Annotated in this window: 48 protein-coding genes (1 of these 48 running past the window's edge); 22 read left to right on the top strand and 26 right to left on the bottom strand. The window is 41.7% G+C overall.

The features are described 5' to 3' along the window. The 4 genes from AACW90_RS16165 to AACW90_RS16150 all read right to left on the bottom strand — a co-directional run. Window positions 1-21 carry the 5' portion of a CHAT domain-containing protein gene (locus tag AACW90_RS16165; protein WP_390236474.1) on the bottom strand. The gene continues 8,973 nt to the left of window position 1, outside the view, so only the first 21 of its 8,994 coding nucleotides appear in the window; the start codon lies at window positions 19-21; its stop codon lies off the left edge, out of view. Window positions 22-270: 249 nt separating this feature from the next. After that, window positions 271-1,560 carry a dicarboxylate/amino acid:cation symporter gene (locus tag AACW90_RS16160; RefSeq protein ID WP_390236470.1) on the bottom strand — a complete coding sequence of 430 codons (1,290 nt, stop codon included), beginning with the start codon at window positions 1,558-1,560 and terminating at the stop codon, window positions 271-273. Window positions 1,561-1,912: 352 nt separating this feature from the next. Next, the gene (locus AACW90_RS16155) at window positions 1,913-3,322 is read right to left on the bottom strand and encodes a sigma-54-dependent transcriptional regulator (protein ID WP_390236468.1); all 1,410 of its coding nucleotides are present in this window, start codon (window positions 3,320-3,322) and stop codon (window positions 1,913-1,915) included. A gap of 5 nt (window positions 3,323-3,327) precedes the next feature. Then, the gene (locus tag AACW90_RS16150; RefSeq protein ID WP_390236465.1) at window positions 3,328-4,998 is read right to left on the bottom strand and encodes a transporter substrate-binding domain-containing protein; all 1,671 of its coding nucleotides are present in this window, start codon (window positions 4,996-4,998) and stop codon (window positions 3,328-3,330) included. Between the two features lie 495 nt (window positions 4,999-5,493). Here AACW90_RS16150 and AACW90_RS16145 point away from each other — a divergent pair, with 495 nt between their 5' ends. From AACW90_RS16145 to AACW90_RS16130, 4 genes are all read left to right on the top strand, one after another. Beyond that, a complete protein-coding gene (locus AACW90_RS16145) occupies window positions 5,494-5,703 on the top strand; it encodes a cold-shock protein (protein ID WP_195705549.1) in 210 nt (69 codons plus the stop codon). 86 nt (window positions 5,704-5,789) lie between these two features. Beyond that, on the top strand, window positions 5,790-6,245 hold the full coding sequence (locus tag AACW90_RS16140) for a YccF domain-containing protein (RefSeq protein WP_390236462.1): 456 nt from the start codon (window positions 5,790-5,792) through the stop codon (window positions 6,243-6,245). Window positions 6,246-6,277: 32 nt separating this feature from the next. After that, window positions 6,278-6,811 carry a YaeQ family protein gene (locus AACW90_RS16135; protein WP_390236459.1) on the top strand — a complete coding sequence of 178 codons (534 nt, stop codon included), beginning with the start codon at window positions 6,278-6,280 and terminating at the stop codon, window positions 6,809-6,811. Between the two features lie 7 nt (window positions 6,812-6,818). Then, window positions 6,819-7,382, top strand: a complete 564-nt coding sequence (locus tag AACW90_RS16130) for a hypothetical protein (protein ID WP_390236456.1) — start codon at window positions 6,819-6,821, stop codon at window positions 7,380-7,382. A 1-nt stretch (window position 7,383) separates the two neighbouring features. On the opposite strand, the gene ppiC is transcribed toward AACW90_RS16130, so the two are convergent. After that, window positions 7,384-7,662 (bottom strand): peptidylprolyl isomerase PpiC, encoded by a 279-nt coding sequence (ppiC, locus tag AACW90_RS16125; RefSeq protein WP_390236454.1) that lies wholly within the window; start codon window positions 7,660-7,662, stop codon window positions 7,384-7,386. Between the two features lie 161 nt (window positions 7,663-7,823). On the opposite strand from ppiC, the gene AACW90_RS16120 reads away from it, so the two are divergent. Further along, window positions 7,824-8,732, top strand: coding sequence for a chemotaxis protein (locus tag AACW90_RS16120; protein WP_390236451.1), 909 nt, complete (start codon window positions 7,824-7,826; stop codon window positions 8,730-8,732). 114 nt (window positions 8,733-8,846) lie between these two features. On the opposite strand, the gene AACW90_RS16115 is transcribed toward AACW90_RS16120, so the two are convergent. The 3 genes from AACW90_RS16115 to AACW90_RS16105 form a co-directional block, all read right to left on the bottom strand. Then, the gene (locus tag AACW90_RS16115) at window positions 8,847-11,996 is read right to left on the bottom strand and encodes an efflux RND transporter permease subunit (RefSeq protein ID WP_390236448.1); all 3,150 of its coding nucleotides are present in this window, start codon (window positions 11,994-11,996) and stop codon (window positions 8,847-8,849) included. A gap of 2 nt (window positions 11,997-11,998) precedes the next feature. Further along, window positions 11,999-13,141 carry an efflux RND transporter periplasmic adaptor subunit gene (locus AACW90_RS16110; protein ID WP_390236446.1) on the bottom strand — a complete coding sequence of 381 codons (1,143 nt, stop codon included), beginning with the start codon at window positions 13,139-13,141 and terminating at the stop codon, window positions 11,999-12,001. A 278-nt stretch (window positions 13,142-13,419) separates the two neighbouring features. Continuing rightward, window positions 13,420-14,328, bottom strand: coding sequence for an aldo/keto reductase (locus tag AACW90_RS16105; protein WP_390236443.1), 909 nt, complete (start codon window positions 14,326-14,328; stop codon window positions 13,420-13,422). Between the two features lie 101 nt (window positions 14,329-14,429). On the opposite strand from AACW90_RS16105, the gene AACW90_RS16100 reads away from it, so the two are divergent. Further along, window positions 14,430-14,816 carry an XRE family transcriptional regulator gene (locus tag AACW90_RS16100; protein WP_390236440.1) on the top strand — a complete coding sequence of 129 codons (387 nt, stop codon included), beginning with the start codon at window positions 14,430-14,432 and terminating at the stop codon, window positions 14,814-14,816. 1 nt (window position 14,817) lies between these two features. Here AACW90_RS16100 and AACW90_RS16095 read toward each other — a convergent pair whose 3' ends face one another. Continuing rightward, window positions 14,818-15,390, bottom strand: coding sequence for a hypothetical protein (locus AACW90_RS16095; protein WP_390236437.1), 573 nt, complete (start codon window positions 15,388-15,390; stop codon window positions 14,818-14,820). Window positions 15,391-15,832: 442 nt separating this feature from the next. Between AACW90_RS16095 and AACW90_RS16090 the strand changes: the two genes are divergently transcribed. Further along, window positions 15,833-16,825: a porin gene (locus AACW90_RS16090; RefSeq protein WP_390236434.1), complete on the top strand. Its 993-nt coding sequence runs from the start codon at window positions 15,833-15,835 to the stop codon at window positions 16,823-16,825. Window positions 16,826-17,305: 480 nt separating this feature from the next. On the opposite strand, the gene AACW90_RS16085 is transcribed toward AACW90_RS16090, so the two are convergent. Further along, a complete protein-coding gene (locus AACW90_RS16085; RefSeq protein ID WP_390236431.1) occupies window positions 17,306-17,833 on the bottom strand; it encodes a regulatory protein ToxS in 528 nt (175 codons plus the stop codon). Next, window positions 17,823-18,638 (bottom strand): winged helix-turn-helix domain-containing protein, encoded by an 816-nt coding sequence (locus AACW90_RS16080; RefSeq protein ID WP_390236428.1) that lies wholly within the window; start codon window positions 18,636-18,638, stop codon window positions 17,823-17,825. The genes AACW90_RS16085 and AACW90_RS16080 overlap by 11 nt, the downstream gene beginning before the upstream one ends. A gap of 424 nt (window positions 18,639-19,062) precedes the next feature. On the opposite strand from AACW90_RS16080, the gene AACW90_RS16075 reads away from it, so the two are divergent. Together AACW90_RS16075 and AACW90_RS16070 are read left to right on the top strand one after the other, a co-directional pair. Continuing rightward, window positions 19,063-21,120: an alpha-amylase gene (locus tag AACW90_RS16075; RefSeq protein ID WP_390236425.1), complete on the top strand. Its 2,058-nt coding sequence runs from the start codon at window positions 19,063-19,065 to the stop codon at window positions 21,118-21,120. A gap of 120 nt (window positions 21,121-21,240) precedes the next feature. Next, window positions 21,241-21,582, top strand: a complete 342-nt coding sequence (locus AACW90_RS16070) for a rhodanese-like domain-containing protein (RefSeq protein WP_390236422.1) — start codon at window positions 21,241-21,243, stop codon at window positions 21,580-21,582. A gap of 35 nt (window positions 21,583-21,617) precedes the next feature. Here the strand turns inward: AACW90_RS16070 and AACW90_RS16065 are convergent, their stop codons facing one another. The 3 genes from AACW90_RS16065 to AACW90_RS16055 are packed head-to-tail and all read right to left on the bottom strand — an operon-like array spanning window position 21,618 to window position 23,388. Continuing rightward, entirely contained in the window at window positions 21,618-21,845 is a 228-nt protein-coding gene (locus tag AACW90_RS16065) for a DUF3820 family protein (protein WP_195705564.1), read from the bottom strand. A 36-nt stretch (window positions 21,846-21,881) separates the two neighbouring features. Further along, a complete protein-coding gene (locus tag AACW90_RS16060) occupies window positions 21,882-22,850 on the bottom strand; it encodes a hypothetical protein (RefSeq protein WP_390236419.1) in 969 nt (322 codons plus the stop codon). Window position 22,851: 1 nt separating this feature from the next. After that, window positions 22,852-23,388, bottom strand: coding sequence for a helix-turn-helix domain-containing protein (locus AACW90_RS16055; protein ID WP_390236417.1), 537 nt, complete (start codon window positions 23,386-23,388; stop codon window positions 22,852-22,854). A 100-nt stretch (window positions 23,389-23,488) separates the two neighbouring features. On the opposite strand from AACW90_RS16055, the gene AACW90_RS16050 reads away from it, so the two are divergent. Continuing rightward, entirely contained in the window at window positions 23,489-24,643 is a 1,155-nt protein-coding gene (locus AACW90_RS16050) for a benzoate/H(+) symporter BenE family transporter (protein ID WP_390236414.1), read from the top strand. A gap of 50 nt (window positions 24,644-24,693) precedes the next feature. Here the strand turns inward: AACW90_RS16050 and AACW90_RS16045 are convergent, their stop codons facing one another. Next, window positions 24,694-26,052 carry an alanine/glycine:cation symporter family protein gene (locus AACW90_RS16045; protein WP_390236411.1) on the bottom strand — a complete coding sequence of 453 codons (1,359 nt, stop codon included), beginning with the start codon at window positions 26,050-26,052 and terminating at the stop codon, window positions 24,694-24,696. 797 nt (window positions 26,053-26,849) lie between these two features. On the opposite strand from AACW90_RS16045, the gene dgcN reads away from it, so the two are divergent. From dgcN to AACW90_RS16020, 5 genes are all read left to right on the top strand, one after another. Then, complete coding sequence (dgcN, locus tag AACW90_RS16040) at window positions 26,850-27,854, top strand: N-acetyltransferase DgcN (RefSeq protein ID WP_390236409.1); 1,005 nt, start codon at window positions 26,850-26,852, stop codon at window positions 27,852-27,854. Beyond that, window positions 27,854-28,828, top strand: coding sequence for an N-acetyl-D-Glu racemase DgcA (gene dgcA / locus AACW90_RS16035; protein ID WP_390236406.1), 975 nt, complete (start codon window positions 27,854-27,856; stop codon window positions 28,826-28,828). Before dgcN ends, dgcA begins: the two co-directional genes overlap by 1 nt. A 48-nt stretch (window positions 28,829-28,876) precedes the next feature. Further along, window positions 28,877-29,734 (top strand): D-amino-acid transaminase, encoded by an 858-nt coding sequence (locus tag AACW90_RS16030; protein ID WP_390236403.1) that lies wholly within the window; start codon window positions 28,877-28,879, stop codon window positions 29,732-29,734. A 244-nt stretch (window positions 29,735-29,978) separates the two neighbouring features. Continuing rightward, the gene (locus AACW90_RS16025; RefSeq protein WP_390236400.1) at window positions 29,979-31,400 is read left to right on the top strand and encodes an alanine/glycine:cation symporter family protein; all 1,422 of its coding nucleotides are present in this window, start codon (window positions 29,979-29,981) and stop codon (window positions 31,398-31,400) included. 287 nt (window positions 31,401-31,687) lie between these two features. Then, complete coding sequence (locus tag AACW90_RS16020) at window positions 31,688-34,510, top strand: FAD-binding and (Fe-S)-binding domain-containing protein (protein ID WP_390236396.1); 2,823 nt, start codon at window positions 31,688-31,690, stop codon at window positions 34,508-34,510. 42 nt (window positions 34,511-34,552) lie between these two features. Here AACW90_RS16020 and AACW90_RS16015 read toward each other — a convergent pair whose 3' ends face one another. After that, the gene (locus tag AACW90_RS16015; RefSeq protein ID WP_390236393.1) at window positions 34,553-35,458 is read right to left on the bottom strand and encodes a LysR family transcriptional regulator; all 906 of its coding nucleotides are present in this window, start codon (window positions 35,456-35,458) and stop codon (window positions 34,553-34,555) included. Between the two features lie 557 nt (window positions 35,459-36,015). Here AACW90_RS16015 and AACW90_RS16010 point away from each other — a divergent pair. The 3 genes from AACW90_RS16010 to AACW90_RS16000 all read left to right on the top strand — a co-directional run bounded on the left by AACW90_RS16010 (window position 36,016) and on the right by AACW90_RS16000 (window position 38,982). After that, window positions 36,016-36,915 (top strand): DMT family transporter, encoded by a 900-nt coding sequence (locus AACW90_RS16010; protein WP_390236390.1) that lies wholly within the window; start codon window positions 36,016-36,018, stop codon window positions 36,913-36,915. 106 nt (window positions 36,916-37,021) lie between these two features. Next, window positions 37,022-37,969: a hypothetical protein gene (locus tag AACW90_RS16005; protein ID WP_390236388.1), complete on the top strand. Its 948-nt coding sequence runs from the start codon at window positions 37,022-37,024 to the stop codon at window positions 37,967-37,969. Between the two features lie 113 nt (window positions 37,970-38,082). Then, a complete protein-coding gene (locus AACW90_RS16000) occupies window positions 38,083-38,982 on the top strand; it encodes a LysR family transcriptional regulator (RefSeq protein ID WP_390236385.1) in 900 nt (299 codons plus the stop codon). Window positions 38,983-39,060: 78 nt separating this feature from the next. On the opposite strand, the gene AACW90_RS15995 is transcribed toward AACW90_RS16000, so the two are convergent. The 4 genes from AACW90_RS15995 to AACW90_RS15980 form a co-directional block, all read right to left on the bottom strand. Continuing rightward, a complete protein-coding gene (locus tag AACW90_RS15995; protein ID WP_390236382.1) occupies window positions 39,061-41,502 on the bottom strand; it encodes a sensor domain-containing phosphodiesterase in 2,442 nt (813 codons plus the stop codon). 388 nt (window positions 41,503-41,890) lie between these two features. After that, window positions 41,891-44,719, bottom strand: a complete 2,829-nt coding sequence (locus AACW90_RS15990) for an Hsp70 family protein (RefSeq protein WP_390236379.1) — start codon at window positions 44,717-44,719, stop codon at window positions 41,891-41,893. Window positions 44,720-45,057: 338 nt separating this feature from the next. Next, entirely contained in the window at window positions 45,058-46,944 is a 1,887-nt protein-coding gene (locus tag AACW90_RS15985; RefSeq protein WP_390236376.1) for an Hsp70 family protein, read from the bottom strand. Then, window positions 46,944-47,576: a DUF2760 domain-containing protein gene (locus AACW90_RS15980; RefSeq protein ID WP_390236373.1), complete on the bottom strand. Its 633-nt coding sequence runs from the start codon at window positions 47,574-47,576 to the stop codon at window positions 46,944-46,946. The genes AACW90_RS15985 and AACW90_RS15980 overlap by 1 nt, the downstream gene beginning before the upstream one ends. A gap of 207 nt (window positions 47,577-47,783) precedes the next feature. Between AACW90_RS15980 and AACW90_RS15975 the strand changes: the two genes are divergently transcribed. The 4 genes from AACW90_RS15975 to AACW90_RS15960 are packed head-to-tail and all read left to right on the top strand — an operon-like array spanning window position 47,784 to window position 51,063. Further along, window positions 47,784-48,515, top strand: a complete 732-nt coding sequence (locus AACW90_RS15975) for an amino acid ABC transporter ATP-binding protein (protein WP_390236370.1) — start codon at window positions 47,784-47,786, stop codon at window positions 48,513-48,515. A gap of 1 nt (window position 48,516) precedes the next feature. Next, entirely contained in the window at window positions 48,517-49,311 is a 795-nt protein-coding gene (locus tag AACW90_RS15970) for an amino acid ABC transporter permease (RefSeq protein WP_390236367.1), read from the top strand. 30 nt (window positions 49,312-49,341) lie between these two features. Continuing rightward, window positions 49,342-50,148, top strand: coding sequence for a transporter substrate-binding domain-containing protein (locus AACW90_RS15965; protein ID WP_390236364.1), 807 nt, complete (start codon window positions 49,342-49,344; stop codon window positions 50,146-50,148). 6 nt (window positions 50,149-50,154) lie between these two features. Beyond that, entirely contained in the window at window positions 50,155-51,063 is a 909-nt protein-coding gene (locus AACW90_RS15960) for an amino acid ABC transporter permease (protein WP_390236360.1), read from the top strand. Window positions 51,064-51,086: 23 nt separating this feature from the next. Here AACW90_RS15960 and AACW90_RS15955 read toward each other — a convergent pair whose 3' ends face one another. The 6 genes from AACW90_RS15955 to rbsD form a co-directional block, all read right to left on the bottom strand. Continuing rightward, window positions 51,087-52,091 (bottom strand): substrate-binding domain-containing protein, encoded by a 1,005-nt coding sequence (locus AACW90_RS15955; protein ID WP_390236357.1) that lies wholly within the window; start codon window positions 52,089-52,091, stop codon window positions 51,087-51,089. A gap of 28 nt (window positions 52,092-52,119) precedes the next feature. After that, on the bottom strand, window positions 52,120-53,046 hold the full coding sequence (gene rbsK, locus AACW90_RS15950; protein WP_390236354.1) for a ribokinase: 927 nt from the start codon (window positions 53,044-53,046) through the stop codon (window positions 52,120-52,122). A gap of 235 nt (window positions 53,047-53,281) precedes the next feature. Beyond that, entirely contained in the window at window positions 53,282-54,160 is an 879-nt protein-coding gene (gene rbsB / locus AACW90_RS15945) for a ribose ABC transporter substrate-binding protein RbsB (protein ID WP_275136984.1), read from the bottom strand. Window positions 54,161-54,221: 61 nt separating this feature from the next. Next, window positions 54,222-55,208 (bottom strand): ribose ABC transporter permease, encoded by a 987-nt coding sequence (rbsC, locus tag AACW90_RS15940; protein ID WP_195705589.1) that lies wholly within the window; start codon window positions 55,206-55,208, stop codon window positions 54,222-54,224. Further along, window positions 55,205-56,710 carry a ribose ABC transporter ATP-binding protein RbsA gene (gene rbsA, locus AACW90_RS15935; protein ID WP_390236349.1) on the bottom strand — a complete coding sequence of 502 codons (1,506 nt, stop codon included), beginning with the start codon at window positions 56,708-56,710 and terminating at the stop codon, window positions 55,205-55,207. The genes rbsC and rbsA overlap by 4 nt, the downstream gene beginning before the upstream one ends. Window positions 56,711-56,734: 24 nt before the next feature. Continuing rightward, window positions 56,735-57,154, bottom strand: a complete 420-nt coding sequence (rbsD, locus tag AACW90_RS15930) for a D-ribose pyranase (protein ID WP_390236346.1) — start codon at window positions 57,152-57,154, stop codon at window positions 56,735-56,737. Window positions 57,155-57,671: the final 517 nt, after the last annotated feature.

Raw genomic sequence — 57,671 nt, 5'->3', positions numbered from 1 at the left:
AAAAACGAAGCGTTTGGACATAACTTTTCCTTGTCATAAAAAACAGGCTGGCAGTGCATCACATTCATAACACTAGAATAGATAGGTCGAACTCTCCATAGTCGTCCTAACTGATAGTATACATTACAAAATTAACATTTTAGATACAAATTAATTACAAGTGTGCAAGTAACACGAAGATAAACTGAGGTGGAACATCGGTTTGGCGGGGATATAACGTAAAAAAGCAGATTGGCCTGCACCAATCTGCTTTCTATTATAGGTAAAGGTTTACACGGTTTCTGTTTCTGATCCGACGCTGCTCGTTTCAGCATTATAGATAGATTCGTCTAACTCGCCTTCACTTTTCGCGATCAAGACAGATACCATCATATCGCCACAAACGTTCACAGTGGTACGTGCCATATCTAGGATACGGTCGATACCAGCAACAATGGCCAATCCTTCAATAGGAAGACCAACGGTAGTTAGAACAAGCGATAGCATGATAAGACCGGCACCAGGAACACCTGCTGTACCAATTGAGGCTAATGTCGAGGTCAAGATAATCAACACATAGTCAGACATTTCAAGGTCAATACCAAATGCTTGGGCAATAAACAGAGCACAAACACCTTGATAAAGCGCCGTGCCATCCATGTTGATAGTGGCACCAAGTGGCAATACAAAACTTGCAACACCTTTAGAAACACCAAGCTCTTCACGACTAGCTTTCAATGTAGCTGGAAGTGTGCCCGAACTACTTGTTGTCGTAAATGCAACAGCTGCCGGATTGGTCAATGCTTTGATGTAACGGATAGGGCTTAGTCGACCAACAAAGCTGATTATGCCAGTGTAAAACACTAATACGTGTATAAGACTACCTAAGTACGCAACAGCGATAACCTTGATAAGCGGTAACAATATATCAATACCATATTTACCCGCAACCCAAGCCATTAAGCCAAATACACCATATGGTGCAAGCTTCATAACAAGTTCAGTCAATTTGTACATAGCTTCTGCTAGGCTTTCAAAAACAGCGATAGCGGGTTTCGCTTTCTCGCCGATTAGCGTTAACGAGATGCCTAAACCGAGTGCAAATACAATGATTTGAAGGATGTTGCCGGCGGCCAAAGCTCCCACTGGATTTTTAGGGATAATGTTTAATAAAGTTTGTACCAGAGGAGGCGCATCTTTGCCCATCGTTGTTGAATCTTGTGCCACCATATTTAGCCCTTCACCCGGAGTCAAAATTGCAGCGAGTCCAAGACCAATAGTGATAGCAATTGCTGTTGTGCCTAAATAGAGAATAATCGCCTTAGCACCAATTCGTCCCATTTTGCGGGAGTCTTGCATTGATGTAACACCAACGATCAAAGAACAGAAAATCAACGGTACAATCAGCATTTTGATTGCATTGATAAATAGAGTCCCGATGGGTTTTAATACCTCAGCATCTGGTCCCATTATCGCACCGACAATCACACCTGCAATCATGCCTATTACGATTTTTTTCCATAGTTCCATTTTACTCCAAAAGCCACCACTTGCCTGTGGTGTTGCATCCTTTCTTTCCATAATTATTTCCTTTAATTGTCCTATTTAAATATGTTTACTGCGCACTCTATTTCTCAATAGATACAATAACCCAGTTATTAACTTGCAATCACAGTGCCAGAGTTGGCTAAAAAGATAACCTATTGATAATTAGCCAATTAATGGAAAGATGAATTATTAAATGGGTATAACTTAAGTTATATAAAAACATAACTCCTATAAAAACCATAAAAATAACAAATAGATGCACTTTTATAACAAAAGACATAATATAACTTTTGTTATAAGGGTGTGGTTATCAACTAAACCTCAAATAAAGGGGGGTATAGTGAGATTAGCCTGCATAATTCATTCATAGTCGGATGCAGATAAGTTATTTTTCTTGGCTTTTTTTAAGGCGTTTACTCAAAGCAGGTTGAGAAATACCAAGCATACGAGAGGCGAGCGATTGATTCCCGTTAGACCGTTCCATCGCCGCGATGATGAGTATTTCACTTAATTCTTGCAGCGTCGGTAACGGTTTCGTCGGTTCAAATAAGCCACTATCAAACTCAATCGAATCAAGATCATGATAAGAGTGGTCTATCACTCTTCGAAAAACCACCATCGACAATGTGTGGCTCTTATGCTGGCTGACGGCGTCATAAATCAAAGCCTGTAGTTCACGTACATTGCCGGGGAAATGGTAGGTAGACAACAGCACTGGTAATTCTTTAGGATAAGCGGGTACGGTTTTATGCATCTCATCGGATGCTTGCGTCAAAAAGTGCTTGAAAAGCAAAGGAATATCATCTTTTCGTTCTCTTAATGCGGGCACCTCTACATGGTGAGTACAGAGTCGAAAATAGAGATCTTTTCTGAAACTGCCTTCCTCCACTTTAGATTTAAGATCCTGATGAGTCGCAGCAACAATACGTGCTTTGCTTCGTTTAGGGCGATCACTACCCAACGAGTAGTATTCTCCTTCTTGTAGAAGCCGGAGCAATTTGGTTTGCGATGTATGGCTTAGATCACCAATTTCATCTAAGAATAGTGTGCCATCTGCAGCGGCCTCAACCATACCAATTCGCTTTTTATCCGCCCCGGTAAAGGCACCTCTGCTATGACCAAACAACGTATCAGCAAAAACGTTATCATCAATACCCGCAACATTAACACTGACCATCTTGCCTGGACGTCGGCTCAACTTATGAACCGCTTTAGCTATCTGTTCTTTACCCACACCGCTTTCGCCACAGATCATCACTGATTGTCGACTAGACGAAATCGACTCTAAATACTGAAATATCGAGCGCAGTTTTTTGTCCTGAGTGATTATCTGTTCAAATACTTCTGGTTCTTCTAACGTATCGGAAAGAAAGCGTCTGCGCATGGCTTCATTTTCTCGACGCATTTCCTGCATCGATACCGCGCGCTTAATCCCTTCTAACAAGCGGTTTTCTTCTGTCGTTTTCACAAAATAGTCATACGCACCAAGACGAATGCAATCTACCGCTGTTTCTATCTGGTTCATGCCACTAATGATGATAACGCCAACCTGAGGATGTTTTTCCACAATCTGCTTAAGAAGTACATCCCCAGTTAAATGGGGCATGTTTAGATCGAGCAATACCAACTCAATCGGATGTTGTTCGATTAATGTCATCACCTCACGGCTATCACTCGTTTGATACAGGTGATTTATCCCCCCTCGCCTTTCAAGAACGAGAGACAAACTGCGTATAAATGCTGACTCATCATCAACCAACAAGACACCGAAACTCGGGTAAAGCGTATCTTTCATGTAAATTAATTTTCCTTAGTTAACGGAATAGTGAGAAGAATTTGAGTCCCTTTTCCCACTACAGACTTAAATAATAGCTTGCCACCATGTTCTTCAATAATATTTGAAGATATCGACAAGCCCAATCCAGTTCCACCTTCTTTACGCTTCGTGGTAAAAAAAGGGTCGGTAAGTCGAGAGAGGTGTTGAGATTCTATCCCCTTTCCTTCATCATTTATCGTTAGCTCAATTCTACGGGTAGTCATCTGGTAATCTGTTTTTATAGATATAGCTTGGTGAGTACTATCTAATGCCTGACAGGCGTTAACAATAAGGTTGATCACGACCTGCTGTAATCGTTGGCTATTTCCTTTAAACAAAGGCAATGATTCGCTGTACGACACAGAGAAATTGTCTGTCGCGGATTTAATTGCCCTATCCGTTAATCGAATCGCAGCGGCAACCACTTGGTTTAAATCAACATTATCAGACAATGCTTGTGGTTCTTGTCTCGCAAAATCTCGCAAATCACTCACAATCCTACGAATATGGTTCGACCCCTCTAGCATCTCCCCAAGCATTAAAGGGATCTCTTTACTAATACGAGTATAACTGAGGCCGGCAATCTCAAAATCCCCATGGTTTTCATAGTGCTCTTCAAGTATTTCCTCAATATCTTCAAACGACTCTTTCAAAACCGGAAGGTTAAGCAGCAACAAACTGGTTGGATTATTAATTTCATGTGCAACACCAGAGACGAGTATACCGAGAGACGCCATCTTATCGGCTTGAATTAACTGCTGATGTTGCTGTTCCAGTTTCTTGGTTCGCCTAGCCACTTGCTTAGCCAAACTTCTATTCCATACAATAACGACAATAAAAATAGAGGTAAATAACACCGATGCAATAACGATAAATAGACTGATTTTTTGCCAATTTAGTCCGCTTTCTGTATACGAACCAAACCACTTATTGTAGATCTCCTGCTGCTTACCCGTGTTTTTTAGTATCGCTAAACCTTCGTTAAATTTGGCAAGTAGGTCGGCATTACCTTTTAAGACCGCATAACCGTAGCGTTGAGAGCTCAACGGTTTGCCGACAGGTTCCACATTTGACAGTGACAACTCTTTACCTAAATAGAGCCCGGGCAAATTGGCAACAAAAGCATAATCATACTTACCTGCTGAAAGCATCCGTAGCGCTGCTGCATGGGTATCCACATAAATAAGCCGGACATCAATCCCAGATCTTTCCATTTTCTCTGCCATTATGCCGCCACTTTGAACAATAACGGACTTTCCAGTAAGCTCAGATAATTGAGAGATAGACGGAGAACCCACGCGTGCAAAAACAGATTGATGGATAAGGGAGTGAGGCGGAGAAAAATCGAGAAGTTCCGCCCTTTCCTCAGAATAAGAGATCCCTTGAAGCAAATCGATATTGCCACTTTCAAGATCCCACTTCATTTCATCCCAACTTGATAGTGCAACGTTAACATCTAACCCCATAACCTGCGCAATCGCATAGGTAAGCTCGGTGTTATATCCGTCAGGTTCACCATTGTCATTGATAAATTCGTAGGGGGGATAATTATGGTCTCCGCCGACAACAATAACCTTGTCATTGGCTAGAGCATTAGTCATGAATGCAACACAGCAAAAAAACAACGCTCTTAGCGAATATTTCACTTCTTTCATAGTTGATTTTCATTCCTTACCGTTAGCGTTTCATCCTTGCGAAAAGTATACATTAATCGCCATGATGTAAAACCAGAAAAGGGGCAATAAGAGACACTCTAGCCCTCAATTTTTGCGGTTTTTACTCAGTTCATTAGTCAGAAGCGTTGACATGAACTAAAATCAAATAATATCGTTAAATTAGTCAGTTATATGGAAATACAGTCAACCTGTAACACGAAATTTTGGTAATAATGGTTAGTTTTGTACATAAAAATGTGCCTCTTCACAAATTATTGAAGTTATTCCAAAAAGTTAACGTAATATTCATTGACTTCCTACGTAGTTGATTTAAGCTTTGTCCCGGCTAGAAAGAAAAGCTTTTGTTTAAGATTTACAAGTCGTTGGTTAGTTCAAAACTTCCCGCCGTGTGTATCTAAATAGCAATCTATTTTTTCCACGCTATCTATATATGTCCCCAGTGGGACCTACACAATTTTTATAGGAATTAAGACTATGTCTAACACAGTGACTGGTACAGTTAAATGGTTTAACGAAACTAAAGGTTTCGGTTTCATTCAACAAGAAAATGGCCCAGACGTTTTTGCACATTTCAGTGCTATTCAATCTGACGGTTTCCGTACTCTTGGTGAAGGTCAAAAAGTTGAGTTCACTGTAACTCAAGGCCAAAAAGGCCCTCAAGCTGAGAACATCAAACCTGTTTAATATGGTTTGTTAAATCGCTAAAATTTCTGTAGCCAGTCTAACGACTGGCTATTTTTTTGTCTTTTTTCTAGATAAGGATAGAGAGCATGCGCACGTTAGGAAATATTATCTGGTTTTTGTTCGGTGGCGTCATCATGGGCCTAGCTTGGTGGCTTTTTGGTATACTCGCTTTCATCAGTATCATTGGTATCCCATGGGGCCGCGCTTGTTTTGTCATGGGTACTTTCTCATTTTTTCCATTCGGCAAGGAAGCAATTGATCGGGAAGAGTTAACAAATAATAGAGACATAGGTACTGGTGCTTTTGGTATTATAGGCAACATCCTTTGGTTCTTCTTTGCTGGTATCTGGCTTGCGATAGGTCATATTACTTCTGCCATCGCTTGTTTCATTACCATCATCGGCATACCCTTTAGCATTCAGCATCTCAAACTTGCCGCTATTGCTCTATTCCCGATTGGTAAAACCGTTGTCGAAAAAGAGATAGCGTCCGCTGCTAGAGAGGCGAACGCACAAGACTATATCCGGAAAAACCGAAAATAGACCTTCTAAAACGAATCAAAGAGAAATTAAAAGTGGCTTTAAAACCGACAATATATAAGTTCCGTGTGGCATTAACCGATATTAATAACGATTACTATGATTCGCTTAATTTAACTATTGCACAGCATCCTTCGGAAAGCTTACAAAGGATGATGGCGCGTGTTGTGGCATTTTCTATGAATGCGCAACCCGACCTCGCTTTTACTAAAGGTCTTTCAAACATTGAAGAGCCCGATATCTGGCATAAAACACTGGATGGCCAAATTTCATTGTGGATTGACGTTGGTGAACCCGATCCTGAGCGTGTGAAAAAATCAACGCGATTGGCTCGTAAAGTTCGTGTGTATAGTTTTAATACTAAATCTGATGTTTGGTGGAAACAAAACGCAAGTAAACTAAACTTGTTAAAAGCAGAGGTCTATAAATTTGACGCTGAGGGGATCGAAACCCTAGCGACCTATGTAAAAAGAACGATGGATTTTTCTATCATGCTTTCTGGTAATACTGTTTTTGTTTCAACAGAAAATGGTGATTGCGAGATCGAGTGGCGAGAACTGAAGGCATAAAAAATTTATGACAGATTCAATCATAAGTAAACTTAAGCAACAGCTGGAAGTCGCTGGCATAGATACGCTTCATCTTTCGGATAAAGAAGCGTCACTGTTTGCGCGTGCAGTGGAGGAAAAAGCCGCTGTCTACGAAAATATCTGCTCTAAAAGCCCAGGGAAAGACCCCAAACTTCTTCTTCTTGGGTTATTAACCAAACTTCAAATCGAAGCCACTGCAAGGTTAGAAACCCAAGCCGATAAAATAGGCATGATGCAGAATATTTTTTCGGACACTCTCGGTCAATCTCAGGCCGACAAATTTAGTGCCGATTCTGTTATCGAACTATCACTCGTCACTAAACTATGGCTCATGGTTCAAGGTTACCTGAATATGGATTTCAGCTTAGCTAACGATTACGCACATAATGCATCTGAGCTGTTAGCAAAGGCACTTCACTCTCATAGCTTAGATGAGATTCGCACCGAGCTTCTCGCAAGCTATTACCATGGTAAAGAGAAACGAAAAGTCGACGACCCCTCTGTCCTCTGGTCGGATAAAATCGTCAGGTGGTTTACTCGCTCTAGTTGATTTATGTTTTGTAGAGCACTTTAACCACGTGCCATCCAAACTTGGTTTTGACAATAAATGGTGTCAGCACTTCATTTTTGAATACGGCTTTGTCGAATTGTGGCACCATTGCGCCTTGACGAAACTCACCGAGATCCCCACCTTTTTTTGACGATGGACAGGTCGAATGCTTTTTCGCCAACACTTGAAATTTGGCTCCTTTCTTAAGTTCTGCAAGCAGTTCTTTAGCTAAAGATTCGTGTTTTACTAATATATGCAATGCTGCCGCGGTTCTAGCCATGATGAGCTCCAAAGAAAATAGAAGGCGATTTTAACTAAATCACTCAAGATGTACATGTTTAGGCCGCTATAATGACATATTTATTAAAATATATACTGAGTAGTGGCTGAGAGTTAGTTACTATAGAGCCTGTCAATAAGTCGTATGTGTAGGATAAAAACATGAAAAGCAAAGCGAGTCAGTCCCAAGGGATGCTATTGTTTAAACTCTCTCTACTGCAGCAGAGCTTTGCCATAGGTACATTAAAGGTGCGCGAGATTGTTCCTTACTCGCCAACGACACAGATCCCTTTCTCGCATCATCATGTTATTGGTACGGTAAATATCCGAGGCCTTACCGTCCCTGTCATCGACATGGCGGCGGCAATTGGATTTAGACCGATAGCAAAAGAAGAATATAATGAGTGCTACCTCATTGTGACCGATTGCTTAAGAACTGTCGTTGCATTTATGGTTAGGACGATAGAAAAAATTATCGATTGTGACTGGCATGCTATCGAACCTTCACCAGAAACGGCAGGATCTAACGTATTTGTTACTGGCATCACTCGCTACGAAGACAAGATAGTACAGATGCTCGATGTCGAACTGCTTCTGTCTAAGATATATCCACAGGATGCATCTGCTAGGATACCTATTTTAACCGACGTCGAACGCGAACGTCTAAAACCGCTGAATATCTTACTGGTCGATGACTCACGCATTGCTCGCAAGCAGCTTTCTGACGCACTAGACAGCATTAATATTTCATATTTCGTCTGTAAGAACGGCATAGATGCGCTTGAATTAATGAAAAGCCATGCCAACGAAGGAAAGCCCATCGATCTTCTCGTCAGCGATATCGAAATGCCAGGTCTTGATGGCTACGAACTTGCATTTGAAGTACAAAATAACCCCAACATTAGCAAAGCCTATCGTATCCTACACACCTCTTTGTCTAGTGAAATGAGCGCCGATAGAGCACACCAAGTTGGCGCGCACGAAGCCTTATGTAAGTTTGATGCCACTGAGTTAGTACAGGCCATGTTGCGCGGCGCAGAACAAATTGAACGCTTGGCGATGAGTAGTTAAGGTTCCACAAACATTGTTCAGCATAAACATATAATAACCGCTAGCAACTTGCTACTAGCGGTTTTTTATTAACTAAAGCGATTTAATACAGATTCTTCTCAGGATTTCGTCGCGTTACTCTTCTATATCAACGACCTTTGTATTTCCACCATGAATTTTCTCTCTTCGTCGTTGGATAGCAGCATAAAAGCCGGGTATCAAAAATGTACCCGCAAGTAATACGCAAAGTAATCCACCTACCAAAGAAACACCCAATGAGTTTTGGCTTATGTGCCCCGCTCCAGAAGCAAATATCAATGGTGTAATACCCAAAATAAACGACCACGATGTCATGTTCACCGCTCTAAAACGCAATTTGCCACCATGTACTGCCGCATCGTCAATAGGTACTTCTTTTTCCTCTCGCTCTTGCTTAGCAAACTCCACAATAAGAATGGCATTTTTGGCCGCTAAAGCGATCAACAATACCAAGCCTATCTGAGCATAAAGATTGAGTGGTAATCCCGCCAAGTTTATCGCCAAGAAAGAACCCAGCGTAGCGATAGGAACAACAAGAATAATCGCTATGGGTATACTCCAACTCTCATATTGCGCCACCATGAAGAGATAGATAAATATAAGTGCCAATGCAAATGCGAAAATCGCTTGGTTTCCGGCTTTCACTTCTTGATAGGCCATCCCTGTCCATTCATGCTGATAGCCATGTGGCAATACTTCCGCTGCAACTCGTTCCATCGCAGCAATAGCATCACCACTTGAATATCCCTGTGCTGGCTGACCTTGGATTACCGCCGAACGATACATGTTATAACGCCACGCCACGTCCGGTTCAAATACCTGTTCATAGGAAACCAATGTACTCAGCGGAATCATCTTGCCTTCAGAAGAACGAACATGGAATCGATTTAGGTTGTTCATGCTGCTTCTGTGTTCGCTATCCGCTTGCATCGTGACCCTGAAGTTTTTACCAAACATCGTAAAGTCATTCACATAAAGTGACCCTAGGTTTCCCTGTAATGTCTGGAATATGTCACCTAACGAAATACCTAATTGCTTCGCCTTTTCCCGGTCAATATCCACATGGAAATGTGGCACATTCGCTCTAAACGTACTGAATGTATGTTGTATCTCTGGCTGTTGATTGGCCGCTTGAATAACCTCATTCATTACTTGTGCAAGATCGGTTCTGTTTCGTCCTAACGTATCCTCTAGAACAAATTCAAAACCAGACGCAGATCCCATACCGGGAACCGCTGGTGGGCCCAAAGCAAATACCACGGCTTCAGGTAGCAACTGAGCTGCGGCGATATTAAGTCGTTGTGCAATAGCAAATGAGGAATGGTCCCCCTTAAGGCTGTTCCGCACTTCCCAATCTTTAAGTTTAACGAATAAGGTCGCGCCGTTAGAAGCCGCTGCACCCGTTAATAATGCATAACCATTCGCAACCGTAACCCCATCAATTCCCGGTTCTTGTTCAACAATCTCCATCAACTTAACCGTGGTATCCTCGGTTCTGGATAGTGACGCGGAATCTGGTAGTTGAACATTAACCAGCAGGATGCCTTTGTCTTCTTGAGGAACAAATGCGGTTGACGTTGTTTTAGTGAAAAAGGCGACGGCGGCGACCGCAATTAAGAAAAATGCGCCAAGTAATATTGTCTTTCTCACCAAAAAACCAGCGACATTACCATAGCCCCGCGTCACTTTTTCCAACCCCCTGTTGAATGCCTTGAACCAGTTTGAGGTGTTACCTCCGCCCTGTTTCAACACCAATGAACAGAGTGCTGGCGATAAGGTCAATGCATTGATAGAGGAAATAACAACTGAAATACAGATAGTTAAAGCAAATTGCCGATACATGATGCCGGTGATACCCGGTAGCATAGCAACGGGTAAGAATACCGCCAATAACACGAGCGTCGACGTAACAATGGGGCCGGTTACCTCTTTCATCGCTATCAATGTCGCCTTCGCCGGCGTTAAGCTAGGGTCTTTCTTCATTGTCGTATCGACGTTTTCAATGACCAAAATTGCATCATCTACAACGATACCAATGGCGAGTATTAGCCCAAAAAGCGTCACCGTATTTATAGTGAAGCCCGTGATGAGCATCACCGCAAAGGTACCTATTAATGAAACCGGAATCGCAACCACTGGTATCAATGTGGCGCGTGCACTACCCAAAAACATGTAGGTGACCGCAATGACCAACAGTATGGCTTCGATGAGTGTTTTAACGACGCCCTTAATCGACTCGGCAACAAAAACCGTCGTGTCATAGCTTGTTTCATACGCCATACCCTCCGGGAAATTAACACTCATGTTGCCCAGTAGTGACATCACCGCTTCGCCGCTTTCTAAAGCGTTAGCATCGGACTGTAGTGACAGCGTAACAATAGCGGCATCTTGCCCTCGAAACTTTCCGTTACCATCGTAGAATTTTTTACCCAACTCTAGTCTGGCAACGTCTTGTAAATATATGGTAGAGCCATCATTGTTGGCTCTTAGCACAACATTTTCAAACTCTTCGACTGTCTCTAACCTACCCTTTGTGACAAGGTTAAATTGAACCTCTTGCGCATTATCATAAGGTGGTGCACCGACTTTACCTGCCGCTACTTGAACATTCTGTTCTGCGAGCGCCGCATAAACATCGGTGGTAGTTAAGCCAAGATTTGCCATCTTATCGGGATCCAACCAGACACGCATTGAGTACTCTCCACCACCTATCACCCCGACTTCACTGATGCCCTTGACGCGCGCGAGCTGATCTTTAACGTTTAGATTTACGTAGTTCACCAGAAACTGATCATCATATCTGCCATCTGGAGCGTAAAAATTCAAAACCATTAGCAGATCCGGTGACCTCTTTTTCACCGTCACACCAACCATGCGTACTTCTTGAGGAAGTTTTGACTCGATTTGAGTTACTCGATTCTGCACGTTAACTTGTGCCATATCAGGGTCAGTACCAACATCAAAGGTAACGTTCAGATTGTACGACCCATCGTTGGCACTTTTTGAAGACATATAGATCATGTTCTCAACGCCATTCACGGAGGTTTCGATTGGATCCGCTATGGCTTGTTCTACTGTCTCTGCACTTGCTCCGGTGTAATACGCCGTTACACTGACCGAAGGTGGGCTTATCTTTGGATATTCAGCCACCGGCAATTGAGTTAATGAAATAGCACCCGCTAGTGTCAGAATAATAGAAATAACCAACGCAAATTTAGGACGTTGAATAAAGAAACGACTCAGCATAATTACGAACCTTCTCCGTGAACTTCCTCTGTGGTTAAGGTGTCCGCGACTCTCACTGCGATACCGTTACGTACTCGTTGTAACCCTTGGGTAATAATCGTATCGTCTTTGGATAATCCACTCATAATAATAACACCGGATTTCACTTGTTTTCCCAAAGATACGTTATGTCGTTCAGCAATGTTCCCTTCACTAAGTACCATCACGAAATCACCTTCTAAGTCACTTTGAACGGCACGACGAGCAATAGTAATAACCTCAACAGGCTTCTTTTCTTGAATGTTTACTTTTATGTGTTGGCCTGGCAGCAATATTTGGTTTGGATTAGCAAAACTGGCACGCATCGCTAGGGTACCCGTCGTCACATCAATACGGTTATCAATGAAATCGATATACCCGCTCTGGTTATACATCTGTTCATTTTCTAAAACGACATGTACTTCAACCGTGTCGGTGGCCCCGTTACCGTCACCATCAACGCCGTCCATACCCATATTCAATCGTTCTCTTTCGCTCACCGTAAAGCTTGCATGTATAGGGTCTAGACTAACGATGTTGGTTAATGTCCCCGTAGAAGGAGAAACAAGGTCACCAATACTGACGTTACTTTCGCTAATACGACCCGATATTGGTGCCTCGATACTCGTATACGAGAGATTGACGTTAGCCACATTTAATTGAGCTTTCGCCGCTTCTCGCTGTGCTTCTGCTCCCAACTTAATACTGGTCAACGCATCATATTCCGAGCGAGAAATATTTCCTTTCGGCAATAAGCCTTTGCCCCGCTCATAGTCTAACGTTGCTTTTTGTACGTTCGCATCGGCTTGAGCGATGTCGGCTTTTGCACTAGCAACCTGAGCCTGATAAGAAGAGGATTCAATTTGGTATAAAAGCTGCCCCTTCTCGACTGTTTCCCCTTCGGTATAATGACGGGATTTTAAATAACCTGATATTTGAGCCGTGATGGCGACGTCTTCCACCGCATTCACTCGACCGACATAGTCTTGGTTTCGGTGGTAACTTACCACCTCAATTTTTTCTATCGTTACAAGAGGCGCCGTCGCTTGTGATAAGGAAGGTTCTTGACCGCAGCCAACTAGAAATACTGCACTAGCAACAGGAATAAGAAGTGTAATTTTACGCATTAATTGACCAATAATTGTGGGGGTTGTAAATAACCTAAAATCAGGAAAACACGCGAATAAACATACATTATGTCTACCTATCGCTCATCTGAAGGTGAGGTTAAATCGCTTATGGGTCAATAACATAGATTATAAAAAACCGAGCAATGTCAGAGTTTTATCAAAATTAAAGCCGAAAATGTGTGTAAATATTTCAATGGCATATAAATAGAAAAGCCGTTGTATATGAACGACTTATCCTATTGATTTCAATGATGACTAGTCATGTTAATAATTGGTTATGCCACACCGTGACCTTTTGATGCCACCCAAATTCGATACCATTGTTCACGGGATAACTCGATTCTTAGAGCGTCGATTGCCGCTTGCACACGCTCTATTTTACCCGAGCCGATAATAGGGAGTGGTTGCGAAGGTAAACGACGTACCCATGCATAGATAACCTGATCGATACTCTCTGCCCCTAATTCTTGCCTGACAATTTCAAGCTCGTTTCTAACCCTGGTTTCCTTCTCTGATTTGCCAAAGAAAAGACGACCACCAGCAAGACAAGACCAAGCCATTGGCCGCGAGCGTTTCATCTGCAACTGATCGAGAGTACCGTCATCAACGGCATCGAAGTTCAATGGATTAATCTCGACTTGATTGGTCACTAAAGGGATGTCGAGTCTGGATTGCAACAGATCGAACTGCAAAGGAGAGTGATTTGACACTCCAAAGTGCGACACCTTACCGGCCTTTTTCAACGCCAACATTGTCTCTGCAACTTCATCAGCATTCATTAATGCATCTGGCCTATGGATAAGCAGGACATCAATGTTTTCTAACTTTAGATGTGACAGTGAGTTATTCACTGACGCCAAAATATGTTGCTTACTTGTATCGTAGTGATTGATTTTTCGTTCTGGGGTATGGTTTCCACACAGATGAATATCACACTTGGTTACAATCTCAATTTGATCACGCATCGATTTATCTAATGCCAACGCTTCACCAAAAAGCTTCTCACACTGATAGTTACCATATATATCTGCATGATCGACCGTCGTCACGCCGAGTTCAACGTGTTGCTTTAAAAAACTCAGCCTTTCTTGAGGGGACATTCCCCACTCTGTCATACGCCAATAACCTTGAACCAATTCAGAAAAATTTGGGCCTTGAGGCGCAATACCAACTTTAGCAACCATTCGATTGTCTCCTTAATTAACTGGATATAAACGAATCCTAAGCTTGTTTGATAACTCACTCAATGGTAAAACATCGAATAATCGAACCAGAGTACGAAATCATGAGTTTTTCAGAACGATTACAAGAGTTAATAGGCGAAGAGAGCGTCAGCGGATTTGCTAGACGAGTCGAGTTAAATGAGGCCCTAATTAGAAAGTACCTCAAAGGCAGTGAGCCGAGTTTAACGAAAGCAAATCAGATAGCAATGAAAGCAAACTGTTCTTTAGAATGGCTAGCGACCGGGTGTGGGTATTTGTACCGCCAAGCGGAAATTGTCGATATGGAAGCCTACAAAATTGCCTACGAATTTGTCACTGATCGCCAATTAATAGAGGACAGTATCCACCGCCGTATTATTGCAGGTTATCAATATCTACGAGCCAACAAAAAAGCGGACAATTATCTCGACACAACAGGTATGAAAGCCTTTTTGAATCGAGGGAGTTAAACTAGGGTCTGTTGACCCTTTTGAAGGTCAATTTGATGCCCTGTTCATCACTAGCAAAAATAGCCTCTCTACTTGGGTGCTCTGCATAATATTCTGAATTAGGGTACCAAGTCAGTTCTCGAGAAGAAGAGATAGGACCATCATTAATAAACATGACCATCTCTCTATTTACTAATTTAATGGGTTTTGATTTCAGCGCCTTTATTGCATCATATTCACGGCCGTTGATGACGGCTTTGGCGAGCACATAACCGTCTTTTCTCAGGTTAAGTTGAAGCTCTGCATAGGCAATCGACGAATAAGGTGCCGTGATTTCGATATGCTGCACCACATTACTCTGTACCAATAGTCGACTTTCTACATCAACATTATAGTATTTAATCACATCAGAACAGAACGCCTGATTCTCTTTTTCTAGACCACAATCGTAGAGTTCCATTGAGTCCTGCAACTGTTCCAATTGCCATGGGGCGGTGTTTGGCTCAATCATGGGTTGCAACCATACAAGAGAAAAAGCACTGGCCTGATTGGTAAACAACGCGAGTACAATTGCCAAATAAAATCGTTTTTTCATATCTTTTACCCCATAACAAACAGCAGGTATTGTACAGACATTAATAAAACGCTATTCAATAAATTCGAGAATAGATCTAAAAAAACCTGATTTACATCTCATTTTTATATAAAAAATCGCTAAATAACTCATCATCTTACTTTTTATTTTTACTCTTCTAAAATATTTAACACCTCTAATTATACCCTTAATTTACAATGACTTAACCGACATAAAAACAAAATAAAATGCATTTATTATCGAATTTATTTCGTTTTACTAGCCTGAAAAACCTCATCGGCGTTAAATCGATGAGGTGAGTCAATGTATTGCGACATCTATATTTGAGCGCTAAATCTATCAGCCTTCGTTGTATAGAGAATTAAGACGCGTTTGTTGCAGATATTCGTTTTTGACATCACCTCAATATAACTAAAACACGTATTACATAGGATTAGTAAAAATGAATAGAAAACTTATTGCTTTAGCAGTGGCCGCTGTTACTACTGGTGCAAACGCAGCGAGCATATATAGCGACGACCAAACATCTCTTAACTTGAAAGGTGAAATTGACGTCTATTTAAGTACTTCTGAACTGAAAGGCACCGCTGCAGACGATTATAAAAGTGACCCAGATGTTGATGTATGGGCAAAAATTCAGATCGATGCTACGCATAAACTGAGTGACACCGTTGGTGTATTTGGTTCGTTTGAAATACAAAACGGCGTAGGCTTTGGCCCTGGTAGCAATGATTCAAAAGAAGTTGAAACTGATGACGAATACTTCGGCGCAAAATTTGGCGAAAATTTCGCTTTCGCCGTTGGTGAAGTTGGTGATTTCGGAGACTCTTTGAACGCAATTATTATCGATAACACCAATGAAGGTGTAGGTTATGTTGATGACGTTGCAGACCGATTTGAGTCAAAAGGTCACGGCATTGCACTAAGATACAATACAGAAATGTTGACGTTGATTGCTGACACCTATTTAGCTGAAGATTCAGATCAAGATTCGGTATACGGGCTTTCAGCTGCTTTTGATATCGCTGACTTTAATATTGGTGCGTCTTATCAAGATCGTGGCAATCGCGGCGCTTACGCAGTCACAAATAATGGCGACAATGACGTTTACGGCTTTAAACTAGGCTACGACAATGATGTTTTCTCTATCGCATCACACTACGTAGTTGAGCAAGTCAACAGCCAAGAATACGAAGTCATCGGCCTTGCTGCGGACTATACAATTAACGCAGTGCGAGTATACGCTTCAACATACATTGCAGAAGAGCAAGACGTTGCTAATAGCGATGAAGTAACAACCTATACTTTTGGTGCTGACTACACATTCTCAAGCAACCTAACAGGGTTTGCTGAATACTCTGCTGCAGATAACTCAGGTTATGAAAAAGACGCTGACTTGTCTCTAATGGTGGCTGGTGTTTACTATACTTTCTAAGAAAAATAACGCTTAGATAATTTCAATGCCTACTTAATTGTAGGCTTTTTCCCAATAATTAACCTAATCATTATTTTCGAGTAAAAAACGATAAATGTTAACACTAAATAATAGATACAATTTATTCAGTAAATATACCCTTTACAAGACTATTTATATAATTATTATCACCACAATTATTGACTAAAAACCTTATTGATCATACATACCACTCTATTATTCATCATACATTCACCATAAATTATAGGGTGTAACTGTTTAATAACATTTTTATTTAGGCAGCAAAACACCACGTAAAACCACAAAACTTAATACATCAATACGAATAATTACTATTAATGACACCATAATCAGCTCATTAAACAGGTAACATGCACACCAACACTAGTAAGCACGCACTAACTAAACTTTATTTCAAAAAAAGTCCTCTGCTAATAGCAAAGGACCTTTAAAAACGAAGCTCATTGATCGGCTTATATATTAATTGGCTACCCACAGCCTAGATGAATTATCTATAGACGTCATTAACATGGTCTTCTCATCTATCTGATTTACTTCTGTACCTCGTAGCATATTAATGATAAACATTTCTTTCATTTTCTCCAAACTTCCATCATCAATATGATTAACTCTGACAGAAGAAACGTCTCTAACATCACCTGCCTCTAAAAAAATATAACCCTGCTCGTATTTCCACTGCCCTACATTGGATATTTCAAGAGTAGACATTGTAACGTCATTTACATCAAAACTATTCACGATAGAATTCTGAATGTATGTATTGTCATTCATATATTTAATATCACTTTTTATCGAGACTGTATACATTTTGTCTATATCTAGCGTCCCAAAGTTCTCACTTTTTTCTGGAAGAAGAACCCTCATTTCTGAATGCCATGCTTTAGAGGTAAAGCTTGATTTTTCAATTGAAGTAGAATCATCAACAATCAAATACATCAATGGTAACGACAATATAGTCAATGTAATCAACAAGTTTTTATTTATCATTATCAAACCTCATCTCACAAAAAGACATCATATCCATATTTTTTGGCATCAGATTATAGCTCACGCTTTCAGTCAAATATTTGTCTACCACGTTAATAATAAGCTTATTTCTGAACGTATAAGATACAATGATTTTATCGATATTCTCGGTATTAGGATGATATGTTAACAATTTATTCGTACAATACTTTATTTCTTCCGCATGGCTAGCACCATTAGTATCCATATTTAATAAATAGATGCCTATATTACCTATGCGGCCGACTTCCTTAATCTCAGAATACTTAGGAGAAAATAGATTCAATGGCCATATGAACTGGAACATTAATAAAGAAACCAGTATCACCATAAAAAATGAAAATAACTTTTTACTTAATAGTTTCTTTATGTCGAAACGTTCAAATTCACTTTCTTCTAGATCATCATCTTGCAGTTCGTCATCTATGCCTTGCTTTACATTTTCGTCTATCTTTTTACTACTACCAATGAACTGATAACCATGCTTTGGAATAGTCTTAATAAACTCAGGCTCTTTTGCTGAATCTTTAAGTATTTTTCTTACGGTTGATATTGCTTGGATAACACTGGATTCATCCACGTGAAAACCATTGCTAGTCCACACAAGTTCGTGTATTTCATCTCGGCTCAAGACCTGATTTGGCCTTTCAATAAATGCCAATAAAATATTGCTTTCATTACTACCTAGCCAGATTATATCTTCACTATTATCCAGATCAGTTAATGATTTTTTGTTGACATTGAAAATATACTTGTCGTTAAGAAAGTACTTATTCTCCACTATCATAAACACCTCCTTAGTTTCACAAATATTCATTTAAAGCTATCATTTTATAAAACTTTATTTAAATATATTGCGTTAGTATATCCTCATTCACCTTCATTTCAACCATTTATTGCACACTCGTAAAGTAAATTTTTGTAAATGATTTATCTCTTTGTTTAAATAGAAAAACTTATAAGAATTCACATAAATCTCAAGCCAAAGTGTACAAAAAATCACCATATGTATGGAAAATTAATCGTATCTATAGGTAATGAATAATTTTTCTATTGTGGCAAATATAAAGATATTAACCCCTACATCTATCTACTCCCTACCATGACCAAGTTAACACTTTTGAGGCGTAGCCAACCGAATGATGTCTAAGCGTCGTTTTGCATTTATCATTTAGCTAGATGATATTAATAAGAACTTTAATGGCCCTGCAATGAAACTTAATATAATAGTAACCGCATTGATCTTAGCGTCGACACCTCTGTCGGCTGCTAACCTAACAATATCGACATCCACTAACAGCCGAAACTATTCTTTTACCGCTGATCATCCAGTGAATGTTCCGCTAAAAAAAGATAATTATTCAATAAAAGTGTCCGGTATTGGTGGTACATGTCTTGTTGATGTCGTTAAAAAACTCAAATTCAATACACCAACGCAACTAAACTGCCAAGAACCAACCCTTTTCGAGCTAAAGATACGCCTTAGTGGCGACTACCTATTTACATTCGATAAAACCACGCCATCCATAACACTCACAAAGCAGAAAAATAAAACCGTTAAAAAGGAATTCAAAAGAGCCGTTCCTAACCTCACTTGCGATACCCATATTAGTGGAGAGATCACGTTAAACGTAGCCGATACATTCGCAGATGGTACCAAGTTGAAAGACGCGTTCACGGGGCAAATTACTGAGGTTATAAATCATCACGTAACACTAACGCCATCCCTCAATAGTGGTGGTATGGTTTTATTAGAACCAATATTGCAACAGAGTCCCAACCTTCCTACCTCTCTAGACTGGCGCAACGCGAACATCTACTTTGTCATGGTTGATAGGTTTAGCAATGGCGATCTGAATAATGATACAAGTTATGGTCGACAAAAAGATGGCAATGATGAAGTGGGGACTTTCCATGGCGGTGATTTAAAAGGCATTATTAAAAGGCTAGATTACATTCAGAGTTTAGGAACTGATGCCATATGGCTTTCTCCTATTGTAGAACAAATACATGGTTTTGTTGGGGGAGGAGAAAAAGGGTCCTTCCCATTTTATGCTTATCACGGTTATTGGACCCGAGATTTCACCAAGATTGACGAAAATTTCGGTAAAGATGAGGATTTAACACAACTTGTCGCGGAAGCGCATAAACGGGGTATAAAAATCCTGTTAGATGCGGTCGTGAACCATTCCGGCTACGCTGCTTTATCCGATCTACAGTTTGACGACATCAATGTCGTCTCGCCGGAAAGAAGTTGGCCGGATAAATGGTCTGATTGGGTACCGGGAAAAAATGAAAACTGGCACAGTTACAATGACAGTATTGATTATGCTAGTAACGCATGGACGAGTTGGTGGGGACCAGATTGGATCCGTGCTGGTTTTCCTGACCATAAAAAACCAGGGAATAGTGACATTACGATGTCTTTAGCTGGACTACCAGACTTTATCACCGAGTCAGAAAAAACCGTTACACCACCAAATTGGCTGCTCAATAACCCAGGCACTCGTGTCGCACACAAGCAAAATTTTACGGTTTCCGATTATCTAATCGAGTGGCAGTCCGATTGGGTTAAACGATTTGGAATTGATGGCTTTCGTGTCGATACCGTAAAGCACGTTGAAAGTGACGTTTGGAAACGACTAAAAAAACAATCAAGCGAGAAGCTAGAGACATGGCGTAAGAAAAATGGACAATCGGGCCAGCCATTTTGGATGATGGGTGAAGTATGGGGACACTCAGCGTATAGAAGTCCATATTTTGATGACGGTTTTGATGCCTTGATAAACTTCGACATGCAGAAAAAAATGGATAAAGGTGCCGCTTGCTTCAGCTATATGGCAGAGACCTACCAATCTTATGCCGATACGATCGCCTCAGAAAAAGATTTTAACCCGGTAAGCTACATGTCATCTCATGACACAGAATTGTTCTTTAGTCGCTATAAATCATTCGATATGCAAAGAGATGCGGCAAGTGCTCTGTTGCTTAGTCCTGGGGCGATCCAAGTATATTACGGAGACGAGGTGGCTAGAGCGATTGGCCCATACGCCGATGACTTTCATCAAGGCACACGCTCCGATATGGTTTGGCAATTAGATGACAATAGAAAGAAACTACTCGAACACTGGAAAACGGTCGGGCAATTTCGAAAATCACACCCTTCCATCGGTGCAGGGCAGCATAAAGAGCTTGAGCAAAAGCAAGGTTATGCTTTCTCTCGAGTTCTTGGGGATGACAAAGTGGTTGTCGCTTTTGTGGGTAAGTAAACCCTGTCCTGACATTTTGTAGAGTAGATATTACCGTCTATATTGATCAAACGCTTCACAAAAGAAATAATGAGCCTATATAATCGCCTCTCATATAGGCTCATTAAAAAGGAAATAACCGTGATCTTAAAAAAAATTGTCGCCCTTGCTCTGGCTTTCATTGCTTTTTCAAGCTTTGCAGAAAACCGTGCTGAATTAGCATGGCAAAAAATAGAACAAGGAGCGCTAATCGTTGACGTTAGAACACCACAAGAATTCGAAACTCAACATATCGAATCTGCAGTAAATTTTCCGCTAGAGACGGTGAATGTCGCGTTTAATAATGTAGATAAAGATCAACAGATTGTTGTTTATTGCCGCAGTGGTAACCGTTCAGGACAAGCTGAACGCTATTTGAAAAAGAATGGATTTACTAATGTTCACAATGGCGGCGGTCTTAACGAGATGCTTGCCACTAAGTAACCCGCTTATTCAGCCATAAGAGATCAACTCTACGTTTAGCGTGACTCTGGGTACTTTAGCGGTTTAACGACCGTATCTAACCCTTCAATTTTTAGCGCTAAGCAGAGTTGCATCAGATCACCTAATTCTCCCTCAGGAAAAGATTCCTTACGAGCAAACCAGAGCAAATATTCTTCTGGAAGATCGATCAAGATACGCCCCGCGTATTTACCAAAAGGCATCTTAATTCTCGCTAATTTTATCAAGTTCTCTTTCTCTAGCACGTATTCATCTCAACTAACCTTAAACAAAAAATACTACTATACATTGTTAAACAGGAACTCTAAACGAAACGTAATCGTCGCTTCATCCATTTTGTCTTCTTCTATCTTGTTATCCCAATTATACTCAGGGGTGACCTCATAGAATAACCAATCTCGATAGATATTGTGCCTGTAAGTTACAGATATATTTGTATTACTGATGTAAGCGTCCGGCTTATCATACCCCGTTATGCTAGCGTTATAGCTTACGGCCTGTTTAGCCGAGATCGATTGATACAAAGTTAACCCAGTAGCTAATTCGAAGCTATTGATGTCGTCCTCATACTTGGCGTAATTGGTCCAACGAATCAAGAATTGTTCATTCAGCGTATGATCTACATCGATTTGAGTTCTTTCACCCAAAACACTTTTACGGCTATACACTCGTTGTGTAAAGTTAAGCAAGGTATCTTGCGACAAAGGATAGCTATAGCGATATCGAGCTTCGATACTTGGTCTCAGTGTCACCTTAATATTGAAACTGCTTTTTTCCTTTGCGTACCAGTCGTATCGAAGCCCTACCGAGTTTTCTAATTCGTCGCTGTTCGACGGAAATATATCTTGTAAATCATCGTCGGCATCTGATTCAATTACGATCTTAAGCTTTTTGGTCGCTCTTGGTAAATGCAGTTTCGCTTTCAGTGAGGTTCTAAACTTAAAGCCATCCGATTCAGACCAAGAAAAGTCGTTATACCACCGCACCATCGTTCCCGCTCTAGCGTCATCTGTAATCCGCTCGTCCACGAAGAAGCTATCAAACCATATCGCTGGTTGGCAAAATTTTGTATTCAGATAATGATAGGTTTTATCGAGTGAGCCAACTTCTCTATTATCACTATAACAGTGCTCTTCCGCACTCTTGAAAGTCACGGTGTCATCAATCTGATCAATACGCTCTTCTTCTTGTGCCAAGGCAAAATAAGATGGAACAAGCAGTAAAATTATCCATAATTTAAAATATTTCATATCAGGTATAACACACTATATTTTGGAAAACAGTACGTTCAGTACTTGCCCTATAACCATGAATTTGATCCGCATAAAAGCGGCAACTTTCACCCGTATTGATTTTCTTCCATTTAGCTTCGACATATAACTCTAACTCGCCGCTAAGAACGCATATATGCTCGACTACACCAACCGCATGAGCGTCTGACATCTGTTGATGGTGATTAACGAGTTCAATCTCGAACATCTCCATTTTTGTGTCTGATTGATAAGGAAACACCGTTTTTACATGCATGTTCTTATCGTTTGGAAAGATATTAACACTCAAGAGCATTTCGGGCTCCGTCGCAAAAAACGCAGAAAAAGAGGTATCCAAACCACTCGCAATTTGCCACAGTTTAGAGATTGTCGGACTCGACTCCTGTCTCTCTATCTGACCTAACATCGCTTTAGAAACCCCGGTCAATTTCGCCGTTGCATCCAAGCTCAACGCTCGATTTTTTCGCAACAATTTTAGGTGTTCCGCTATATGCGAACGAAATTGGTTCTCACTCATTAATCAAAACCCTATTGTGCGTTATTACGCACGCTGCTATATTTACTGTTTTGTATGCGTTATCACGCACAAAGATTAACACCCAAATGAGAGTATTACCATGCCTAGTTCGTTTCAACTTAGTCATCTAACCGCCGGATTTACTGCTGTACTCGTTGGCTATACAAGCTCAGTAATATTAGTCATTCAAGCAGCAACTTCCTCCGGCGCGACACCCAATCATATCGCCAGTTGGTTACTCAGTCTTGGGGTCGTATTAGGCGTAACGACTATCGGCTATTCTTGGTATTACAAAGTGCCTGTATTGACGGCATGGTCGACACCAGGTGCTGCTATGTTAATAACCGTTGCTCCCGATTACTCGTTGCAGGAATGTATTGGTGCATTTATCTTGTCAGGCTTTTTTGTGTTATTAACAGGATTAATCAAACCAATTAACCGGCTAATTGACCGCATACCGGCTCAGATCGCCACAGCAATGCTTGCGGCTATTTTACTTCCTTTTTGCTTAAAAGCTTTCGCACCACTAGAACACTCACCCATCCTATTTTTTTCCATGTTTATCGCTTACCTAATAAGCAAATCTGTTGTACCTAGGTACACGATGCTCATACTGTTATTGGTAAGTATTGCCAATGCTTTGTATTTCTATAGCTTTAGCTTTCACACTATTAACTTTACTGTAACCAAGCCTATTTGGATCACACCAACATTTAGTAATAGAAGTGCTATCAATATCGCTCTGCCGCTTTATATTATTACGATGCTATCCCAAAACCTACCGGGCATTGCAATGCTCAATAGCTATGGCTACAAGATTCAGACAAAATCACTTTTTCTTGGTACTGGATTGGCGAATATGATGTCAGCACCTTTCGGTGGGTTCAGCACTAACCTCGCGGCTATATCCGCAGCAATATGTATGAATAAAGACGTAGATTTGGACGCAAACCAGCGATACTGGGCAACTATATGGGCAGGTATTTTCTATTTATTGGCGGGATGTTGGGCAAGTGCTGTTGTTTCTCTGTTTCTGATTCTACCAACTGACATTGTGCAGATGTTGGCTGGTTTTGCGCTACTCGGCACATTACTCATGTGTCTAAAAACATCTTTTAGCAAAGAAAAGGCAACGGAGCCTGCCTTGCTTACTTTCTTGATATCACTTTCGGGCGTCACGTTGTTTGGTATAAACGCACCAATTTTGGGTCTGTTGGTTGGTATTGCACTCTTCAAATACCAACAAAAAACTTAACGCTATCTTCTGTATAAGCAGAAACTCATTAGAAGATAGCGATCAACGTATTATTTAGAGTCAGCAACCGCTGAATCTTTCTTATTGAAATAGTTTTTAGTCAGGGTAAAGACAACCGGACTTAATACCGCAAGTGCTATTAGGTTTGGTATCGCCATCATAGCGTTTAACGTGTCACCAAGTAGCCACACAAAGTCCAGCTCCATCATTGCCCCAACAGGTAAAGCAAGAATAAAGATGATACGGAATGGCAATACAGCCTTGGGACCAAACAGATATTCAGCACAACGTTCACCATACACAGACCAACCAACAATAGTCGTAAAGGCAAAAATCGCTAAGCTAACCGCAACCAAATAACTACCACCGGGAATAACCTGACCAAAAGCAGCAGATGTCAGAGCAGCACCAGAGATACCGCTCGTCCATGCGCCAGAAATGATAATGACGAGACCAGTGATACTACAGATGACCAATGTATCTAAGAACGTGCCTAACATCGCTATCAATCCCTGACGAACCGGATCATCGGTCTGTGCGCTAGCATGCGCGATAGGCGCAGAACCTAGACCGGCTTCGTTAGAGAAAACACCACGAGCAACACCAAAGCGAATCGCCATCCAAACAGTTGCACCAGCAAAACCACCTTCTGCTGAAGCGGGTGTGAAGGCATGTTCAAAGACGAGAGCAAACGCAGGAATGACTTCCCCAAAGTTCATCAGAAGGATCACAACCCCGCATAAAATATAGGCTGTTGCCATAACCGGTACCATTGCACCCGCAAACTTACCAACACGCTTTAAGCCGCCTAATATCACACCACCCGCTAGAACCATAATAATGAGGCCTACAACGAGGCGCGAAAATGAGAAGTTAGATTCTAAGACTTGAGCGATGGAATTCGATTGAACGGCATTACCAATACCAAAACAAGCAACCGCACCAAATAAAGCAAACAGAGAACCAAGCCACGCCCACTTCTCACCCATACCATTTTTGATGTAGTACATTGGGCCACCGACAAATGAGCCATTCTCATCTTTTTCACGGTATTTAACGGCAAGAACAGCTTCTGCATATTTGGTTGCCAAACCTACAAGTGCCGTCAACCACATCCAAAATAGAGCCCCAGGACCACCAATGAATACGGCGGTTGCCACTCCTGCGATATTACCCGTACCCACCGTCGCAGACATCGCCGTCATCAGCGCCTGAAACGGAGGTATTTCACCCTCTCCACTCGCCTCACGGCTACTCCACATTAACTTAAATGCACGCCCTACATTTAGGATAGGCATAAACTTCAACCCTACGGTCAAGTAAATACCAACCCCTAAAATGAGGACGAGCATGGGTACGCCCCACACTATCCCATTAAGCTGACCGATCAATCCGGAAATAAACTCCATTTTCTGACTCTCCAATATAGTGACTTTTTAAAAACTACCCTCTCATACCTGTAGCAAATAGCAGACCAAGCATAAGAAATGATTAGAATTATTCCATTTAAAGAGGAATTTCAATGGCAGTGAAACAATAATGGGATAACGCTGCAAGTATAAACTTGCGCGGCCTTCTGGCTATTTTTAGTTTTTAATTTTGTTTATTACAACTATATCGAAGTAATAAACTATAGAGATACACGAAGTTATTTCACATTCTGGCAACAAAAATTTAAAGATTAGTTTTTAATAGCATCAATCATAATTGGTTTTAAACACTGTATATCTAACTTTTTTGATATCCATTGCACCACTAATGAGCATAAAGAGCGTGTATTGTTCATATTTGGTGCCATGTAAAGACTATTATGCTGCTCATTTATTTGTAAATTTAACTATTTAACATCAATAAACCCGTAAATTGATAGGATATTGTTTCTTTTTTCAGACAGAATATAATTTCACAAAATTAGACATACATTGAAATTATATATTTTTAATTAATTATTGATTTTGAATAATTTATCTAGAAATACACTCCTTTCAGAACATTCAACTAATATGACCATAAGTTATAGAATGACGCAATGTCCCCAAACCTTCGACATTTGAGCAGAGCCCTTTCGTTTACGCCTTTAGAAATGTGCATTTTTAATAATACCCTCGTGAACCGTCATTCCTGTCATGAATATTGCACTGCAACTGATGTAGATGCACAGCCTAATCATCTGTGCAGCTGTTAATTTCTTAGATGGAGAACACCAATGGGACTGAAAAAACCTTATTTACTTTTTCTTGGGGACGCGGCAGACCCGCTCGCGGCAAAAGTTGCTCAAGGAATAAAAACTTGGCACCCTGAATATTGCGTAGGTCAGTATCGCTTACCAACATGCAATGCGGATTGCGGTGTCGTTGATCTTTCTATTGAAGAAGCGGTAGCAGCAGGGGCCAAGACTTTGATCATCGGGGTTGCTAACCGTGGGGGTATTATCTCAAAGGAATGGTGTAACGTATTAGTAGAGGCTTTAAACGCTGGGCTTGATATCGCTTCAGGCTTACATAATAAGTTGACCGACATTCCGGAATTAGTGGCTAGTGCTAAAACCAATGGCCAGACACTGTTTGATGTGCGATACCCAACTCAAAATTACCCCGTAGGAAATGGTAAAAAACGCCAAGGAAAACGACTTTTAACGGTTGGAACAGATTGTTCATGCGGCAAGATGTACACATCATTAGCAATAGAGAAAGCGCTGAAAGAACAAGGTGTCAACGCTGATTTTCGTGCAACAGGTCAAACGGGTATTTTGATTACTGGTAAAGGAGTCAGTGTTGACTGCGTTGTGTCCGATTTCATCGCAGGTGCAATCGAGGCCATCTCACCTGAAAGCACTATAGACCACTGGGACGTGATTGAAGGACAAGGATCGCTATTCCATCCATCCTTTGCTGGTGTGACTACTGGGCTGATACATGGGGCGCAAGCCGATGCTCTTGTTCTGTGTCATGAACCCACGAGAACACACATGCGCGGACTACCAAACTACCCCGTACCCGACATAAAATCGTGTATGGAACTTAACATTGCAACGGCCAGATTGACCAATCCTGATGTACAATTTATTGGAATTTCTGTAAACACCTCTCAGCTTGATGAAAAAGTCGCGCTAGAATTTATGGATAAAGTAGAATCTGAATTTGGTCTACCTGTCGTGGACCCATTCCGTCAAGGTGTAAGCCGTATAGTAAACAAGCTATCGGAGGTTTAATGCAAATAAGCTTTAAGGTTAAAAGTTGGCCAATTAGAGGAAGCTTTACCATCTCAAGAGGAAGTAAAACTCAGGCTGATGTGATACAGGTAAAAATAAGTAGTAACGGCGTGATGGGTCGCGGTGAATGCGTCCCATATGCACGTTACAACGAGACAATTGATAGTACCTTAACTGAACTAGAAATCGTGTTACCTGCACTAAAAAATGGGATCACTCGAGAAGCATTACAAGACCTAATGCCGGCTGGTGCAGCAAGAAACGCCGTTGACTGCGCACTATGGGATCTTGAGTGTAAACAAAAACAACAGCGAATTTGGGACAACTTGGCGACGTCTCCTGATTCTTTGGTCACAGCATTTACTTTGTCCCTAGACTCTCCAGAAAACATGAAGAAAGCGGCAATAGAGAATGCATCTCGTCCTTTACTTAAGTTGAAGCTAGGAGGCGGTGAAGACTTAGCAAGAGTTGCCGCCGTTCGCGAAGGGTCACCCAATGCAAAGATTATTCTTGATGCAAATGAAGCATGGACGCCCGAACTCTACAAAATATTGATTCCAGAACTAGTGAAACTGGGCGTAGCAATGATTGAGCAGCCTTTCCCCGTAGGGATGGACTATATTCTTGAGACACTACCGAGACCTATTCCAATCTGTGCGGATGAATCTTGTCACGATAGAGAAAGCTTGAGCAAAATAATTGGTCGCTACGATATGATCAATATTAAGACCGACAAAACCGGTGGCTTAACAGAAGCATTAGCACTCAAGAATCAGGCAGAGCTAGCAGGTCTGCAGATCATGGTTGGTTGCATGCTTTCAAGCTCTCTAAGCATGGCACCAGCATTCGTTGTTGCTCAAGGTGTCGATATTGTTGATCTTGATGGCCCATTATTGCTAAGTGAAGATATAGAGCACGGATTCGAGTTCGAAAACAATCACATGATGCCCTTCTCTACAGAGCTATGGGGTTAAGGAGTGATTCAATGCACTCCCTAGAAAAATTAAATTAGGATGCAAATTATGCAACGTACTGTTTACTTAAATGGCGAGTATTTACCAGAATCTGAAGCAAAAGTTTCCATTTTTGATAGAGGTTTTTTATTCGCCGATGCCATTTATGAGGTAACTGCTGTTGTCGACGGTAAACTCTTAGATCTTGAAGGACACGTCGCGAGACTTGCTCGTTCATGTAGAGAATTGGAAATGAAAAATCCTCTTACTGCTGAAGACCTAATAACCATTCAAAAAAAACTCATAACACTTAATGATTTGAAGGAAGGTGGTATTTATCTGCAAGTCACTAGAGGTTCATCTGGTGACCGTGACTTCCCTTACCCTGACAATACTGAGCCAACTGTTGTGTTATTTACTCAATCCCGTGCCGTGATCGACTCACCGAAAGCGAAAAAGGGCATCAAAATCATCTCCATGCCAGATCTTCGTTGGAGGCGTCGTGACGTCAAAACGACCTCACTATTGGCAGCCTGTATGGCAAAACAAGCCGCCATGAGTGTTGGCTGTGATGACGCATGGCTGATTGAAGACGGATACGTCACGGAAGGAGGCTCAAGTAACGCCTATATAATAACCCAAAACAATATTATTGTTACACGCCCACTCAGTAACGATATTCTTCACGGTATAACACGAGCTTCGCTGTTAAAAGTAGCGGAGAAACACAATCTGGCTATCGAAGAAAGGGTATTCACAATAGAAGAAGCTTACGCAGCGAAAGAAGCTTTTATTAGTTCTGCCTCAACCTTTATATGGCCTGTCATCTCCATTGATGAACGGCCAATTGGTGACGGTGTTCCTGGCCCTGTTGCATCGCAACTCCGTGAGATCTATATCAAATTTGCCAAAGCACTCTCAGTATAAACATCGAACATTGCTAACATCATGTTAATTCCACGTTAACACCTTTATTCGCTACATTGTCTCGCAGGAGCCCCTTTGGCTCCTGATTTTTATCCACTCTGGTTACCATATACAAACTTTTTCCCTGTTTTTCTTCGAATATTTTTTTAAAACCAGTACAATGCAAGGTCAATTGGCGCCTAATAGACTATAAATTAGCCAAATTGATCAATTCTCAGACAGAAAATGAATACTAGGAGAAAGAATGGAAATGTTAGAAAGCTTTTTTGGGGTCATTGGTGACCTCACTTGGGGATGGTCGCTTATACCATTTCTTGTAATTTTTGGCCTATTTTTTACCATTGTTACTGACTTTGTTCAGTTCCGATTTTTCGGACGTATGTTCCGAGTACTATCAAGCAAAAACCAAACTGCGGGTAAAGACAAAATTTCCGGACGTGAAGCCCTTTTATTATCCGTTGGTGGTCGCGTAGGTGGTGGTAACATCGCTGGTGTTGCCGTTGCTATTACTCTTGGAGGTCCAGGCGCCGTATTCTGGATGTGGGCAATTGCATTGGTCGGCATGGCGACGAGCTTAGTGGAATGTTCACTTGCTCAGCTATACAAGCGTAAAGAAGGTAACGAGTTCCGTGGCGGTCCTGCACGTACTATTATTCATGGTCTTGGTGAAGATTATCGTTGGTTGGCTTATGTACTCGCATTCTGCCTGATTGCTGCTTTTGCGTTTGGTTTTAACGCATTCCAAGGCAACACTGTTGCGGGTGCAGTACAAGATAGCTTGGGTATTGACCGCATGTATACAGGTTTATTCCTTGCAATCATTGTCGGCTTTATCATCTACGGTGGTATCAGACGTATCGCTAAAGTTGCAGATATCGTTGTACCTGTCATGGCTATCACTTATGTAGCAATGGCTCTGCTTGTTATTATTACTAACATCACAGAAATTCCTGGTGTTATTGTAAACATCGTATCTAACGCATTCGGCATTGAAGAAGCCGTTGGTGGTGGTATGGGTGCAGCATTAGCACAAGGTTTGCGTCGCGGTCTGTTCTCTAACGAGGCTGGCCTAGGTTCCGCTCCTAACGTAGCGGCAACAGCTGACGTTACTCACCCAGTAAGTCAAGGCATCACTCAATCACTTTCAGTATTTATCGATACTATAATTGTTTGTAGCTGTACAGCCTTTGTTATTTTACTTGGTGATGTGTATGTACCTGGTGCAGAAGGTATCGATGGCATAGTACTTACTCAACAGTCTTTGGTTTCTCACTTCGGTGCTTGGACTCAGTACTATCTAACGTTTGCTATCCTTCTCTTCTCATTCAGTTCCGTGATATACAACTATTATCTCGGTGAGAATGCACTCACCTTTATGACTAAGAACCCAATGGCGATTCACATATTGCGTATTCTTGTCATTGGCGTAGTGTTTGTTGGTGCGGTAGCACCTGGTGCAACAGCGGTCTTCTTCTTCTCTGATCCACTAATGGGGATTTTGGCCATTGTTAACTTGTTAGCACTCATTATGCTGTTCCCGACGGCAACACGACTTATCAAGGATTACAGGAAACAACTTGACGCAGGTGTTGAGCATCCTGTGTTTAATCCTGATGAATATAAAGATCTTGATATCGATACGACGGCTTGGGTTAAAAAAAGTTAATCTAGATAACGTTTAGCTTTATTAGAAATTGATGCCAGTCCGTTCATTCTGACTGGCATTTTTTATACCCGCACTTCCACCACTTATTCGATTAGTCTTCTTTTTGCAACAAACAAGTGAATTTAAAGTGATATATCAACCTCATTGGTTAATGTAGTATCAAACAACGAATGTAAGAACGCACACGTCATAAACACCTATATAATTTATTTATAAAGGTGATCTGATTGAAGACATCGATAACAAGAATATGCGAAATACGTGAAGTAAATGAATCTGGAGCATGAATGGAATCTATATATAAAGAGTTGATACAAGAACTCAGCGTTCATATCGACGAAAAGAGAATCATCACAGACCCAACCCTAACCTTAGCATATGGTACAGACGCTAGCTTCTATAGAATGGTGCCCAAACTTATACTGCAACTCGACTCTCTTGATGAAATCGTTCTCGCAATCAAAACCTGCAATGTAAAAAAGATACCACTCACCTTTCGAGCCGCAGGCACAAGTTTATCAGGACAGGCAATATCCGACTCTGTACTCATCACCCTGACAACCAGTTGGCGCAATCACCAGATAATCAATAATGGTGAACAAATATGGCTACAACCAGGAGTTATCGGTGCAGATGCAAATAAGTATCTTGCTCCATTTGGGCGTATGATTGGCCCAGATCCCGCGTCAATCAATACTTGTAAAATTGGCGGCATTGCAGCCAACAATGCTTCTGGTATGTGTTGTGGCACCTCAAAAAACAGCTACAAAACGTTGGCTGGTATGACAGTTGTCCTTGCCGATGGTACCGTGCTAGATACCCTCAATAGAGACAGTATTGAGTCATTTAAATTCAGTCATAAATCACTCATTTCAGACCTCACTACATTGGCAAAAGAATGCAATAGTAATGCCGATATGGCGGATAAAATACGCCATAAATATCGCCTTAAAAACACCACGGGATACAGCCTAAATTCACTAGTCGACTATGAAGACCCTATCGATATTCTTCAACACCTATTAATTGGGTCTGAAGGTACGCTCGGTTTTATCGCTGACATTACTTATAACACGGTGATTGACCACGCTTTCAAGGCGTCAGGGCTTTTTGTATTCTCAGATATTGAAACCACTTGTTTTGCAGTAAGTGAACTCAGTAAAACCAATGTGGCAGCGGTCGAATTAATGGACAGCCGCTCACTCGCATCCGTAGCCAGTGAACCGGGGATGCCCGATTTTATTGCCGAATTGGGGGAAAAAGGAAACACAGAAGCAGCCGCAATTCTTGTCGAAATTCACGCCGAAGATGAGCAAGACCTTACAGTACAGTCTCAAGTATTAGTCAATATAATCAGCCGTTATTCACCCATAGAGGCCGTCGAGTTCAGCCGTAACGCGACCACATGCGCTCAACTATGGGCCATCCGGAAAGGACTATTTCCAGCCGTCGGAGCAGTAAGAGAAACCGGTACAACCGTGATCATCGAAGATGTCGCGTTTCCACTCGACCAGCTCGCACCTGCGGTACGTGAATTACAGAATCTGTTTATTAAATATGATTATCATGAGGCGATAATATTTGGGCATGCATTGGCAGGAAATCTTCACTTTGTATTTACTCAAGCATTTGATAATGAAGCTGAAATAAACCGTTATAGTGCTTTCATGGACGCCGTAGCACAATTGGTTGCCGTGAAATATAAAGGGTCACTCAAAGCAGAGCATGGCACAGGCCGTAACATGGCTCCTTACGTTGAACTTGAATGGGGCAAAGACGGCTACGAATTGATGCAGAAGATAAAAAAAATCTTCGATAAAACCGGCATTCTGAATCCTGGTGTTATCCTTAATGACGACCATGAGTCACATATAAAAAACCTTAAAGAGATGCCTGCAGCAGACGAACTGATCGATAAATGCATAGAGTGTGGATTCTGCGAACCAGTATGCCCTTCGAGAAACCTGTCTTTGACGCCACGGCAACGCAACACGGTGTACCGGGAAATCCGACGCCTTTACAAAACCAACGAAGACCCTGCAAAACTGGCCGAAATGGAAAAAGTATTCCGCTATCAAGGTATTGATACTTGCGCCGCCACCGGGCTTTGTGCTGACCGTTGTCCAGTAGGTATAAACACGGGTGACCTAATGCGGAAACTCCGCGAAGATCACTCCTCTCTTGCTAGAACAATCGCAAGTTGGACAGCCGATCATTTCGAAGCAGTTACCTCCGTTACCAAGCTAGGATTGGGTGCTGCCAATAGTGTGCATGGCATCATTGGAACCAATAACATGAGAGCGGTTACCAAAGCCGCTCACCAATTATCAGGCAAACGCTTACCATTATGGACCCCCCACCTCCCAATACCAGCCAGAAAGGTTTCCGCGATTACGATACATTCCGTAGGAAAAGAAAAGGTTGTCTACTTCCCTAGTTGTGCATCTCGTAATATGGGACCAGAAAAAAATGCCATCGATAAAAGATCATTAACTGAAGTGACCATTTCCTTGCTCGAAAAAGCAGGCTACGATGTTGTATTGCCAGAGGATATTAACAGCCAGTGCTGTGGCATGCCTTATAAGAGTAAAGGCTTTGTCGATACCGCAAACAGTAAGATGAACGCATTGCAAGATTCACTTTGGCGGGCATCACAACAAGGGAAGTATCCTATTTTGATGGATACCAGCCCATGTGCAAGTCTGAGTAAGGACGCACTTCAAAAAGAATTATCAATATACGAACCGTTTAAATTTGTTGCGGAATACGTCTTACCAAGATTGACCATAACGCAGCAAAAAGAACCGGTGATGTTACACATTACCTGCACATCACGAAGAAATGGTTTAGCTGGCATCATTCAAGAAGTCACTGAAACATGCGCTGAAAAAGTGATCATACCGGAGGATATACAGTGTTGTGGATTCGCTGGCGATAAAGGGTTCACTAAACCAGAACTCAACGCCTCTGCGTTAGCTTCACTAAGATCAGAAGTACCAGAGAATTGCAGCGAGGGGTATTCCAATAGCAGAACCTGTGAAATTGGTCTATCAGAACATAGCGGGATTGAGTATCGCTCAATCCTTTATTTGGTAGACAGAGTCAGTTAGGACAAAGGTGCCATTTCGATATTGTATCGGAGTGGCAAACCGTCAGAAACTCTCCGTGTTTCGATTGTAGCAATCGTAGATGTGATCAATAAGCAACTTGGTTTTAGTTGGTAGGTGCTTGGTATAAGGATAAACCGCGAATATACCTAAACATTTACCAACCTGTTTATGAAGCACTTCTACAAGAGCACCCTCTTTCAAATCTTCTGCCACCAAGACTTTCGGTACGTAAATAAGCCCTTGACCAAGAAGCGCAGCTCGTCTTAATGCTGAAGCATTATTAGTACAAAAATTGCCCGTTACCTTTAATGTAAATGGTTCCGGCTTTCCTTTAAAAAGCCACTCATCTGAGCCCGTTTCTTGAAACGAGTATCCAAGGCAGTTATGTTTACTCAGCTCTTGAGGGTTCTGAGGGATTTTGTTTATTTCAAAATAGCTTGGGGCACCACAAATAACCCAATGGACATCAACTAAACGTCGCGCAATAAGGCTCGAATCTGGCAATACACCTGTCCGAATAGCGAGGTCGTAGCCTCCAGATAATAGGTCGACAAACTGATTGTCTAAGTCCATATGTACCGTGATGTCAGGGTATTTATGGCTAAACTCTGCGATAGCTTGAGGCAAGATAAGTTCGCCAGAAATGGTCGGTACGGTTATACGAATTGTTCCGGTAAAGGATTCACTCAACCCTTTTAGCTCTTCCTGAGCATTTTTTACGGTAAAATAGACCTCGCGCGCATGGCGAAAAAAAACCTCTCCTGCTTCAGTTAAGGTCAGTTTTCGAGTTGTACGAAAGATAAGCTGTACGCCTAGATCCTGTTCCAACCGTGTAATACGCTTACTTATTAAGGACTTAGTTAATCCAACTTGATCTGCGGCCTTACTAAAAGATCCCAATTCAATCAAATGATAGAAAATTAAAAAGTCGTCTGTATTTCTCTTCATTATTAAACTTCTTGCCGCATTAAAAATTTATCAATGCCAATAGACTAATAGAAATTAGAGATAATTACAGAGGATTTATTACGAATTTAAGAAATATACCCCATCACAAGTACAATTAAACTCGTCTAAAAGAAACCAAGAATCCTCAACCTTATCTAAAAGAAATAACTTTCCATCAGAGTACTTAAACTCAAATTTCCGCTCATTATCATCTATATAAGAAAGTCTAATATCATTTGGATTGGCACTGATTACGGATACATGACTCGGTTCGGCGTTCGTCACATCTATGAATTTATCGACAGCTTCTTTAATTTGATATCGCATAACTGCTCCAGAGGTTAGCCTTTAAAGTAATGTAGATCATATACTTTCTTAAAAACACGACCGTCATCTTCTTTATCTGGATATTAACGATTTAATTTATTAACACGCCCTTACAAACGTAATTGCACAGTATTCTTCTGTTGGTTCTAACAAAAATCAAGTTGTACTTATTACAAATTAGTAACAAGATAGCCTCATTCTATATCTACCATCCTACGATTGGTTTTTAAATGTCACTACGTAACACGCTTCAACTTTTTCTACTTGCAGCTCTTTGGGGTGGTTCATTTCTGTTTATGCGGATCTCAGCAACAGCTCTTGGGCCCGCCATATTGATTGAAGCTCGCGTCACATTAGCGGCACTGTTTTTATTGGTCGTATCCATTTTTATAAAAAGAAAGCTGCCACTTTTGCAGTACAAAAAACACTTTTTTATTATCGGATTATTTAATACTGCACTGCCATTTCTGTTTTTCGCCTATGCGGCACAAACACTAAATGCGTCAACACTTTCCATCTTGAATTCGACTGCCGCGATATGGGGTGCGGTAATTGGTGTATTCTGGACACGAACACCGTTAACAAAACCCGCCTTATTAGGCATGATTATCGGTATTGTTGGCGTGATTATTCTTGTTGGTTGGGACGCGGCAAGTTTAGGCTCAGACGCGATACTTCCGATCATTGCCGGAATATTGGCTGCTGTTTGTTACGGTATTGCTAGCAATTACACCAGAACGGCCCCACAAATTTCTTCCTTTGATAATGCCCATGGCAATATGTGGGCCGCCGCCTTGATTGTTTTTCCATTAGTGTTCTTTATTCCTATAAGAGAAATGCCAACGATAGAAATCAGTTTATCGGTGTTGGCTTTAGGTATATTCAGTACTGGTGTCGCCTATTTACTCTATTTTAACCTAGTAGCCAGCGTAGGAGCAGCTTCAACCCTATCTGTGACCTTCCTTATTCCGGTATTTGGCATTTTTTGGGGGTACCTAATATTAGACGAGCAAGTCGGTTGGAATACGGTTTTTGGTACTATTTTGGTTTTGTCAGGCACCATGTTAGTAACGGGCATTTCAATTCGTTCACTGCTGACTTCAAAAAATAGATACCGAAAAAAAATATAAAACAATACATTAAAATCATAGCTAAAGTAATGGTATGTAAAATGGCTTAAAGCGCATCTTTAGACTGATGTAGCACACAACTGTAAATGGCTATCAATAGGAAAATATGCGCAGAATCGTCATGCTAATCACCACCGTAGCACTCCTTCTCTTCTCAGCGATTTGGGTATCATCTTGTTCTCAGCTTGATGATTATGAAAGTAATAGTGGTGCTATAGTGACAGGTGTTATCGAAGATACCAACCTCGCAGAATCAAGCGGGTTAGCTATTTCAAAATTGAATACAAACACCTTATGGAGCCACAACGACAGTGATAATTCCCCCTCGCTGATTGCGTTAGATCTGCAAGGAAAATTTCGAGCCCGAGTGAATGTTCAAGGTGTAGAAAATATTGATTGGGAAGATATGGCGACGTTTGAATACAACGAGAAAAACTTCCTTATAATCGCCGATACAGGAGACAACTTCGCCGTCCGGGATGAATACCTACTTCATATAATCCAAGAGCCCCTATTAACAAAAAAGCATTATCTTAATCCAATCCAAGTTACCCCTGAATGGAGCATCTCATACACCTACGCTGATGGTCCTAGAGATTGTGAATCTATCGCCATAGATATAATCAATGAGAAAATAATCCTATTGTCTAAAAGAGATGAACAGCCAATCCTATTCGAATTAACACTCAATAGAGATACACCACAAATCGCAACCAGCTTGGGCGCAGTGCCTTCTTTTCCAAAACCGAGCAAGCCAAAGTTTAGCTTTATTTATCTGCTTGGCTATTCATCACAACCTACTGCAATGGATATCTCTTCTGATGGACGCTTTGCAGCAGTATTAACTTATGACAGTGCTTTTCTATATAAAACCAATGGCATTACCGACTGGCACTCCGTACTTTCATCTACACCAATTCGATATGAACTCCCAACACTAAAACAGGCAGAGTCGCTCTCCTTTAGCTCTGACAACCGCAGTATCTATGTTACAACGGAACATTTACCCGCTCCAATCATAAGGTTTCCTGTCGATGTGGCATTATCACCTTAAGCTCGTTATAGCGCCATCAGACAACGTAGAACTAACAGACTTATGTAGCTGTTTATTTGAAATAAATATAGTATGAGTCCAGTTTCTAAACCATTACTACTATTTAATTAATAATGAATATTGAGCACCTTAGGTTGTTTGTAAGACTCGCCGCCACCAACAATATTAGCCAAGCAGGCCAAGAGCTCGGCTTGTCTCCTGCGGTGGCCAGTTCTCATGTAAATAAACTTGAGGAAGGCCTCGGTGTTCGCCTTGTCCACAGAACCACAAGGAAGGTTTCACTCACTGAGGAGGGAATCGATTTTCTTCCTCATGCAGAGGAAGTCCTTGCCACGATTGAGGCTGCAAGAGCATCAATAGGTGTCGGTAACATATTACCACAAGGCACTTTGCGAATTACTGCACCCGCATCTTTTGGTCGAATGCACCTGCTACCTGCACTTAAGGAGTTCCTCGCTCTCCATCCTCGACTTTCTATCGACTTGCGGTTAACGGATTCCATTGTCGACCTTGTTGAAGGCGGGTTTGATATTGCGATTCGAAATGCAGAATTAAAAGACTCTAGTTTAATCGCACGTAAACTAGCCTCTGATAAACGTATTATCTGCGCCTCTCCAGAATACCTAGCAAATTATGGGCAACCCGAATCCCCAGAAGATCTTAATAATCATCAATGCATTAAATTGATGGGGCTTGAAAACTGGTTATTCGACACCCCAGATGGTGAACTGAACATCAAAACCAAAGGCAATTTGAGGACTGACCATGGCGAAGCGGTTAGAGACGCTTGTGTTCATGGGTTAGGGATAGCATTGACCGCTACATGGTGTGTAAATAAGCAACTTGAAAGCGGTGAGTTGATTCAGATACTTAAAGATTACCCATTAGCATCAGATTCTGCTATTTGGGCGGTGTACCCGAGTTCACGCCTGCTAGCTCCGAAAGTAAGAGCCTTCATCGATTACTTTGCAGATTACTATGGCAACCCGCCGTATTGGGATAGAGCCAAATAGAAACCCGATTTTTTGATGCTGATGCTAGTTCGACAAAACCGCACCAAATCAAAAAAATTGGATACGGTTTACGACATATCAATGCTCATTGATAAACTGTACGGCACTCAAAACATCGACTAATCCAAAATATTCACCAGAATCATCAATGGCTATCCAAGGGAACTTGTTTTTATTCTTAATCTTCTCATGAATTTCACCACGCCCTACCGTTTTATGAATCTCGACAAATTTTGCATTCATCATCGCACTAACGGGCTTTGATAATGAACGATAGTCTTGCATCGTTTCAGTTGCCGTCCCTAGAGACGTCGAGGCATGTAAATTGAAAATTTCACGGGTTAGATACCCGACACATTTATCATCAACAATAACGGGAAGCGTGGTGAAGTTAGTATTACTAAATATTTCTCTAACTTCGCCAAGGTTACACCCGGGCGATAGCGTTGGTGGAAACGCAATTAATTCTACAACTGTACCCTTTACTTCCTTTAAATCGTTAAGTTTTCTTACATAATTTATGTTTGGCTGCAACTTATCAAATGGTAACGGCTTCTCGAAATAATACCCTTGCATATAATCGACTTTTAAATCACCTAACAACACGACTTCCGATAGGTTCTCTACACCTTCAGCAACAACCTGCACATTTAGAGTGTGCGCCAACGATGTTATCATTTTAACAATGTGATAATTAGACGATCCGTAGACCAAGTCTTTTATAAATTCACGGTCTATTTTTAGAATATCAAAGTTATTATTTTTGAGATACGAAAACGAAGAGTAACCCGTTCCAAAGTCATCAATCGCAACCCTAAAACCAATCTCTCTTAATTTAGATAACTGTTCCGCATCTTCATTTTCGCTATTAAAATACGCTGTTTCTGTTAACTCAATGATTGTATAGGGTATATGTTGACTGTATCCTCCACACATATTGATTAGATCACCCAATATCGACCTAATCGATTTTTCAGTATTAAGTGAAATATTGATTGATAACTCAACATCTGAACCAAACTTCTGCACCAGTAGATCTCTGGTATTAAGTGCGATCTCTGCAACCACAAGATCGAGTTGCGAAACCATGTTCAAATCTTCCGCAATCCTAACCATCTCTTCAGTATTGAGAATATTATTCTCTCCATCTCTAAATCGACAGAGAGCTTCTAATTTCGTTACCTTCCAATTATCAGTACAAATGATCGGCTGAAAATAAACTTCAATTTTATTGTGTTTGATTGAGTCCACCACAATAGCTTCTAGGCTATCACGTCTCTTAATCTTCTCATGCAACGTTCTATTATAGAAACAGATATGATTGCTTCCCGATGAATGCTTCTCATACATCGCTTTTAAAGAATGGGAGATTAATCTACTTGGAGAGGTTGCATCCATACCAAGAACTGAAACACCAATGGATAGCTGAGAAATGTTTTTATAAATAGTGGCATCGATGTGTAATTTAATATCATTAAAACAGCTTCGGATTGCTTCATAAATGGATAGTGAGTGAGGCTTATCCAGGCTACGCTCGTATAAAATTGCAATGGAAAAAACACTGGCTTTTAGAAAGCCGGCAATGATGTTCTTATTCTCTCGATCAAACGCATTGGCCAACTGCTTTTTGTATTCAAATTCGACATCACTCTCAAAGTTGGGTACAAAAGAGATGACCATCAAACCCTGAGTTTCTTCTTTGTGAGTAAACGTAGATTTCACTCTCAGATAATAATCATCATCACTTGGAAGTTGTGTTAGGAGCTCAATACCACCGTGTTCAATACCAGCAATTCGGTAAGGTGTATCTGACAAATCAACGGTCATTCCCAAGTAATAAATATTGCCACGTACAGAAGTAATGCGTTGAATCAATAACTCTTCCGGCACAACAATACCTGATTTTCGCTTACTTAAAATCAAGCCGCTCCAAAACCCATTCTGTTTTATTTTGGACCACATTTCTTCAAAATATGTCGGTCCGTGTTTACCGGCATTAAAGATTGATGTTTTCTTCCCGACAAGTTCATCAATACGATAGCCCGACATTTTTTCAAATACGGTATTACAAGCGACTATTCTGGTTTTGCCATCCGTGATCAGCATCCCATGGTGTTCATTCTCAAACAGTTGATGAAAAAAAGTTGAGATATCTTCTTGTGTTGGTGACAAGAAGAGCGGCAATAAGGAGCCTGCTATCAAGCCCTCAGACACTTTTATAGCAGTAACAACACTTAGGCTAACACTTGCATCTTCTGTTGCAATGCAAGCCTTCACTGGGTCCATTTTTTCATCGCTATAGACACGTTTTAGCAACGCAACAATTCGTTTTTGATCTTCATTATTAAAAAGTGCGAGAAAATCTTCGATGGTTGCAATTTCTTTATTGATCATTAAATACTGACGGATTAGCACAGAATCAATAGTGAACACTTCCGTTTCCGTATTCCATGTCCAAGAAATCTCACGTTTTGAATGAAATCCAACTATCTCTTCTTGAACAAGTTTGAGCATTGACATGTCACATTTCCTCATTCAGTCACAATTTTCCACTATCATCACTCTCAATAATAGTGCATTTTTATTCTATTATTTCAATTAGTTAATCTAAATGTGACCGTTCTTTTGTTTTAGCGTGATTTGATAATATAAATAGAAAAAAACCACGAGCCTAAGTTTACAAAATTGCTCTATTCACTTGTCGTGATGTTTCAAAAAGAGACCATCTATTATTTCAATAATTCTAATCGATAATTTTATATTAGAAGCTCAATGGTGATTATGCCTCTGAATGCATTTTAAAGAGTGAGCGATATAACACTTTACCTCCAATTAAGGACAAAAAATGCGGATTAATGTCTGCTCCACTTCACTCTTACTTTTGAACATCCACTTCTCCGGTTTGGTATCAATCCTTAACAAGATGAAGCCCGTGTGGTAACGCATCACCAAAGGCCTGTTTTGACTCGGATGCATCCATCTCTTTGACTTGCTGTACTAGTTCAACCCATGCTGATGACGATTTACTTCGTTGCAGCTTTTCAATAACTTGCTGCCTAAATTCGTCAGAAATATCGAATAAACGGTCGCCGGTTTTACGACACATCATCACGGTTGCAAAACCGATGATAGGATCTTTATTCCAATTCTGCGCTAATAATGTCGGCAGCCATTGTTCAACCTGTTCGCGTGGTAATACCGAGTGTTGGCTACCATACATAAGTTGGCGTGCAGCGATCCTGCCTAATGCCCACCAATGGGCCTGAGAATGCTGTGCTTCATTAACGGCCTTGTTCAGGAACCACTTTGCCATTAAGATCTTATCTTCGGTATGCAAAAGCTCTAAAGAGGCGCCAAGCCGAACCATTGCTTCGTAACCTTTTTCCTGCGCCTCTTTAGCCATCTTGGGGTTTCGCAATGAGCCAGGGTGCAAATACTTCACTATATCGGTCGCGATTGTTTCTTGTTGATCCGCACTTAACCCTCCCGAGACTCGCCGCCAAAATACCCACCAGTCACTCCAACCTTGATGATTCTGATACTGAATGCCTTGTTGGTATAGTGCCCACAACTGCTCAATGCGCCATTCATCGGTAGGATCGCCGTATCCGGGTCTAAGTGCGAAACCAGAAAGTCGAAGCCAGTTCTTTTCATGTTGCTCTGAACGACGACGGCGTTTTCTTCCTTTAGAGAAGGCATCGAATATCTGCCTTGATGTAGAAAAATCCCAATCAACCCTTTTTCCAAGTTTCTGTTCGAGTTCTTTCACCAGTGTTTTTATAACCTTAGGGTCGGCGTTTTTCTTATTTCCACTATATGCCATGGTGATAAGGTCGAGTGATGCTTTAAGCTTAGGATGTGATGTTTTCGATTCCTGAGTCCCATCCGCTTGGTTTCTTATCTCAAATTCAACCGCCCAACGATTGGTTGCATCATCTGCACTTACGCACTCCAGTTGTAGTGTACCAACCTCCGTCAGTTTGCAGGCCAACTGAACTTCAACCCGTTGCTTCTGATTCGCTTGGCGTTCTTTTGTACCTTCCATGCGCTCTAAGCTAGTAATATAAGGTGGTAACGGCGTGAAAACATCCGTATTTACCTTATACATTGCACCATTATTGGCTGGTTTATTATCGCTTAACGTATCGTGGATAGAAGTCAGCAAATTAAATCGAACAGGTTCACCCAGAGTCAGTGCAAATTTCCGTCCTGATAATCGGATTTCTTGCCCCTCTTCAATGCCTTTTGCTAATAGACAAATAGCATTACCAAAGCCTTTTTTCTCAGGCAAATGTAGGAAATACGAACGAGCAGACCCTCCTCCAATCTTTAACTGGGCACCACGACGCGCTTTACCAAAAGCAACCGCTCCTAACGCCACAGCAAGATCTGGGTGTGGGTTATCTAAAACGGTAACCGGGCTACCCCGCCAATTACTCAGGATAGTGGTGACCTGTTCAGTAACCAGTTCACTGTTAAAAACACCACCGTTAAGCAGAATACCTACAGGGACAACGATCTGATCGTTTTTTTCATCGTTCGTGGCAGCCAATCCAAGCGCATGCCTTGCAACTGATTGATGTTGAGAAATGAATTCAGCAATGTGTTTAGTAATTGCCGGGTCAGCAACATAAGGCAGACCAAATTCAATCACTGCTTTACGCCTTTTGTCCGGTAAATCGGTTATCTTCACCTTTGGAAAGAAACCATCTAGCGCCAATTGATGTACTTCATGCTTCGATAAATCCACACTTTTGGTACCACCAATAAGCCTAGAACCGCCACCCAACATAGTTATCTTAACTTGCTCTTGATCGGTTTTACTCAGCAGTTGTTCCTTTGCCTTACGCGTTTGCTGAATTAACTTAGAAAGGCTCGACGCGTTAAGTTTTTTATCCTTGTTAAATCGTTGCTCTGCAAGGTGCGCTAATGCAAGGTCAAGATTATCGCCCCCTAACATGAGGTGGTCACCAACCCCAATACGGTTCAACGCCAGTTCATCACCGTTATTATTCGCTTCAATTAAGCTGAGATCTGTGGTCCCTCCTCCCACATCACATACCAAGATAAGAGGCACATCTATTAGCTTTGATTTAGCTGAATCGCTATGGCGTGCATACCAGTCATAACACACCGCTTGTGGTTCCTCCAACAGCACAACTTTGCTTAAACCCGCCTTTTTTGCGGCTTGGAGCGTCAACTTTCGAGCACTTTCATCAAATGAAGCCGGTACCGTAATCACCACATCTTGATTTTCTAGGATATTGATAGGGTTATGGTAGTTCCAAGCTTGCCGTACATGGTTAAGGTAGCTCGCGGTGGCGGTAACGGGAGAGACTTTATCGACATCGTTGCCCGCAACCCAAGGTAGAATATCCGACTCTCTATCCACCGCTTGATGCGACAGCCAACTTTTGGCACTAGAGATCTGCCGCCCCTCTACCTTTGATCCTAATTCTCTGGCCCATTCACCAACAATGGCAAGATTAAGATCGCCTTCGACAGGTACATTTTCCCAAGGTAAAACCATATCATTTTCAGAAACTTGTTCTTTAGCAGGATGAAACCGAAAAGAAGGCAGCAGAGGTTTTCGACTTACTTCACCGGGAGCGACGAGCTGATCGATCTTAAAAATTGATATTGGTGAATCTTTTAGCGATTCAGTAATCTCGCTGTATGCAACAACAATATTCGTCGTGCCTAAATCGATACCAACCAAATAACGAGCAGAGGCCATGAGTTTTCCTTTAGGTAAAAATCCTTGCGGACGAATAATGTCAGTCAGTCAACAGAGGATTGAGCTTTATATAAATTTACCATCATTCCCGTGAAAACGTTATGCTGTTCGGTTAGTGCTAAATACTTCGTCATTCTCGTAAAAACGGGAATCTTGGTGAGTTTAGATCCCCATTTTCATGGGGATGACGTCAGTTTTCGTCAGGATGACAGGTATAAATAACCTTAACCGAGCAGCATTCCGTGAAAACGAGAATCTAGGTGGTATTCGATCGTCACATGGTGAAGATAACGGATTTTATTCGGCGTATTACTAAAATGTTTCGTTACTTATGGTGCTTATTCCGCGTTTGAAACGTCACGCACGTCAAACTCTACATGCCATTTCTGGCCGTTATCACTCGCCATTGCTTCCAAATAAAGCGTACCAAGTTCGGTCACCCGTGCCGCCAACGTAACGGGAACAATCTCGCCAACATTTCGTCCTTCTGATGCGTTAAGCGTAACCTGAATCTCTGGAAGCTCCTCAAGCTCTTCTGGCCTCCAGTAATCCAGATGTGTACCGGCTTGGTCGTCACGACGAGTAGTAGAACCATAAAACTGAAACTGAACCGGTTGACCGATAACCAACCCAAATTCTTTACTCTCAACCTGACAATATGACCCTTCTTCCATACCAAATGGCGCAACACAAATCGCCTCCATTGGTGGCGCTATTCCTGGGATTGCAGGCATAGAGCTTTCGATGCCTACGTAATAACTACTGGCAATACCACCGCGAATGCGGACACCTTTACCCTGCCTTACCGCTCCGTAATATGCCGCACCGTTAGCGACGGCTAGATCGAGGTCTAAACCGCTCAGCTTCTTAGCCGCTTGGCATATTGATCGCTCAGAACTGGTCTCTTGTTCAAGATGATTCGATTGCTCAAGCCATGCATTAATCGTTGAGGTAAGGCGTGCTTCTAGTAGGTGTGATTTCAACACACCACCATTAAACAGAATGGCGGTTGGCTTAATAAAATCAATGGCAGGTTGCTCACCATAAAACCCACCAAATACCTCTTGAGTTGCATTGCTTTGCTTACACAAAAAGGCGGCTATATGGCGAGTTATTCCGGCGTCTTGAGCGTACGGAAGCCCCATGTGAGTCAATGCACTACGTGCTTTTTGTACAGGGTGTTCGTGCACTTGAACCAGTGGAAAAAAGCCATCGACCAATGTCTGTTGAACCTCTTCTTTGGTCAGCTCGGTTTTCAGTGTCGAACCCAATAATTTTGAACCTCGACTCGGAATAACGATAGGCACAGACTGTATTTCCATATCGTTGAGTAAGGTCTCTTTTGCGTCACGACACGCTTGCGTTATTGCTTGAACTTGCCATGGCTGCAGGTCTTTACCCTCTTGGGACATTTTCATTTTAATACGATAGGCAAGGGCAAGATCCATGTTGTCTCCACCCAACAATATATGCTCACCAACTGCGACGCGAGTTAAGCTTAAATTACCTTCATCTTCTGTTACCGCAACCAAAGAGAGATCGGTAGTCCCTCCGCCAATATCCACGACCAAAACCACATCGCCGACATCAACCTCACTTCTCCATTGATCTTCGCTGTTATTTATCCAGCTATATAATGCAGCTTGCGGTTCTTCAAGCAGTGTTAAATGGTTGAAGCCAACGTTCCGTGCCGCCTCTGCGGTAAGCTCTCTAGCCGCAGGGTCAAAAGAAGCAGGAATGGTAAGGGTAAGATCTTGAGCTTCAAGTTTATGTTCAGGGTTTTTATGATTCCAAGCTTCTTTTAGATGCTCTAGATACAACTCAGTTGCTCGCAATGGCGATATCTTTGCAACTTCTTCTGGGCTCCCTAGAGGAAGGAACGCCTCACGCCGGTTCACTCCACCATGACACAACCATGATTTTGCACTAGCAACTAGACGTATTGGTGTTTTCGCGCCAAGATTTCGTGCTATGGCACCCACCAAGGCACTCGGTGTCGTGGTCCACGGAAGCACGCGGGAGCCTTCCCCCATCTCATATTCTGAAGGCTGATAAACAAATGATCCGAGTTGAGTTCTCTCCTCAACCTGACCCGGCGCGATAAGCTGAGGGACATTAAGTACTTGCACCGTCGCGTCTTCGTTGTTGAGTTCAACAAAAGATAAAACGCAATGGGTCGTCCCTAAGTCGATCCCAACGCTGTATTTAGGTATATCATTTTCCATTAAAGCTCTACCTCTGCAGGCGCAATAATGGCAGCATCATAGTTTTTAGCGAGCTTAGGCAAATTCACTTTATCTGCTCTCCAACCTTTGTGGATAAGCGTACCGCTAAATGGTGCGCTACCTGTCACATTACCAACTAGGCGAACGGCTTGAGGGTTAAAGCCTTCTTCGATGGTAATTCGAGTCTCTTCTTGCTCGTTCTTTATGTGAGAAAGCTCCACATATTCAGACAGTACTTTCTGGCCACCTGAATGGATAACACGAGCTGCCGCGCCTACTTCATCATCAGAAAAACCAGTTAGGTCTTCTTTTAGGAAGTCAATTAACCTCGCTTCCTGCTGCATAATTGAAAGTAATTGCATAGCAGAATCGGTGCTAGCGGTCTTCAATTGTGATTCAACTTCAATCACTCTTTCAACGACCTTTTCAACCTCAACTATTTTTTCTACTTCGATTATCTTCTCCACTTGCTTTTCCACTTCAACGATCTTTTCGATGGGCTTCTCAACCGTTTTTTCAATCACTTTAGATTGACGAGAAATGGCAACAATAAGCAGCATAAGAGAAGATGCAGCAAGGCCACCATGCAACATATCAAAGGTAGTAGGTATCAGATTTAAATCAAAAGTCATTTTTCGCTCTCTGTAAATAACAATTCTGGGTGTAACTGACAGGCGATTTTGTCGTCGGCTGCCCACAATAACCATATAATTGGGATCATTGTCTCATATTTAAAGTGTATATGGGCGACAAAATTTCGCTATAAATGCCAATCTATAAATGAAATATCTCGCTGATATTGCTATGGTAATAATTAAATGAAACACAGTGGAGCTAAATTGACAAAGTCAAACTCACAAGCCATCGAGTTTAAAGGTGTTGATAAATGGTTTGGCAACTTTCAAGCATTAGCCAAAATCGACCTTGCCGTAGCTGAAGGTGAGATAGTGGTTGTCTGTGGCCCATCAGGCTCAGGAAAATCAACGTTAATTCGCTGCATCAACGGACTAGAGCAGGTTGATTCCGGCAGTATCAACGTCTTAGGAAATACAGACCTTTCGAAACAAAAGGGGTTGGTTGGCATGGTGTTTCAACATTTTAATTTGTTTCCTCACTTAACCGTATTAGACAACCTTACTCTGGCCCCAATCCGAACGCTAAAGCTTTCCAAAAAAGAAGCCGAACAACGTGCACTGCATTTCCTAAATCGTGTACACATTGCCGAACAAGCCGATAAATTCCCGATCCAACTTTCTGGAGGGCAACAACAACGTGTCGCGATTGCTCGTTCTCTCTGTATGATGCCTTCCATCATGTTATTTGATGAACCCACCTCAGCACTTGACCCAGAGATGATCAACGAGGTGTTAGATGTGATGATTGAACTTGCAAGAGAAGGCATGACCATGGTGTGCGTCACCCACGAAATGGGGTTTGCTAAAAAAGTCGCGGATCGTGTCATTTTTATGGATGAAGGTGAAATCATCGAAACAGCACCACCTGAGCAATTGTTTAGCACGCCAAAACAGCCACGTACACGTGCATTCTTAAACCAGATATTAAGCCATTAATATGGTTAAAATCCTCAGACCCGTTTTCTCAGCACTGCTTCAAATTGCGGTTTTAATCGTCGGAATTATCTGGCTTTTAGACAGTGGCGCTGAGTCTATGGGTTACCGTTGGCAATGGGAGCGAATTCCCGATTACCTATTTTTTTACGAGGATGGTGAATGGTGGTCAGCCGAGCTAGTTGATGGTCTTCTCGTCACCATACGTATTTCTGTATTCAGTTTGCTAGCAACCCTCGTACTAGGACTAACCACTGCTCTACTTAGGTTGTCAGACTCTATCGTTGGCAGAGCCATTGCCCGTGGGTATATTGAGCTTATACGTAATACACCATTGTTGGTTCAAATATATCTGCTCTACTTTATTTTTGGTCCAGTGATTGGACTCGACCGATTCTCAACCGCCATACTTGCCTTAGCGTTATTCCAAGGAGCCTATACAGCGGAAATATTCAGAGCAGGATTAAACAGTATTCCCCGAGGCCAATTCGAAGCCGCTCGTTCACTTGGACTTTCGCCACTCGATAGTTATCGAGACATTATATTGCCACAGGTAATTCAAAGAACACTACCACCACTAACAAATGAGGTCGTATCGCTGATTAAAAATTCATCTATTGTTAGCGTCATGGCAATCTTTGATCTTACAACAGAAGGGAGAAATATCGTTTCTGAGACGGCAATGCCATTTGAAATATGGTTTACTATTGCGGCTATTTATCTAGCCCTGACCCTTTCACTATCCGCATTCGCAGCAAGGCTAGAACATAAGCTAGGTGCCCAATGGCGAACTCTATAATGGACAAACGAAAAAACACGGAGTAGGAATATGAGATTATTAAAAAGTGCAATGATTGCAATGTTGGGGGCATTACTATCTCTGCCTTCGGTTGCAGATAACGTGAACATCGAAAAGATTGAGCAACGTGGCACGTTACGCGTTGGTATGTCTACCTTCGTTCCATGGGCAATGCGTAATAAACAGGGTGAATTGATTGGATTTGAGATCGATGTAGCCACCCGCCTAGCGAAAGATTCTGGCTGGAAAGTTGAGTTCATCCCAACGGCATGGGACGGCATTATCCCCGCACTTTTGGCGAAGAAATTTGATGTGATTATAGGTGGTATGTCTATCACGCCGGCACGAGCCGAAAGCGTTCTTTTTAGCGCCGCGTATTCACATTCAGGCGTTCAAGTCGCCGCGAATAAAACACTCGCCGCCGGCTTTGATCAAATAAGCGATTTTAATTCTCGCAAAGTAAAAATTGCGGCACGTCGTGGGGCATTCACTGTACAAGTGGCGCGTGAAACCTTTCCTAAAGCCAAGATTCTTCAATTTGATGACGATGCGCAAGCATTCCAAGAAGTATTGAACGGCAATGCTCACGCGGTTATCGCCTCTAGCCCAAAACCCGAACATGAAGCTTTAAAACACCAAGATGTCCTTTTCCTTCCTTTCAATGAAAGGCTGTCAAAAGGTAACGAGGCATTTGCAGTCCGTCTCGGTGAAGACGACAAAAAAGCGTTCTTTGATAGCTGGATAAAAGAGCGAACCGAAGATGGTTGGTTAGCTGAACGATACGAATATTGGTTCTCTACGTTAGATTGGCAAAGCCAAGTAGCTCAAGGACAGTAATCTACAATGGAAACAATAAGCTCAATAAGACCAACGAAGGCCCATAACTCGAAAAGATTAAATCGATTAGATTATTTTCTACTTGGCTTGATGGCGTTTGCCGCCATCTGGTTTTACTACCGGTCCTCTATTGGTGTGAACTATCATTGGAACTGGTCTGGTGCTATTGAGCTTATTTTTACTCCAAGAGCAAATGGAGACACACCCTATTTTTTCCAGGGTGTTATTTCAACACTTCGATTGAGTGTATGGGGTGTTATTTTTTCGCTATTGCTTGGCGTCCTATTAGGTATTGCTAGACACTCAACACTATCGATATTTCGCGCACCTGCTATCGCCTATATTCAGCTTATTCGCAATATCCCACCGCTGGTTTTTGTGTTTATTTTTTACTTTTTCATTTCCAATCAACTTATTCCATTGCTTGGCCTAGACGCCCTGCTTAGAGAACATTCAGGTGGGACGAATGTTGTTCAGTCGATATTATTTGGAAAAGCAAACCTTTGGGAAAACTTACTCTCTGGTGTTCTTTGCGTCGGATTATTATCAGCCGCTTACATCGCCGAAGTTGTGAGGGCCGGATTAGAGAACATTGAAAAAGGTCAATGGGAAGCCGCGGACGTATTAGGCTTATCTACGTGGTCAAAATATCGTTATGTCATTGCGCCTCAAGTAATAAGTACCATTGCGCCCCCGTTGGCAGGGCAGGCTATTTCACTCGTAAAAGACTCTTCTATTGTTTCATTGATTTCTATTCAAGAACTGACTTTCGTCGGTACAGAAATGGCAAATTCATCTGGATTGATTTTTGAGATATGGTTGTTGGTCGGTTTGTCGTATCTTGTACTCTGCTTCGGGCTCTCTCTGCTATTTTCCAAACTTGAAGCGAACAGTCGAAAGCACTTACAAAAGTAGCGAAGTGCTTAGTTCAGCAATACTTATTTCAACGATTTAACACTATTTCGAACCACTAGCGTAGGCTCCAGTTGAACCTGTTGTATCTGCTCTGCTCGCTTTTCAATGCGTTTAAGTAAAGTATCAACGGCCGTTTTACCCAATCGAAATTTAGGTTGGTGGATAGTTGTCAGCGCTGGAACCATAAATTTAGCGATATAAATATCATCATAGCCAATAACCGAAAGGTCTTCAGGTACTCTAACTCCTTTTTCATTCGCGGCGTTGATTAAGCCCATTGCCATCATGTCATTACAAGCAAAGATAGCACTCGGCAACTTACCACGTTCATAAAGGAGATTAAATGCATCGTATCCGCCATCACACTCGAAGTTAGAAGGAACGACCCACTTGTCTTCCAGTGCTATTCCTTCGTCATCCAATGCTTGCTGAAAACCTGCAAAACGAATCTGGGCTTGATGACGATCTAATGGGCCCGTAATACACCCAATTTCACGATGACCATTGTCAATTAAATGCTTAGCCGCCATGTAGCCGCCAAGCCTCGAATTGTCTTTAATTTTATCACTCGGAAAATGGGTTTCACCCCAATCCATGACCACGGTAGGGATATCCTGATATCGGTCGAATACATCTAGGTATTTCCCCTCTAAACTTGAACAGAGCAAAAGTAACCCATCGACTCTTTTCTCCAAAAGGGTGTTAATAGACGCCTTCATTCGAGCATCATCCCCTTCTGTATTACAAAGGATTAGGTTGTAGTCTTGTTCATAGCAGTGCCTTTCTACTCCTTTTACAACTTCACCAAAAAAGGGGTTGGTTGAGGTTGTGACCAGTAAACCTATGGTACGAGTGCGATTCATTTTAAGGCTGCGAGCAAGAGCAGAAGGAGAGTAATTTAGCTCTTTAGCAGCTTGTTTTACTCGAGTTGTAATCTCTTCGCTTACGTAACGAGTCTGATTAACAACATGGCTTACCGTAGATGTAGAAACATCCGCTAGTTTGGCAATATCTTTCATTGAAGCCATGTGACAGCCTTAGTTTGTTGAGAGTGATTTAACTATTGTGTTGAGCACTGAATGCATCCACTTCCTTCCTGCTTGGAATAGAAGTTTGAGCGCCAAAACGGGTCACCGAAATCGCGGCAGCAGCATGAGCCAGAACGACAGATTGTTTTAGGTCCATACCATCCATCAATCCTGTCACTAAACCGCCATTAAAGGTATCTCCTGCCGCTGTCGTATCGGTTGCATCAACTTTAAAACCAGAGATTATTTCGCCTTCACCGCGTTCTTCACTAAGCCATACGCCCTGAGCACCTAACGTAATCAACACAGTTTCGATGCCTTTAGCATGCAGAATATCTGAAGCCACTTGTGCAGACTTCTCATCAAACACTGTCACGCCAGTGAGTATTTCCGCCTCGGTTTCATTCGGCGTGATGATATCGACACAACTTAGTAATCCATCGCTAAGTATGGTTGCCGGAGCAGGGTTAAGTACTACTTTTGTTCCCGACAACTTAGCTGTTTTCGCCGCCAATTCAACCCCATCCATCGGCGTCTCTAACTGCATAAGCAAGAAATCTGCCTGTTCAATTAACGGAAGATAAGGTGCAATTCGTGCCGCATTCAACCGGCCATTCGCTTCAGCAGAAATACAAATACTGTTTTCGCCTGTGTCCGCAACCTGAATCATTGCGATTCCTGTTGGCGTATTATCTTCAATCAAAACGGCATCGGTGTTCATACCTTCGTCTTTGAAGCTCTTTTTGATCGCTACACCAAACGCATCATCGCCTACACTCGCAATAAATCCAATATCTGCGCCTAATCGAACTGCTGCGATTGCTTGATTGGCCCCTTTACCACCAGGAATCACCTGATATCCACCACCGTGAAGCGTTTCACCTGGTCTAGGAAAAGATGGAACCTTTAGAACATGATCAGCATTAACGCTGCCAAGAACAATGAGTTTACTCATACATTCAACCTATTGAGTAGAGGATATAAAACCGAATAATTTAGTTACTTTACTGAAATAAATAAATTATTTAATTTTCGGGAAAGCTTGCCGATGGGTTTCCCCAGTAGTAAGTAATGCGAATAGACTCGACTAAACGAATGTCATCATGTCCGTCATTCCAATGGAAAATGGAACGACGGTTTTTAAAAAGTTAATGACGAATCCAATCTATCAACATTACCTATTTTTAGTTTTACTTAAGAACAAGTTTTAGAGGTACTGGGATGTACGTTTCAACTGTCTCACCTTTAAGGATTTTATCTGCTGTTTCAACACCAAGTGCACCGATCAATTCAGGTTGTTGAGCAACCGTTGCTGCTAGGTCGCCACGTTTAACCGCTGCAATACCATCATCTGTTCCGTCAAAACCGATGATCATAACGTCTTTACCTGACGCTTGAACCGCGCGAAGTGCGCCCAATGCCATTTCGTCATTTTGAGCAAATACCGCTTGAACATCTGGATTAGCAGCAAGTAGGTTTTCCATTACGTTCAAACCTTTAGTACGGTCAAAATCGGCTGGCTGAGTAGCAAGCAGTTCCATTTTGCTGCCTTTAACAGCATTCATGAAGCCTTCACCACGCTCACGTGCCGCAGAAGTACCCGCGATACCTTCAAGCTGAATAACTTTCGCATTATCACCAATAGCTTCAACAATAAAGTTACCCGCAAGCTCACCGCCAACTACATTGTCTGATGCAATGTGGCTTGCAACTTTACCACGGCTTGCACCACGGTCTAGAGTAAGCACTGGAATATTTGTTCCGTTTATCATACGGATTGCATTAGAAACCGCGTCAGAATCTGTTGGGTTAATCAGAATTGCTTTCACACCACGAACCGTTAGATCCTCAACATTAGAAAGTTCTTTACTTGGATCATTCTGTGAATCTAGAACGATAAGTTTATAGCCTAATTCTTTTGCTTTTTTCTCAGCGCCATCTTTCATGGAAACGAAAAATGGGTTGTTTAGAGTAGATACTACTACTGCTATTGTATCTTCAGCGAACGCCGTAGTGCTCATTGATGCAGATAAAACAGCGGCTGAGATAAGAGTTGCGATCTTTTTCATTATTGTAGTCCTTTGTTTCATAGTGAGAACTAAGGTTCACCTTAGCCCTATATTGGTAGAGTTATTTATTTTTATTATCAACTAAAACTGCCAGAAGAATGACGACAGCTTTGGCAATCATCTGATAGTAAGAAGATACATCTAGAAGGTTTAACGCGTTATTAAGAAAACCAATAATCAATGCGCCAATTAAGGTCCCCATAATACGTCCACGCCCACCAGCTAGGCTGGTACCACCGAGTACTACGGCAGCAATAGCATCAAGTTCATAGGCCATCCCTGCTGTCGGCTGAGCCGACGACAAACGGGACGTCACTATAAGACCGGCTAAAGCCGCGAGTAGACCACAGATGGCGTATACACCTATCTTTACACGATCAACATTAATACCAGATAGGCGTGTTGCTGATTCATTACCACCTAAGGCGTATACATAACGACCAAATCGCGTGTGGTTTAGCACATACCATGCGGCCGAAAATACAATAACCATAATCCATACCGGAACTGGGATACCTAGAGCATATCCAGTACCAAACCACGCAAACGTATCCGCGGTATCAGTAAATCCAGTCGAAATTGGTCGTCCGTCGGTGTACACCATCGTCACACCACGTAATAAAGTCATCGTAACCAGTGTGGCAATAAAGGCTTGAACCTTACCTTTGGCGATAATCACCCCACTAATTGCGCCTAAAGCCGCACCCGCTAGAAGTGCCGTTGGGACAGCGATAAACACCGAGACTTCCATTGCAATTAAACTCGCGGCAAAGGCTCCGCATAGTGCCATTACGGACCCTACACTCAAATCTATACCCGCGGTGAGAATGACAAGGGTCATCCCTACAGCAATAATTGCATTGACGGATGTTTGTCTCAAAATATTGAGAATGTTATCCATCGTAAAAAAATATGGGTTAAGAAACGAAACCACTGCAATCAAAAAAAGCAATGCGATAAGTGATTTCTGCTCGATTAGCCACTCTTTAGTAAATAGTTTTCTATCTTGCATGGGTTCTATCTTTTTGGTTGTTGTATCGTTGTTCATGCTGCTACCTCACTTACTTTTTTACCAACAGCACAAGCCATAAGTTTCTCTTGATCCGCTTCTTTTGCATCAAATTCACCACTGATGTGGCCTTCGTGCATCACAATAATTCGGTCACTCATTCCAAGCACTTCCGGCATTTCCGAAGAGACTAATATAATGCTCATTCCTTCCGCCTTGAACTTGTTGATGAGTTGGTATATCTCTTTTTTGGCGCCAACATCTACGCCACGTGTTGGTTCATCTAAGATCAACACCTTTGGTCTTGTCATTAACCCCTTCGCGATAGCCACTTTTTGCTGGTTACCACCAGAAAGATTGCCAATAATCTGGTTGCGGCTTGGCGTTTTAATATTAAAGAGGTTAATAAAATCTTCGACCGCCATAATTTCGTCTTTGTGTTGAATTTGGATCCCTTTCGATAGCTGTTCTAAACAACTAAGTGACATATTTTCTTTAACCGACAAGCTCAATACCAATCCATCGCCTTTACGATCTTCAGAGATATAGGCAATGCCTTGTGCTAACCCTTCTTGCGGGTTTTGCGGTTCGATAGCTTTCCCATCCAACATCACCTTGCCGGACTCTTTTGGTAACGCCCCATATATCGCTTTCATTAACTCTGTACGACCTGCGCCCATCAAACCAGAAATACCGAGGATCTCACCTCTATCTAATGTAAAGCTAACGTCATTAACACCCGAACCAGTTAGATTTTTCACTTCCAAACAGGTTGTTCCATGAACCGCATTGATTCGAGGATATTGTTCTTCAAGTTTACGACCTACCATCATCTCAATGAGCAGATCCTCATTGGTTTCCGCTACCGTACATTGATTGATAAACTTGCCGTCACGCAATACCGTAATGTCATCGCACATCTGGAAGATCTCTTTCAAACGATGTGAAATATAAACAATGCCACATCCCTCTTGGCGCAATTCCTCAATCACCGCAAACAGTGACTCACTCTCAGTATCGGTTAATGCGTCGGTAGGCTCATCCATAATGATGACCTTCGAATCAAATGAGAGTGCTTTGGCGATCTCAACCATTTGTTGTTCACCAAGACTCAGTGAACCAAGTTGGTCTTTAGAGCTATGTTTGACATTAAGACGAGCAAGCAGTGCATCCGCCTCTTTATACATTTCAGACCATCGAATACGGCCTAATGGTGATACTCTTTCACGGCCTAAAAATATATTTTCAGCGATCGTTAATTCAGGAATAAGATTTAATTCCTGATGAATGATACTGATGCCCGCTTCCTGAGAATGCTTCGGCCCTTGGAATGCCGCGTTGACGCCTTGATATCGGATGTCTCCTGCATCTAAAGAATAGATACCCGTTAGCACCTTCATCAACGTAGACTTACCTGCACCATTTTCGCCAAGCAGTGCCATAACACGACCTGGGTATACGTTGAGACAAGCGTTATCTAGCGCTTTCACACCTGGAAAGGCTTTGTCTATACCCGTTAGCTCTAAAATTGGTTGAGTCATTACTCTTCCTCGAAATGTCTGCGTTTAAAAAGTGACACCAGTTTGAAAAATTACATTGGCATAAGGCGTACATTCGCCCGTTCTTACTATTGCTTTACTGTCAAAAGAGTGAACCTTAAATTCTTCATGAGAGACATAAGTTATGTTTGTTTCTTTACCTGTACTCTGGCTGTCTTTTTTAATTACTTCAAGCAACTGAGAATGTAGCTCAGGACTCACTTGTTTTGTTTCTTCCGCAATGATGACACCTTCAATTTGAGACTCACTAAGTAATATTTTCACTGTCTGAATAAAACCAGGAACACCATGAGTTAACGCTAGGTCAATTCGTTCTACGCCTTCTGGGATGGGCAATCCCGCGTCACCAATCGTAATTTCATCTGTGTGCCCTAATGTTGCGACAAGATAAGAAAGTTCAGAATTTAATAAGCGTGTTTTTTTCATATTGGTGACCTAATTGTGTAACCCTCAAAACGAGAATCTTTCATTTAGAAAAAATCTGACAAGATTTTCACTAATCATCGAAACGTTTCGATGAGGCCAAATAAAACGCCATCGAAACGTTTCGATAGAATATAGCTGCTCAATTATTTTTTGCCTCATAGGAAAAATAAATGTGTGATGGAGGTCTAATGAAAATTCAAAATTTGAAAAGAAAAACAGAGATTGGTCACTAATTAAGTGATGTATTAATAAGAAGAAATGCACGTAAATATTGGAAAGAATAAACAACTGGTTCGCATGAAACTCATTGAAGCTCACTAGACTAAATAACCTAAATCGAGAAAAAAAGCACACCCTGAAGGGTAATGCCGACAATTTAAGACAAAGTAGTGTACTACCGACCTCATAGGTAACACTTTAAACCGGTCACATAGGTAACACTTATGTTGGCCGGATTACTCGACCAACTACTTCATCTACGATCCCTAATTTTAGAGTTCCAAAATGCAGCAACCAG

The organism is Vibrio frigidus, from assembly GCF_042465995.1.
Classification (GTDB): Bacteria; Pseudomonadota; Gammaproteobacteria; order Enterobacterales; family Vibrionaceae; genus Vibrio.
The sequence above is the reverse complement of the archived record's forward strand: the minus strand, read 5'-3'. Positions and strand labels throughout refer to the sequence as shown.

Coding starts and splice junctions, on each gene's coding strand:
- AACW90_RS16160 (WP_390236470.1), bottom strand. CDS start 1,560: ATGGAAAGAAAGGATGCAACACCACAGGCAAGTGGTGGCTTTTGGAGT.
- AACW90_RS16155 (WP_390236468.1), bottom strand. CDS start 3,322: ATGAAAGATACGCTTTACCCGAGTTTCGGTGTCTTGTTGGTTGATGAT.
- AACW90_RS16150 (WP_390236465.1), bottom strand. CDS start 4,998: ATGAAAGAAGTGAAATATTCGCTAAGAGCGTTGTTTTTTTGCTGTGTT.
- AACW90_RS16145 (WP_195705549.1), top strand. CDS start 5,494: ATGTCTAACACAGTGACTGGTACAGTTAAATGGTTTAACGAAACTAAA.
- AACW90_RS16140 (WP_390236462.1), top strand. CDS start 5,790: ATGCGCACGTTAGGAAATATTATCTGGTTTTTGTTCGGTGGCGTCATC.
- AACW90_RS16130 (WP_390236456.1), top strand. CDS start 6,819: ATGACAGATTCAATCATAAGTAAACTTAAGCAACAGCTGGAAGTCGCT.
- ppiC (WP_390236454.1), bottom strand. CDS start 7,662: ATGGCTAGAACCGCGGCAGCATTGCATATATTAGTAAAACACGAATCT.
- AACW90_RS16120 (WP_390236451.1), top strand. CDS start 7,824: ATGAAAAGCAAAGCGAGTCAGTCCCAAGGGATGCTATTGTTTAAACTC.
- AACW90_RS16115 (WP_390236448.1), bottom strand. CDS start 11,996: ATGCTGAGTCGTTTCTTTATTCAACGTCCTAAATTTGCGTTGGTTATT.
- AACW90_RS16110 (WP_390236446.1), bottom strand. CDS start 13,141: ATGCGTAAAATTACACTTCTTATTCCTGTTGCTAGTGCAGTATTTCTA.
- AACW90_RS16105 (WP_390236443.1), bottom strand. CDS start 14,328: ATGGTTGCTAAAGTTGGTATTGCGCCTCAAGGCCCAAATTTTTCTGAA.
- AACW90_RS16100 (WP_390236440.1), top strand. CDS start 14,430: ATGAGTTTTTCAGAACGATTACAAGAGTTAATAGGCGAAGAGAGCGTC.
- AACW90_RS16095 (WP_390236437.1), bottom strand. CDS start 15,390: ATGAAAAAACGATTTTATTTGGCAATTGTACTCGCGTTGTTTACCAAT.
- AACW90_RS16090 (WP_390236434.1), top strand. CDS start 15,833: ATGAATAGAAAACTTATTGCTTTAGCAGTGGCCGCTGTTACTACTGGT.
- AACW90_RS16085 (WP_390236431.1), bottom strand. CDS start 17,833: ATGATAAATAAAAACTTGTTGATTACATTGACTATATTGTCGTTACCA.
- AACW90_RS16080 (WP_390236428.1), bottom strand. CDS start 18,638: ATGATAGTGGAGAATAAGTACTTTCTTAACGACAAGTATATTTTCAAT.
- AACW90_RS16075 (WP_390236425.1), top strand. CDS start 19,063: ATGAAACTTAATATAATAGTAACCGCATTGATCTTAGCGTCGACACCT.
- AACW90_RS16060 (WP_390236419.1), bottom strand. CDS start 22,850: ATGAAATATTTTAAATTATGGATAATTTTACTGCTTGTTCCATCTTAT.
- AACW90_RS16055 (WP_390236417.1), bottom strand. CDS start 23,388: ATGAGTGAGAACCAATTTCGTTCGCATATAGCGGAACACCTAAAATTG.
- AACW90_RS16050 (WP_390236414.1), top strand. CDS start 23,489: ATGCCTAGTTCGTTTCAACTTAGTCATCTAACCGCCGGATTTACTGCT.
- AACW90_RS16045 (WP_390236411.1), bottom strand. CDS start 26,052: ATGGAGTTTATTTCCGGATTGATCGGTCAGCTTAATGGGATAGTGTGG.
- dgcN (WP_390236409.1), top strand. CDS start 26,850: ATGGGACTGAAAAAACCTTATTTACTTTTTCTTGGGGACGCGGCAGAC.
- dgcA (WP_390236406.1), top strand. CDS start 27,854: ATGCAAATAAGCTTTAAGGTTAAAAGTTGGCCAATTAGAGGAAGCTTT.
- AACW90_RS16030 (WP_390236403.1), top strand. CDS start 28,877: ATGCAACGTACTGTTTACTTAAATGGCGAGTATTTACCAGAATCTGAA.
- AACW90_RS16025 (WP_390236400.1), top strand. CDS start 29,979: ATGGAAATGTTAGAAAGCTTTTTTGGGGTCATTGGTGACCTCACTTGG.
- AACW90_RS16020 (WP_390236396.1), top strand. CDS start 31,688: ATGGAATCTATATATAAAGAGTTGATACAAGAACTCAGCGTTCATATC.
- AACW90_RS16015 (WP_390236393.1), bottom strand. CDS start 35,458: ATGAAGAGAAATACAGACGACTTTTTAATTTTCTATCATTTGATTGAA.
- AACW90_RS16010 (WP_390236390.1), top strand. CDS start 36,016: ATGTCACTACGTAACACGCTTCAACTTTTTCTACTTGCAGCTCTTTGG.
- AACW90_RS16005 (WP_390236388.1), top strand. CDS start 37,022: ATGCGCAGAATCGTCATGCTAATCACCACCGTAGCACTCCTTCTCTTC.
- AACW90_RS16000 (WP_390236385.1), top strand. CDS start 38,083: ATGAATATTGAGCACCTTAGGTTGTTTGTAAGACTCGCCGCCACCAAC.
- AACW90_RS15995 (WP_390236382.1), bottom strand. CDS start 41,502: ATGTCAATGCTCAAACTTGTTCAAGAAGAGATAGTTGGATTTCATTCA.
- AACW90_RS15990 (WP_390236379.1), bottom strand. CDS start 44,719: ATGGCCTCTGCTCGTTATTTGGTTGGTATCGATTTAGGCACGACGAAT.
- AACW90_RS15985 (WP_390236376.1), bottom strand. CDS start 46,944: ATGGAAAATGATATACCTAAATACAGCGTTGGGATCGACTTAGGGACG.
- AACW90_RS15980 (WP_390236373.1), bottom strand. CDS start 47,576: ATGACTTTTGATTTAAATCTGATACCTACTACCTTTGATATGTTGCAT.
- AACW90_RS15970 (WP_390236367.1), top strand. CDS start 48,517: ATGGTTAAAATCCTCAGACCCGTTTTCTCAGCACTGCTTCAAATTGCG.
- AACW90_RS15965 (WP_390236364.1), top strand. CDS start 49,342: ATGAGATTATTAAAAAGTGCAATGATTGCAATGTTGGGGGCATTACTA.
- AACW90_RS15960 (WP_390236360.1), top strand. CDS start 50,155: ATGGAAACAATAAGCTCAATAAGACCAACGAAGGCCCATAACTCGAAA.
- AACW90_RS15955 (WP_390236357.1), bottom strand. CDS start 52,091: ATGGCTTCAATGAAAGATATTGCCAAACTAGCGGATGTTTCTACATCT.
- rbsK (WP_390236354.1), bottom strand. CDS start 53,046: ATGAGTAAACTCATTGTTCTTGGCAGCGTTAATGCTGATCATGTTCTA.
- rbsB (WP_275136984.1), bottom strand. CDS start 54,160: ATGAAAAAGATCGCAACTCTTATCTCAGCCGCTGTTTTATCTGCATCA.
- rbsC (WP_195705589.1), bottom strand. CDS start 55,208: ATGAACAACGATACAACAACCAAAAAGATAGAACCCATGCAAGATAGA.
- rbsA (WP_390236349.1), bottom strand. CDS start 56,710: ATGACTCAACCAATTTTAGAGCTAACGGGTATAGACAAAGCCTTTCCA.
- rbsD (WP_390236346.1), bottom strand. CDS start 57,154: ATGAAAAAAACACGCTTATTAAATTCTGAACTTTCTTATCTTGTCGCA.